General features: G+C 34.9%; 64 protein-coding genes (2 of these 64 running past the window's edge). 10 read left to right on the top strand and 54 right to left on the bottom strand.

The window, feature by feature from the left end:
* The 14 genes from TX86_RS03455 to TX86_RS03390 all read right to left on the bottom strand — a co-directional run.
* A protein-coding gene (locus tag TX86_RS03455) for an ATP-binding protein (protein ID WP_042346288.1) crosses the window boundary here: on the bottom strand, positions 1-484 show its 5' end (the start). The gene continues 1,322 nt to the left of window position 1, outside the view; only the first 484 of its 1,806 coding nucleotides appear in the window; its start codon is at positions 482-484; its stop codon lies off the left edge, out of view.
* Complete coding sequence (locus TX86_RS03450; protein ID WP_042346286.1) at positions 484-1,200, bottom strand: response regulator transcription factor; 717 nt, start codon at positions 1,198-1,200, stop codon at positions 484-486. Before TX86_RS03450 ends, TX86_RS03455 begins: the two co-directional genes overlap by 1 nt.
* Before the next feature lie 355 nt (positions 1,201-1,555).
* On the bottom strand, positions 1,556-2,734 hold the full coding sequence (gene ccsB, locus TX86_RS03445; protein WP_042346282.1) for a c-type cytochrome biogenesis protein CcsB: 1,179 nt from the start codon (positions 2,732-2,734) through the stop codon (positions 1,556-1,558).
* A gap of 13 nt (positions 2,735-2,747) precedes the next feature.
* Positions 2,748-4,376, bottom strand: coding sequence for a cytochrome c biogenesis protein ResB (gene resB / locus TX86_RS03440; protein ID WP_042346280.1), 1,629 nt, complete (start codon positions 4,374-4,376; stop codon positions 2,748-2,750).
* 20 nt (positions 4,377-4,396) lie between these two features.
* Positions 4,397-4,927, bottom strand: a complete 531-nt coding sequence (resA, locus tag TX86_RS03435; RefSeq protein WP_042346277.1) for a thiol-disulfide oxidoreductase ResA — start codon at positions 4,925-4,927, stop codon at positions 4,397-4,399.
* 87 nt (positions 4,928-5,014) lie between these two features.
* On the bottom strand, positions 5,015-5,749 hold the full coding sequence (gene rluB, locus TX86_RS03430; RefSeq protein WP_042346274.1) for a 23S rRNA pseudouridine(2605) synthase RluB: 735 nt from the start codon (positions 5,747-5,749) through the stop codon (positions 5,015-5,017).
* A gap of 282 nt (positions 5,750-6,031) precedes the next feature.
* Positions 6,032-6,565 carry a spore maturation protein gene (locus TX86_RS03425; protein ID WP_042346272.1) on the bottom strand — a complete coding sequence of 178 codons (534 nt, stop codon included), beginning with the start codon at positions 6,563-6,565 and terminating at the stop codon, positions 6,032-6,034.
* Between the two features lie 2 nt (positions 6,566-6,567).
* Positions 6,568-7,161 carry a nucleoside recognition domain-containing protein gene (locus TX86_RS03420; protein WP_042346270.1) on the bottom strand — a complete coding sequence of 198 codons (594 nt, stop codon included), beginning with the start codon at positions 7,159-7,161 and terminating at the stop codon, positions 6,568-6,570.
* Entirely contained in the window at positions 7,154-8,320 is a 1,167-nt protein-coding gene (locus TX86_RS03415; RefSeq protein ID WP_052343523.1) for a D-alanyl-D-alanine carboxypeptidase family protein, read from the bottom strand. The genes TX86_RS03420 and TX86_RS03415 overlap by 8 nt, the downstream gene beginning before the upstream one ends.
* A 159-nt stretch (positions 8,321-8,479) precedes the next feature.
* Complete coding sequence (locus TX86_RS03410) at positions 8,480-9,355, bottom strand: superoxide dismutase (protein WP_042346267.1); 876 nt, start codon at positions 9,353-9,355, stop codon at positions 8,480-8,482.
* 135 nt (positions 9,356-9,490) lie between these two features.
* Complete coding sequence (locus TX86_RS03405; RefSeq protein ID WP_042346264.1) at positions 9,491-9,979, bottom strand: YpuI family protein; 489 nt, start codon at positions 9,977-9,979, stop codon at positions 9,491-9,493.
* Between the two features lie 42 nt (positions 9,980-10,021).
* Entirely contained in the window at positions 10,022-10,408 is a 387-nt protein-coding gene (locus TX86_RS03400) for a hypothetical protein (RefSeq protein ID WP_154663040.1), read from the bottom strand.
* A 179-nt stretch (positions 10,409-10,587) separates the two neighbouring features.
* Complete coding sequence (gene scpB / locus TX86_RS03395) at positions 10,588-11,157, bottom strand: SMC-Scp complex subunit ScpB (protein WP_042350129.1); 570 nt, start codon at positions 11,155-11,157, stop codon at positions 10,588-10,590.
* The gene (locus tag TX86_RS03390) at positions 11,150-11,908 is read right to left on the bottom strand and encodes a segregation/condensation protein A (protein ID WP_042346257.1); all 759 of its coding nucleotides are present in this window, start codon (positions 11,906-11,908) and stop codon (positions 11,150-11,152) included. The genes scpB and TX86_RS03390 overlap by 8 nt, the downstream gene beginning before the upstream one ends.
* A gap of 186 nt (positions 11,909-12,094) precedes the next feature.
* Between TX86_RS03390 and TX86_RS26060 the strand changes: the two genes are divergently transcribed.
* Positions 12,095-12,193, top strand: coding sequence for a YjcZ family sporulation protein (locus tag TX86_RS26060; RefSeq protein WP_081707547.1), 99 nt, complete (start codon positions 12,095-12,097; stop codon positions 12,191-12,193).
* A gap of 119 nt (positions 12,194-12,312) precedes the next feature.
* Positions 12,313-12,843, top strand: a complete 531-nt coding sequence (locus tag TX86_RS03385) for a DUF309 domain-containing protein (protein WP_052343522.1) — start codon at positions 12,313-12,315, stop codon at positions 12,841-12,843.
* Between the two features lie 68 nt (positions 12,844-12,911).
* Here the strand turns inward: TX86_RS03385 and TX86_RS03380 are convergent, their stop codons facing one another.
* Complete coding sequence (locus tag TX86_RS03380; protein WP_042346254.1) at positions 12,912-13,265, bottom strand: GNAT family N-acetyltransferase; 354 nt, start codon at positions 13,263-13,265, stop codon at positions 12,912-12,914.
* A 596-nt stretch (positions 13,266-13,861) separates the two neighbouring features.
* Between TX86_RS03380 and TX86_RS03375 the strand changes: the two genes are divergently transcribed.
* Complete coding sequence (locus TX86_RS03375; RefSeq protein ID WP_042346251.1) at positions 13,862-14,737, top strand: DUF1002 domain-containing protein; 876 nt, start codon at positions 13,862-13,864, stop codon at positions 14,735-14,737.
* Between the two features lie 191 nt (positions 14,738-14,928).
* Here the strand turns inward: TX86_RS03375 and lysA are convergent, their stop codons facing one another.
* The 20 genes from lysA to spoIIM form a co-directional block, all read right to left on the bottom strand.
* The gene (lysA, locus tag TX86_RS03370; protein ID WP_042346248.1) at positions 14,929-16,248 is read right to left on the bottom strand and encodes a diaminopimelate decarboxylase; all 1,320 of its coding nucleotides are present in this window, start codon (positions 16,246-16,248) and stop codon (positions 14,929-14,931) included.
* A 162-nt stretch (positions 16,249-16,410) separates the two neighbouring features.
* Positions 16,411-17,889 (bottom strand): spore germination protein, encoded by a 1,479-nt coding sequence (locus TX86_RS03365; protein ID WP_042346246.1) that lies wholly within the window; start codon positions 17,887-17,889, stop codon positions 16,411-16,413.
* The gene (gene spoVAEA / locus TX86_RS03360) at positions 17,879-18,451 is read right to left on the bottom strand and encodes a stage V sporulation protein SpoVABEA (protein ID WP_042346243.1); all 573 of its coding nucleotides are present in this window, start codon (positions 18,449-18,451) and stop codon (positions 17,879-17,881) included. Before spoVAEA ends, TX86_RS03365 begins: the two co-directional genes overlap by 11 nt.
* Before the next feature lie 20 nt (positions 18,452-18,471).
* A complete protein-coding gene (locus TX86_RS03355) occupies positions 18,472-18,894 on the bottom strand; it encodes a stage V sporulation protein AB (protein WP_042346241.1) in 423 nt (140 codons plus the stop codon).
* Positions 18,875-19,504, bottom strand: a complete 630-nt coding sequence (locus tag TX86_RS03350; protein ID WP_042346238.1) for a stage V sporulation protein AA — start codon at positions 19,502-19,504, stop codon at positions 18,875-18,877. Before TX86_RS03350 ends, TX86_RS03355 begins: the two co-directional genes overlap by 20 nt.
* Before the next feature lie 142 nt (positions 19,505-19,646).
* Positions 19,647-20,975 (bottom strand): DUF4179 domain-containing protein, encoded by a 1,329-nt coding sequence (locus TX86_RS03345; protein ID WP_042346235.1) that lies wholly within the window; start codon positions 20,973-20,975, stop codon positions 19,647-19,649.
* Positions 20,968-21,546 carry a sigma-70 family RNA polymerase sigma factor gene (locus TX86_RS03340; protein WP_336469844.1) on the bottom strand — a complete coding sequence of 193 codons (579 nt, stop codon included), beginning with the start codon at positions 21,544-21,546 and terminating at the stop codon, positions 20,968-20,970. Before TX86_RS03340 ends, TX86_RS03345 begins: the two co-directional genes overlap by 8 nt.
* 117 nt (positions 21,547-21,663) lie before the next feature.
* On the bottom strand, positions 21,664-24,411 hold the full coding sequence (locus TX86_RS03335) for a GTP-binding protein (protein WP_042346233.1): 2,748 nt from the start codon (positions 24,409-24,411) through the stop codon (positions 21,664-21,666).
* 457 nt (positions 24,412-24,868) lie between these two features.
* On the bottom strand, positions 24,869-26,161 hold the full coding sequence (locus tag TX86_RS03330) for an NCS2 family permease (RefSeq protein WP_042346231.1): 1,293 nt from the start codon (positions 26,159-26,161) through the stop codon (positions 24,869-24,871).
* 164 nt (positions 26,162-26,325) lie between these two features.
* Positions 26,326-27,084: an RNA polymerase sporulation sigma factor SigF gene (sigF, locus tag TX86_RS03325; RefSeq protein WP_042346229.1), complete on the bottom strand. Its 759-nt coding sequence runs from the start codon at positions 27,082-27,084 to the stop codon at positions 26,326-26,328.
* Positions 27,085-27,097: 13 nt separating this feature from the next.
* Positions 27,098-27,538, bottom strand: coding sequence for an anti-sigma F factor (gene spoIIAB, locus TX86_RS03320; protein ID WP_042346227.1), 441 nt, complete (start codon positions 27,536-27,538; stop codon positions 27,098-27,100).
* Complete coding sequence (gene spoIIAA / locus TX86_RS03315; RefSeq protein WP_042350125.1) at positions 27,539-27,889, bottom strand: anti-sigma F factor antagonist; 351 nt, start codon at positions 27,887-27,889, stop codon at positions 27,539-27,541.
* Between the two features lie 114 nt (positions 27,890-28,003).
* On the bottom strand, positions 28,004-29,167 hold the full coding sequence (locus tag TX86_RS03310) for a D-alanyl-D-alanine carboxypeptidase family protein (protein WP_042350124.1): 1,164 nt from the start codon (positions 29,165-29,167) through the stop codon (positions 28,004-28,006).
* 128 nt (positions 29,168-29,295) lie between these two features.
* Entirely contained in the window at positions 29,296-30,600 is a 1,305-nt protein-coding gene (locus tag TX86_RS03305) for a pyrimidine-nucleoside phosphorylase (protein WP_042346225.1), read from the bottom strand.
* Between the two features lie 24 nt (positions 30,601-30,624).
* Complete coding sequence (locus TX86_RS03300) at positions 30,625-31,437, bottom strand: purine-nucleoside phosphorylase (protein WP_042346222.1); 813 nt, start codon at positions 31,435-31,437, stop codon at positions 30,625-30,627.
* A 15-nt stretch (positions 31,438-31,452) separates the two neighbouring features.
* Complete coding sequence (deoB, locus tag TX86_RS03295; protein ID WP_042346221.1) at positions 31,453-32,640, bottom strand: phosphopentomutase; 1,188 nt, start codon at positions 32,638-32,640, stop codon at positions 31,453-31,455.
* Between the two features lie 240 nt (positions 32,641-32,880).
* The gene (gene xerD / locus TX86_RS03290; RefSeq protein WP_042346220.1) at positions 32,881-33,774 is read right to left on the bottom strand and encodes a site-specific tyrosine recombinase XerD; all 894 of its coding nucleotides are present in this window, start codon (positions 33,772-33,774) and stop codon (positions 32,881-32,883) included.
* A 5-nt stretch (positions 33,775-33,779) separates the two neighbouring features.
* Positions 33,780-34,007 carry a YqzK family protein gene (locus TX86_RS03285; RefSeq protein ID WP_042346218.1) on the bottom strand — a complete coding sequence of 76 codons (228 nt, stop codon included), beginning with the start codon at positions 34,005-34,007 and terminating at the stop codon, positions 33,780-33,782.
* A 178-nt stretch (positions 34,008-34,185) separates the two neighbouring features.
* Positions 34,186-34,641: a ferric iron uptake transcriptional regulator gene (gene fur / locus TX86_RS03280; RefSeq protein WP_042346217.1), complete on the bottom strand. Its 456-nt coding sequence runs from the start codon at positions 34,639-34,641 to the stop codon at positions 34,186-34,188.
* 111 nt (positions 34,642-34,752) lie between these two features.
* A complete protein-coding gene (spoIIM, locus tag TX86_RS03275; protein ID WP_042346215.1) occupies positions 34,753-35,397 on the bottom strand; it encodes a stage II sporulation protein M in 645 nt (214 codons plus the stop codon).
* A 400-nt stretch (positions 35,398-35,797) separates the two neighbouring features.
* On the opposite strand from spoIIM, the gene TX86_RS03270 reads away from it, so the two are divergent.
* Both TX86_RS03270 and TX86_RS03265 read left to right on the top strand, forming a co-directional pair.
* Entirely contained in the window at positions 35,798-36,136 is a 339-nt protein-coding gene (locus TX86_RS03270) for a DUF485 domain-containing protein (RefSeq protein ID WP_042346214.1), read from the top strand.
* Positions 36,137-36,139: 3 nt separating this feature from the next.
* On the top strand, positions 36,140-37,687 hold the full coding sequence (locus TX86_RS03265) for a solute symporter family protein (RefSeq protein WP_042346212.1): 1,548 nt from the start codon (positions 36,140-36,142) through the stop codon (positions 37,685-37,687).
* Between the two features lie 54 nt (positions 37,688-37,741).
* On the opposite strand, the gene TX86_RS03260 is transcribed toward TX86_RS03265, so the two are convergent.
* A complete protein-coding gene (locus TX86_RS03260) occupies positions 37,742-38,284 on the bottom strand; it encodes an NUDIX domain-containing protein (protein ID WP_042346211.1) in 543 nt (180 codons plus the stop codon).
* Positions 38,285-38,360: 76 nt separating this feature from the next.
* Between TX86_RS03260 and mciZ the strand changes: the two genes are divergently transcribed.
* Both mciZ and TX86_RS03250 read left to right on the top strand, forming a co-directional pair.
* Positions 38,361-38,507 (top strand): Z-ring formation inhibitor MciZ, encoded by a 147-nt coding sequence (gene mciZ / locus TX86_RS03255; RefSeq protein WP_042346210.1) that lies wholly within the window; start codon positions 38,361-38,363, stop codon positions 38,505-38,507.
* Between the two features lie 72 nt (positions 38,508-38,579).
* Positions 38,580-39,500 (top strand): aldo/keto reductase, encoded by a 921-nt coding sequence (locus TX86_RS03250; RefSeq protein ID WP_042346209.1) that lies wholly within the window; start codon positions 38,580-38,582, stop codon positions 39,498-39,500.
* A 222-nt stretch (positions 39,501-39,722) separates the two neighbouring features.
* On the opposite strand, the gene TX86_RS03245 is transcribed toward TX86_RS03250, so the two are convergent.
* A complete protein-coding gene (locus TX86_RS03245; RefSeq protein WP_042346208.1) occupies positions 39,723-39,971 on the bottom strand; it encodes a YqkE family protein in 249 nt (82 codons plus the stop codon).
* 119 nt (positions 39,972-40,090) lie between these two features.
* Here TX86_RS03245 and TX86_RS03240 point away from each other — a divergent pair, with 119 nt between their 5' ends.
* Complete coding sequence (locus tag TX86_RS03240; protein ID WP_042346207.1) at positions 40,091-40,996, top strand: alpha/beta hydrolase; 906 nt, start codon at positions 40,091-40,093, stop codon at positions 40,994-40,996.
* A 68-nt stretch (positions 40,997-41,064) separates the two neighbouring features.
* A complete protein-coding gene (locus TX86_RS03235; protein ID WP_042346206.1) occupies positions 41,065-41,277 on the top strand; it encodes a CDGSH iron-sulfur domain-containing protein in 213 nt (70 codons plus the stop codon).
* A gap of 106 nt (positions 41,278-41,383) precedes the next feature.
* On the opposite strand, the gene TX86_RS03230 is transcribed toward TX86_RS03235, so the two are convergent.
* The 3 genes from TX86_RS03230 to TX86_RS03220 all read right to left on the bottom strand — a co-directional run bounded on the left by TX86_RS03230 (position 41,384) and on the right by TX86_RS03220 (position 44,862).
* Entirely contained in the window at positions 41,384-42,595 is a 1,212-nt protein-coding gene (locus TX86_RS03230; RefSeq protein ID WP_081707546.1) for a GNAT family N-acetyltransferase, read from the bottom strand.
* 186 nt (positions 42,596-42,781) lie between these two features.
* Positions 42,782-43,369 (bottom strand): TetR/AcrR family transcriptional regulator, encoded by a 588-nt coding sequence (locus tag TX86_RS03225; protein ID WP_042346204.1) that lies wholly within the window; start codon positions 43,367-43,369, stop codon positions 42,782-42,784.
* 284 nt (positions 43,370-43,653) lie between these two features.
* Entirely contained in the window at positions 43,654-44,862 is a 1,209-nt protein-coding gene (locus TX86_RS03220; RefSeq protein ID WP_042346201.1) for an MFS transporter, read from the bottom strand.
* 251 nt (positions 44,863-45,113) lie between these two features.
* On the opposite strand from TX86_RS03220, the gene TX86_RS03215 reads away from it, so the two are divergent.
* Positions 45,114-46,595 carry an aldehyde dehydrogenase family protein gene (locus tag TX86_RS03215; RefSeq protein ID WP_042346199.1) on the top strand — a complete coding sequence of 494 codons (1,482 nt, stop codon included), beginning with the start codon at positions 45,114-45,116 and terminating at the stop codon, positions 46,593-46,595.
* Between the two features lie 230 nt (positions 46,596-46,825).
* Here TX86_RS03215 and TX86_RS03210 read toward each other — a convergent pair whose 3' ends face one another.
* From TX86_RS03210 to TX86_RS03150, 14 genes are all read right to left on the bottom strand, one after another.
* Positions 46,826-47,683, bottom strand: coding sequence for an aldose epimerase family protein (locus TX86_RS03210; protein ID WP_042346197.1), 858 nt, complete (start codon positions 47,681-47,683; stop codon positions 46,826-46,828).
* A 128-nt stretch (positions 47,684-47,811) separates the two neighbouring features.
* Positions 47,812-48,534 (bottom strand): sirohydrochlorin chelatase, encoded by a 723-nt coding sequence (locus TX86_RS03205; protein ID WP_042346195.1) that lies wholly within the window; start codon positions 48,532-48,534, stop codon positions 47,812-47,814.
* Between the two features lies 1 nt (position 48,535).
* Positions 48,536-49,309, bottom strand: coding sequence for a uroporphyrinogen-III C-methyltransferase (gene cobA, locus TX86_RS03200; RefSeq protein ID WP_042346193.1), 774 nt, complete (start codon positions 49,307-49,309; stop codon positions 48,536-48,538).
* Positions 49,310-49,329: 20 nt separating this feature from the next.
* Complete coding sequence (locus TX86_RS03195; protein WP_042346191.1) at positions 49,330-49,563, bottom strand: DUF3906 family protein; 234 nt, start codon at positions 49,561-49,563, stop codon at positions 49,330-49,332.
* Positions 49,564-49,576: 13 nt separating this feature from the next.
* The gene (locus TX86_RS03190) at positions 49,577-51,205 is read right to left on the bottom strand and encodes a nitrite/sulfite reductase (protein ID WP_042346188.1); all 1,629 of its coding nucleotides are present in this window, start codon (positions 51,203-51,205) and stop codon (positions 49,577-49,579) included.
* Positions 51,206-51,224: 19 nt separating this feature from the next.
* Positions 51,225-51,818, bottom strand: coding sequence for an adenylyl-sulfate kinase (cysC, locus tag TX86_RS03185; RefSeq protein ID WP_042346186.1), 594 nt, complete (start codon positions 51,816-51,818; stop codon positions 51,225-51,227).
* 11 nt (positions 51,819-51,829) lie between these two features.
* Entirely contained in the window at positions 51,830-52,975 is a 1,146-nt protein-coding gene (gene sat / locus TX86_RS03180; protein WP_042346185.1) for a sulfate adenylyltransferase, read from the bottom strand.
* A 1-nt stretch (position 52,976) separates the two neighbouring features.
* A complete protein-coding gene (locus TX86_RS03175) occupies positions 52,977-53,714 on the bottom strand; it encodes a phosphoadenylyl-sulfate reductase (RefSeq protein ID WP_042350121.1) in 738 nt (245 codons plus the stop codon).
* 99 nt (positions 53,715-53,813) lie between these two features.
* On the bottom strand, positions 53,814-53,951 hold the full coding sequence (locus TX86_RS26055; protein ID WP_439096838.1) for a YezD family protein: 138 nt from the start codon (positions 53,949-53,951) through the stop codon (positions 53,814-53,816).
* Positions 53,952-54,330: 379 nt separating this feature from the next.
* The gene (locus TX86_RS03170; RefSeq protein ID WP_042346183.1) at positions 54,331-54,777 is read right to left on the bottom strand and encodes a threonine/serine exporter family protein; all 447 of its coding nucleotides are present in this window, start codon (positions 54,775-54,777) and stop codon (positions 54,331-54,333) included.
* 13 nt (positions 54,778-54,790) lie between these two features.
* Complete coding sequence (locus tag TX86_RS03165) at positions 54,791-55,546, bottom strand: threonine/serine exporter family protein (protein WP_042346181.1); 756 nt, start codon at positions 55,544-55,546, stop codon at positions 54,791-54,793.
* Between the two features lie 123 nt (positions 55,547-55,669).
* The gene (locus TX86_RS03160) at positions 55,670-56,965 is read right to left on the bottom strand and encodes a DUF4179 domain-containing protein (protein WP_042346179.1); all 1,296 of its coding nucleotides are present in this window, start codon (positions 56,963-56,965) and stop codon (positions 55,670-55,672) included.
* Entirely contained in the window at positions 56,937-57,479 is a 543-nt protein-coding gene (locus TX86_RS03155; protein ID WP_042346177.1) for a sigma-70 family RNA polymerase sigma factor, read from the bottom strand. Before TX86_RS03155 ends, TX86_RS03160 begins: the two co-directional genes overlap by 29 nt.
* 120 nt (positions 57,480-57,599) lie before the next feature.
* Positions 57,600-57,671: the 3' end of a hypothetical protein gene (locus tag TX86_RS03150; RefSeq protein WP_042346176.1), read on the bottom strand. Its footprint extends 429 nt past the window's final position; 72 of the gene's 501 nt are visible here — the last part of the coding sequence; its start codon lies off the right edge, out of view; the stop codon is at positions 57,600-57,602.

The raw sequence follows: 57,671 nt of genomic DNA, 5'->3' as shown, positions 1-57,671 counted from the left end.
TTTGAAAAACAAAAACTACACCATTTTTCTTATTATCTTCCTTTAATGGTACACCTACTATTATTCCTGGCGTTTCATTCTCTCCATTCGGAGATTGTTTCAGTACAAGTTCTTTCGTTACTTTCTTTCCATTAAAAAACACACTAGAAAGATCTTTATCTTTTTTTATCGTTTCTAATGAAAGTTCCGGTAATGAATAAGTAGCATCTGTTGTATACACTTTATTATCTTCTTGCACAATCATGATTGTCTTAGATTGACCTAAAAGTTGGGATGATATTTCTAAGGTATAGTCTGGATCTTCATGATCCTCGAGAATTTGTACAATCCGATTAGCAGTAGTAAGTAATTCATTCTCTACTTGATGTACATTAAAATTCTCGAAAAACTCAAGAAGGAGCACCGTCAAAATCAGCAACACAAAACATACTAAAAGTAAGATAGTAAGCCATAGCTTACCAACGACGCTCCTTAGAAATATCATTATTCGTTCACAACCTCGAATTTATATCCTACACCCCAAACGGTGACAATCATCTTAGCCGCTTCCTCAGAAACTCGGTTAAGTTTTTCTCTTAAACGCTTAACGTGAGTATCTACTGTACGAAGATCTCCGAAAAACTCATAATGCCATACTTCTTTTAATAGTTGCTCGCGATCAAATACTTTATCCGGAGCTTTAGCTAGGAAATATAAAAGCTCATATTCTTTTGGTGTAAGCGAAACTTCTTTTCCATCAGCCATAACTCTATGTGCATCGTTATCAATTGTTAAATGAGGTAATACGATCACATCTTTAGTAGTTGTATCTGTTTGGATATAGCTCGTTTTCGAAGAACGTCTTAGTAGAGCCTTAACTCGTAATACAACTTCTCTTGGACTAAATGGCTTAACGATGTAATCATCCGTACCTACTTCAAATCCTTGAACACGATTAATTTCTTCCCCTTTTGCTGTTAACATTATAACAGGAGTTGATTTCTTCTCTCTCAACTCTCGACATACTTCAATTCCATCTTTACCTGGCATCATGATATCTAAAAGAATTAAGTCATAATCGGTTGCATTCGCTTTCAATAAAGCTTCGTTTCCATCTTCAGCTTCTTCGATTACATAATCCTCTCTTTCAAGATACATTTTCAATAAGCGACGAATTCTTTCTTCATCATCGACCACTAGTATTTTGACACTATTATCCATCATACTTCCTCCCCTTTTGCATACAGCACAAAATGATGATTATATGTTCAATCATTTTTATTAACAAAAAGTAGACTGTTTTTTTACATCTAAATGTTTGTAACTCTTTCATTATATATAAAAAGCTGCAAAAGCGAAATAACCTTTGTACATTTCTCAATGTTTAAAGCACGAAAACGGTAATAAATTATCCAAAACAGGAGTTATTCTTTAAAAACCCTCTACAATTTACTCTGTTTTCCCTAACCTTACATTCAAAAACCCTCACCTCAACATGGGTGAAGGCTTGAACAAATATTCTACTTATATCTATATTCTAAACGAAATACGACTCATTTTCAAAACTAGTTCATTCTTATGCATAAGAATGAAGTCCAGCAATAACTAAATTTACAAATATTGCATTAAACATAATAATACCAAATCCGATTACAGCGAGCCAAGCTGATTTCTCACCATGCCATCCTTTGGATAATCGTAAATGTAGAAAAGCAGCGTAAAATAACCATGTGATTAATGCCCAAACTTCTTTAGGGTCCCATCCCCAGAATCTCGTCCACGCAATTTGTGCCCAAATCATTGCAAATATTAATGCACCTAACGTAAATACCGGAAAGCCGATGAGAACAGAACGATAACCAACTTCATCTAATAAATCTTTCCCTACTTTTCTAGTAAGAGGCTGCAATGCATGACTAATACGTTTTCGTAATATTAAGCGTAATAAACCGTATAAAACAACTCCAACTAAAAGTGCCCAAACGACAGAATTAGTTTTATTCGCATTAATAAATCCCGGTGCTTCAACGAAAGGTTTCATCACATCTTTTGTTTTACTAACCCCTTCATTTGGTCCAATTAACGGTGGCAATTCATATACTGTTTCTGATTTGATTTCGTTTTTATCGACCCAATCAAATTTCGCTTCATAACCTTGTGCAGCGAAGATCGACGAAGCAAGGATATAACCTAAAGTAAGAACTAGAAAAAACACAACTGTTTCTAACCAAAATGTTTTCTTGCTACTTTTCGATTGATCTACAACTTTAATTAAATAAATTAAGCCTGCTGCAAAGCTAATGGCAAGGATAGCTTGTCCAGCTGCAGCTGTTGTGACATGAATATGTAGCCAATTACTTTGAAGTGATGGAACAAGTGGTGTAATCTCTCTAGGAAACATAGCTGCATAAGCAATAAGAAGTGTTGCAATTGGCAAAGTAAATACACCTAAAACATTTACTCGGTAAATGAAGAAAATAATAATAAATGCACCAACAAGCATCATACCGAAGAATGTTATAAATTCAAATAGATTACTAACTGGAGCGTGTCCAGAAGCTATCCATCTTGTAATAAAATATCCTAACTGTGCTAGAAAACCAACGATTGTAATAGTAATTCCTATTAAAGACGTTTTACGCAACTTTGGCGTTGCATCTTGATTTTTCCCCTTAATAGCGCCGCCAAAGAATAAAGTTGCTACTAAGTATAGAATAAATGCTAGAAACAGCAAATTACCGCTAAGTTCAACCATTTCTTATTTCCCCCTATTGAGCTGATTCCTTCTTTTCGACTTGATCTTCCGGTTCATTTAACCCTAAACCTTCAATCGTTTTCTTAATTTCTCTCTTTAAACCATGCCAGTTTTTGTTTGTATGAGCAGCTAGGATAATGGTATTGCCTTTTTTCTGTATCCAAATTCGACGATGATTCCAATAAGCTCCTTGGATTACCCCTATCATAAAAATGAATCCACCTAGTCCGAGTATTGGTAATGTCAAATCTTTTCTAACAGTTAATCCTGCTACATTTTTTGTTTCAATACCTGCAAACGCCATCTTATATGTATTATTCTCTGAAGCTTCAATCGTTTTCTTAATGGCTACAAAGCTTATTTCCCCATCAGGCTTATCAGGTGTAATCATTCTAAATACAAAGGCAGGATTATTAGGAATCCTTGTTTTTGTAATAGGCTCCCCTTCGTCATTCAATTCCCAATCAGGTAAATAGCTAACTACTTCCACTTTGTTTCCATTTCCCAAGTCAAATGTTTTCTCTGGATTATGTAAATCTAACGTAACCATTCCTAATTTATTTCCAGAACTTTTCTCTGTCAGATAAAATGACATTTTATTAAGTTCATCTAACTTATAAGTGACTTGATAAAGTGCGAAAGTTCTGAATTTTAAAGGCTCATTTACTTTTATAATTTGTTCTTTTTCTTGTTTAAGCTTTGGTTTTTCACCAGGGAGAGGTTCTCCATCGGCTTTATACAATACTGCATCAGTTTGAAAGTTTTTTGCTACCATGCCGTTCTTTTCAATAGCCGTAGTAAATACTTCAGATTCTTTTTCCTTATCATAAACTTCCATTGTGAACTTCTTGTTCTCTAAATAATATTCTCCCTTTGTACCTGGTATCGCCTCAGTCTCACCTTCACGGACCCAAAGAACCTTATCGTAATACATACCCGGTACTAATCTCATCATTCCACTAATTAGAACAATAATTAAACCAATATGATTGATGTATGGACCCCAGCGTGAAAATCGACCTTTTTCAGCGAGAATTTTCCCATCTACTTCTCTCACTTTAAACTTGCTATCCTGTAATCTTTTCTTTATTGTTGCAATATCTACATCATGGTCTTCCAATTGTGTGACACCATACACTCGTTGTCTTCTTAAAAAATCCTCATGACGATCGACTCTCTGTGTTTTTAAAGCTCGATATAAAGGTACAACTCTGTCTAGACTACAGATTACTAAAGAAATTCCAAGAGATGCGACTAAAATGATATACCACCATGAGCTATATAATTGATTGAATCCAAGGTCATAATAGAGTTTCCCTAACTTTCCATATTCCTCTCGATAATATTGCTCTGGAGGAAGTGTTTGAGGTATGTATGCCTGTTGCGGAAAGATAGTACCTAGAGAAGAGGCAAGTAAAGTAATGATAATCAGCCAAACTCCTACTTTTACTGAAGAGAAAAAATTCCAAATTTTATCGACAATTGTTTTCTTATACGTTTGCGAGCGCCTAGCTGTACCCTCATAACGCATATCAACAAGCTTATTATCCTCCCCATCTTCAGCAAGCATTCTCCCACAAGATTCACAAAGAATTGTTCCATGCGGATTAACATGTCCACATTCACATTTCACATCTTTCATGATTAAAAACTCCCCAATGTTTATGGTTTAATTCTTTCCATTTGTTGTCGAACGAGTTCTTCCGTCATTCCCGCTTCAATAATATCGATAATCTTTCCATTTTTATCGATAAGAAATGTAACTGGAAGATTAAAAACACCATATGCATCATTTACTCGCCCATCACGATCTAATGGCACTGGAAAAGAGAGTCCTAGTTTTTTCACAAAACTAGATACCGCTACTTCTGATTCTTCAATATTTACCGCTAAAACTTGTACCCCTTTGTCTTTATATTGTTGATATTGATTGTCCATATAAGGCATCTCTTCTTTACAAGGAGGACACCAAGTACCCCAAAAATTCAAAAACACACCTTGTCCTTTATAATCAGAAAGTTGATGTTTCTTTCCCTCTAAGTCTGTTAATACAAAATCTGGGGCTTCTTGTCCTTTGGCAACTACCTTATTATCTTCCTTCGTAAAGTTCGCATAAAGTGTATAAAGAATAGCGATTCCCAATAATCCAAGCACTACCGATCTCATGATGAGACGACGCTTCTTGTTCCCCATTGTTATCCCCCTATATGTTCTTTACGACAGTATAGCATTTACTAATACCGCTATATTGTTTAGAAAAATGAATGTTGTATGAAAATTTTACTTTTTCTTACGAATACTGGTAGCTAATACTCTCAATTGTTTTACTTCATGAGGCGTTAATTCTCGAGCATCTCCCGTATTCAATCCACGCAATGTTAAAAATCCATATTGCTCTCGTTTTAACTTCATAACTGGATGTCCAATTGCCTCAAACATTCTACGTACTTGTCTGTTTCTTCCTTCATGTATACCAATTTGAATAATGGCTGTATTTTTCTTTTTATCTGCAGACAGGAACTTTACGTTTGCTGGAGCTGTCATTCCATCTTCAAGCTTCACACCATATTGAAGCTTCTTCAATTGCTCACGTGACGGAATTCCTTTTACTTTAGCAACATAAATTTTTTCTACTTCATTTTTTGGATGCATTAATGCGTTAGCAAAATCCCCATCATTAGTCAGCAATAATAATCCTGATGTATCATAGTCAAGTCGACCAATCGGATAAATTCTTTCTGGAATCATTGGAAAGAAATCTGTAACAACTTTACGATTTTTATCATCTTGAACTGCTGAAATAACGCCACGAGGCTTATTTAACATAAAATAAACAGGAGCCTCACTCGTTAATGGCACACCATTTACTTCAACTTTATCATTTGGTCCTACTTTCGTACCTAGTGTTCGTACAACCTCCCCATTCACTGTTACCCTACCATCTAAAATTAACTCTTCCGCCTTCCTTCTAGAAGCCACGCCAGAGTGTGCAATTACTTTTTGTAATCTTTCCATTATTTATCACCTCTTACATATTGTCTCTTGTTTAATAACCTAAACAAGCAATATATAATTATGGCATATTTCATACAAAAAGCAAAAGCAAACTTCATTGCATAAAAGAAAACATACTATTCAAACACATTCCTAACTTTATACTATTATTCTTAATTTTTCCTTAAATTAAATATTCTAACAAATAAACCAGGTTTGATACAACATACAATAAAGAGGGAATAAAGCGTAAAAGGGCTGTCCGAGAATTGATTTTCAATCAATTCTCGGACAGCCCTTACCTCAATAACCAAAGATATATACAACCACAAAAACTGCAGCAATTAAACCAACTAAGTCTGCTAATAACCCTACTTTTAATGCATCTCCCATTTTTTTAATCCCTACCGCTCCAAAATAGACAGTAAGTACATAAAAAGTAGTATCCGTACTTCCTTGAATGACAGATGCTAATCTTCCAATAAAGGAATCTGCTCCATGTGTCGCCATTAAATCACTCGTCATACCTAATGCTGCATTTCCTGAAATAGGACGTATTAATGCTAATGGAACGATTTCTGATGGAACACCTATAAAAGAAAACAGCGGTTTAATTAAAGAAACAAAAGCATCCATCGCTCCCGAAGCTCGAAATACAGCAATTGCTACCAGCATACCTATTAAATACGGAATAATGGAAAAAGAAATCGTAATACCTTCTTTACCACCCTCTACAAAACTTTCATATGTGTGTACTTTTTTAATCGTTCCATATATAAGAATACCACCTATTAATATAGGTAAAATCCATACTGAAATATTTGTAATCCATTGCAAATCTACCCTCTCCCACTGCGCTTACGTCTCTCATAAAAGAATCGGTCAATTAATACTCCACCAATCATTGAAATAATAGTCGCTAAAATCGTAGGTAATATAATATCTGTGGGATTGACCGAGCCATGAGTCATTCGTATTGCGATAACTGTAGTCGGTATAAGCGTTATACATGATGTATTTATTGCTAAAAAAGTAATCATCGACCGACTAGCTTCATTTTTCCCTTTATTCAATTCCTTTAATTGCTCCATTGCTTTTATTCCAAGTGGAGTTGCGGCATTACCTAACCCAAATGTATTCGCCATCATATTAGATAAGATATAGCCCATCGCAGGATGATCAGGAGGAACTTCCGGAAATAGTTTACGAACAATAGGTCTAAATAGTTTAGAAAGCTTTACTAATAGACCTGAATCCTCCGCAATTTTCATTAATCCCAACCAAAAAACAAGTACACTCATCAACCCAAAACAAATGGTCACAGCATCTGTAGCTGCTTTAAATAGCGCTTTATTCACTTCATCAACTGTTCCATTAATGGCCGCAAAAACAAAACCAACAATCATCATTCCTACCCAAATATAATTAACCATGTTCTTTCAAGCCCAATATCATTAGAAATGTGTTCGTCCAACTTTCGAGAAAACTCGTCCGTTTAGTTTTAACATCGAGTCCATAATGAATATTACGTGTACCTATTACATCATCGCCAAGCATTATATACGCCTTTCCCACAGTAGTAGGAACGTTTTCTTTTCTTGACCAATCGTCCTTCGGTTTAATGAGTTTGATTTCTATATGTAGTTGGTCTTTTTCCTCATTAGTCAATGGATATTGAAACGGCTCTAAAATCACTACTTTATTTTTATAGAAGGAGTTTTTTATTTTTTTAACCTTTCCAGCTTTCATAATTTCTGTCAAATCATAATCTTTAAAGCCATAATCAAAAAGCGACATATGGTCATTCCAATCATCACCAGCATTTAATGTAACCGCTATAAGAGAAAGATCATCTTTTGTAGCTGTTGATACTAGCGTACGTCTAGCCAACTTCGTAAATCCTGTTTTTCCTCCAGTTGAATATTCATAAAGCTTTAACATTTTATTTTTGTTATTCCAAGAATAATCCCACGCTTCGTTTGGATTCGATGCTTTATGATTTTTTGTACCTGCTATTTCCGCGTAAGTTGCATTATTCATTGCATATCGAGTTAATAAAGCCATGTCATAAGCAGTTGAATAATGATTAGGTGTGTTATCTAGCCCATGTGGATTAGTGAATGACGTATTTGTCATTCCAATTTCTTGTGCTTTCTGGTTCATTAACAGCACGAATCCTTCTAAGCTACCTCCAACATGTTCGGCAATAGCTACAGCGGCATCGTTTCCCGAGCGAAGCATTAAGCCATACACTAAATCTTTTAACTTCATTTTCTGTCCTTGTTTTAAATATAACGATGATCCTTCCGTTCCAAATGCCCGTCCACTAACGGTAACCATCTCATTTAACTTACCCGACTCAACCGCAAGAATAGCTGTCATGATTTTCGTTATACTGGCGATTCTCTTTTTTTCATGGGCATTTTTCTCAAACAGAACTCTCCCGCTTTCTTGTTCCATTAACACAGCGCTTTCCGCACTAACAGTCATACTATTTTCTGTACTATCCATTTTTGCACTAGAACTATGAGGAATAAATATAGAAAAAAGTAAAAAAAACAATATCATGATAGCTATTTTTTTCACACGCATGGAATCCTACATCCTTTACCTGTTTTGTACAAGTGTATGCAAAAGGACAAGTGTTATGACAAAAAGAAAAAGAGAGCAAAAAGTGATTTCGATTCACTTTTTTACTCTCTTCTTTACTTTCATCAATATATATTTCATATTTCTATATAAAGCCTCCTGTTAATAAGGCTTCCACTGTAACTTTTGAGCTTTTTGAAATCGTTCTTCGACAGCCGGCCAATTAACAATATTCCACCAATTATCAACGTATTCTCCGCGATTATTTTTATATTGTAAATAATACGCATGTTCCCACACGTCCAACACAAGAAGTGGTATGGTATCCCATTGTGTTAATAATTGATGACGTTCACTTTGCAAAATCTCAAGTCGTCTTGAGCGTGGAGACCACACAAGGATTGCCCACCCCACTCCTTCCACCTGCTTCGCTGCTTCTGAAAATTGTTTTTTAAATGCATCATAGCTTCCAAAATCTTTCCTAATTTGCTGAAGCAATGCTCCTTTTGGCTCGCCTCCACCTTTCGGACTCATAACATCCCAAAAAATCGTATGTAAATAATGTCCTGAACCATGAAAAGCAGCTTCTCTCTCCCAATGCTTCAATAAGGCGAAATCATTTGTTTCACGCGCCTTTTTCATCATATTTTCCGCTTTATTCAGCCCATCCACATACGCTTGATGATGTTTATCATGATGTAACTTCATAATTTCAGTAGAAATATAAGGCTCTAAAGCATCATAATTATAAGGCAGTGGTGGTAATTTATGCTGACCTATCGGGACATGTAATTGGCGGTATTCTTCATCGTCTACGGCATATTCAGTTAAGAGAATATTCGTGTCATTCACATATGATTGTAGTGTAATAATTTCACTTTCCGTTATTTCTCCTTCTTCTATCGAAGAAATATACGTTTCAATTCCTCCAATGTTCTGCGTTAATTCCTCAGCTTCAATATTTCTGTTCAATGTAAAATTCTTCACTTCTATAAGCCAACTCTTCACTTGTTCAATATACGCCTTAAAATCATTCATGACATCTACCTCCCACTTAACTTTTATGTTTTAAAAGCTTATATCATGAGTCATTTATTTAAATCAGAGGGGTTTTTGAAAACAAAAAAAACGAAAAAATTGAACACCCTTCAATCTCTTCGTTTTTTTATAAAATTATTTAGATTGGAGCATCTTTGTGCGGTAATCTGTTTCGTAATACTCTAAGTCTTCTCGTATGCTTTGGAAGTCACTTTCCAACTTCTTAATTAAATTCGAAAAAGATTCTGGTACTTCATAATGAAATTTGATGGAGTTTCTACCGGTATATGCGGATCGGCTATCTTCATACCAAGCGTCATTTTTTGGAGAAAAGAATTCTTCTATACATTGATGATAAATTTTATATAATGTTTTTTCGGCTGCTCCTTTATGAAACACTTCGTTTTTCAAAACGATTTTACAGGCTTCGTAGCCTTCATCACAAAAAACTTCTAATCTTCTTACATTTGATAATAAACTTTTATAGTATGATTCATTTCCAATTTTTTCATGTTGAAGGTCATTATAATTATTTTCATTCAGATAGTCGCCTAATAATGTCACTGTATCACCTAAGAAATTCTTCGCTTCTTCCAGTTGTGTCATTAAAATACTATTCCCCAAATCAAACATCCTCCTAATTTTTAAAGAAACCTTGAAGATTCTTCAAACTGTATACGTTTGCTGTTCCTCTAACCCTTGAAAAATAGATTTAACTTGATCCACATCAATATTTTCGAAAATTTCAGAAAAAACCTTTTGTGAACTAATATATACTCTTTTACGATCTTTGTATGTCGTATCTTGTAATAAACAAATTAAAGCTGCAACATCTTTAATGTATACTTCCCGCTCTCCAACCTTACAAATAGGATTTAGTCCCTCTTGTTCTGCTAATAGCTCTTCAAAATATTTCACATATAAAACATGAAGTGTTTTTTCTCTGCCATCCTCAATATAAGTAACCAGAGAGCTATTAAAGTTATCTTGTGGAGAAGTTGGTTTTTCTTTTACTAATTCGTAACCTATACATTCTTTAATGATCAACATCATCCCTCCAAAAAAATGAAGTTATTCAGCAACTTTATGGCACTATCATGATGTTTCTAATCTTAAATATGTAAAAAGAACGAATATTGATAAGTGGAAAAACATCCCACATATACTTCCTCTTATAGTAACACAATTTAGAAAGTACTAACATATCAATTATTCGTTCTTCATAAGTAAAATTAATTAGGTAAACCGAAGAATAAATCCGCTTCACCTTGTTCTAATGCATCTTCATTTGGTTCCTCTAGAGGTGGCAATTCTTCAATCGTTTTTAAACCGAAGCAATCTAAAAATTCTTTTGTAGTTCCATAAAGCCTTGCCCTACCAGTTCCCTCTGCTCTTCCAACTTCCTTTATAAGCGCTTTAGCCATTAGAGTCTGCAAGGCACGATCCGTTTTCACTCCACGAATGTCCTCAATTTCTGTCCTTGTAATAGGCTGTTTATAAGCAATAATTGCTAATGTTTCTAAGGATGCTTGCGACAAGCCTCCATTACCAGGTGATTCAACAAGCCTTTTCAAGTAAATAGAATGCTCTTTCTTTGTTACAAGTTGAAAAACTCCACCAACTTCTATAATAGTAAGTCCACGATCAGCATTTGAATATTGTTCTTTTAAATTTTCAAGTATATTTGTTGCTTCAAGTTCTGTCGTTTCTATGACATTAGTAATTTGTTGTATTGAAATTCCCTCGTCTCCAGCTGCAAACAATAAAGCCTCTAGAATTCCTTGCGTTTGATTTTTACTCACCAACGATGACACCTTCCTTGTTTGCAATGAATAACTCCGCAAAATTATTTTCTTGTTCAGCGTATATTTCATTTCGCTTAAGTAATTCCAGTATGGCTAAAAAAGTAATAACTATATGTCCACGATCATGGTATGGGAATAGTGACCCAAAACTTACTCGTCCTGTTCTTGAACCTATTTCCTTCATTACTTCGCTCATACGTTTCTCTATTGAAATTTCTTGCTTCGTTACTTTTGTGTGTAACGGTTTTTGAAGTTTTTTACGTCTCAATAATTTATGATAAGCACCAAGCATATCGTACAATGAAATATTTAATTCGATGTGTTGCATACCTACATCCTTCATTAAATATGTTAAATCAGCTGGTGGCTTCGAAAACATCAAGCTACGTTCTTGTTCTAAATTTTTAAGTTCTTCCGCTACTTGTTTATACTTTTTATATTCTAATAGTTTTTCAACAAGCTCATCACGCGGATCTTCTTCATATGCAAATTCCTCGTCATCTACTAAATCATCTTCATACTTAGGTAGAAGCATTTTACTTTTAATCGCTAATAATGTAGCGGCCATTACTAAATACTCACTAGCTACATCTAATTCTAATTCTTTCATAGTATGAATATATAAGAGATATTGCTCCGTAATTTCTGCAACTGGGATATCATAAATATCAATTTCTAATGTATGAATTAAATGTAGAAGTAAATCAAGAGGACCTTCAAATGCATCTATTTTCACGTTATAAATCATTTAATAACCACCGTCAACTTTAAATACAATAATATTATTAGTATAGATGATAAATGCACATTATCCAAGTAGGGAACGAATGGGGAAGAAACGTAATATTTAGTAATTATTAGGCGTAAGCCCATACATCTCTGTAAATAGTGTCATATGCTGAGATTGAAGTTAACCTTTTAAGGAGGGATTTATATGGGAGATAGTTGTTGCGGAGGCGTTGGTATTAGTGGTTTCGCTTTAATTGTTACATTGTTTATCTTATTAGTTATTGTTGGTGCAGCTTGGTGCTAACAGTCTTGTACCCGGCAATCTAATGACCGGGTTTTTTTACATAGATTAAAATGTAAACTTTATCATTCGCTACACAATATTAATTTTGCTAAAATCTTTTATAAGAGAGAGGTGATACTATGATTTATCCTGAAGCATACATAAATTACCTTGTCCATTATCACGGAAGTCGAGACTACTTCGAGTGCCATGAAATATTAGAAGACTATTGGAAAGAAGTTGATCCAGGCAATAAAAATTCACATTGGGTTGGTTTTATATTAATTGCAGTCTCCGCATATCATCATCGTAGAAATAATTTTATCGGAGCAGAAAAAACATTAGTAAAAGCCATTAATATTATGAAAAACACGCCCGAAAATGTTCTTTCAACATTAGGAATCAATGTTCATGCTTTCTTTATTATGTTAGACGATAATCTTGAAAAAATCAGATGCCAACAATCATATCTTCCTTCAAATTTACCAATCATCCACGATGACTTATTGGCTCTTTGTCAAAAAGTATGTAAGCAAGGCGGATATATCTGGTGTCAACTGAATTTTAAAGCAAGCGATTACCTCATTAATCGCCACAAATTAAGAGACAGAAGTGAAATCATAAAAGAGAGAGTGCATCAAAAGCTATTAAGACAACAAAAAAACAGCTAACTTTCAATATACTAGCCAATCATGATTGGCTAGTATATTGAGTATTGCTGCTGGCTATTTTTATAATCTTAAACTTCAGTACCGCACTTTCCAACGTAGGAAGCCGTCACATCATTTGCTTTAAATTCCTTATTACAGTATATTTCTTTCATTTGCTGAAGCATTTTTCTTCCTATACCTTGATTGCGAAAGGAAGGATTTACTGTTAAATGTTGTATGAGCACAGTTTCTTCAGATTCGATGACAACCCCTATTAAACCAATCATGTCATCTTCTTCTTTCCATAAATATAATTGCCAATTCTCTAGCGTTTCGTACTGTTTAATAGTAGCTTGAAGCTTCTTGATATCTTTTTCATCAGGCATAAAAGATAAAAGACCCATTGCGATTTTCTCTAAAATCTTCTTATAACGTATTAACATAGTATTTACCTCTTTATTAATCAAGAACGTTTTTTGACTACCGAGATTCTACTTTTCTTATGTAATTCTCTATTATTTTACAAAATAAATAGACTTCTATCAACATCATACGACAGTAAATCTATTACAAAAAAATAGTTTCACAGTAGTTTTTTATTAATTATTTCCAGTGCTTTCGTTGTTTGTATCCGCCTTTAAGCGATAAATCGCCAATAAACAAAACCCCATCCCAATGCTAAAATGATTAGCATTATTAATAAAATAATATTGCTTTTCCTCAAAATATCCATCCCTTTCAAAAATACACTTTTCCCACTATAGAGGGGCATGAAAATTCTTCTTCTCTAGCAAAGTTTCACATAATCACAATTATCATATCAAACTTTTTTATTTTTTTGCGAAAAATTAGAACTATGAAAAAGTATAATAAGGTTTAGATAATAATACAACTCAAGTCATATTGATTTATTGTATTTATTTCATTATGCTTGTGTAGTGCTTGTGTAAAATGGGTAAAAGTACTAAACTTAAAAGTCGATAAAAATGAATCTTTTCTTGATTCTTGATCGTCTATATGTATTAAGGGAGGTTTCACAATGAAACGAATAAGTAAGAAAATCATACTAGCTGTTATGATGAGCTGTATGCTAATGTTACCAATACAAGCTTTTGCTGATGCTCAAGTTGGAGATTCAATCGTCACATTAGGAAAGAATCTAACAGTAGCTCAAAAAGAGCAATTATTAAAAGAAATGAATGTTCCTGAAGGCACAAATGTAATTGAAGTAACGAATGAAGAAGAACATCAGTATTTAGGTCAATATGTTTCTAAGGCTCTAATAGGAACGAGAGCTCTTTCTTCTTCAAAAATTACAATCGGTAAAAAAGGATCAGGGATTATCGTAAAATCGCATAATATTGACTGGGTAAGTGATGAAATGTTCATCAACGCTTTAGCAACAGCTGGCGTTAAAGATGCGGAAGTTTATGTTACAGCTCCTATGGCAGTATCAGGAACAGCAGCACTTACTGGTGTTATAAAAGCTTATGAAATAACTGCAGATAAAAAAATACCCGAAGAAGTTAAACAAGCAGCAAACGAAGAAATGGTAACAACCGCTAAGCTAGGAGATCAAATTGGTACAGATGAAGCATCTGCATTAATGACGCAAATTAAAGATGAGATTTCAAAAAATCCGCCACAAAACACAGAAGATGTTCAATCGATTGTAGATCAAGCTTCTAAAGATTTAAATATTGAATTAACTGAAGCACAAAAACAAAGCTTAACTAACCTATTTGATAAATTAAAAGATTTAAATATTAATTGGAATGCAGTTGGAGATCAATTAACTAATGCAAAAGATAAATTAACGGAATTCCTAAGCTCTGAAGAAGGTCAAGGCTTCTTAGATAAAGTAAAAGAATTCTTTGTAGGTATTATTGATTGGTTTAAATCACTATTTCAATAATCACTAAAAAAGAGCTATGTGGCAGAAATAAGACGAGCTGTTTAAGAACCCGCACTTGGTTTTCAAAACAGGTTGGCTTATTTCCGAACATAGCAGGTGTAAGTTTAGACATTACACAAAATTTTTATACATTCTTATCATTACAAAAAAACATCACCTTAAGGATGTGTCCTTAAGGTGATGTTTTTTCTTTATTTTATCGCTGTTTCTCCTAAAGGTAAATCTAGCTTAATTAAATCTTGTAACGTCTCACGTTTAATAACTAAATAATCTTTTCCATTCTCTACGAAAACAACTGCTGGTCTTGGAATACGGTTATAATTATTTGCCATTGCGTATCCGTATGCGCCTGTACAGAAAACTGCTAAAATATCATTAGCATTAGCTCTAGGAAGCGGTAAATCCCAAATTAACATATCTCCGCTCTCACAGCATTTCCCTGCAATTGAAACCGTTTCTTCTACTTCATCATTCATACGATTAGCAAGCACTGCATCATATTTAGCACTGTATAACGCTGGACGAATATTATCACTCATTCCACCATCTATCGCTAAATACTTTCGCACATCTGGAATTTCTTTATAATTTCCTGTACGATATAAAGTTGTACCTGCATCTCCAACTAATGAGCGACCTGGCTCAATCCAAATTTCAGGAACAATTAACCCTAATGTATTCGCTTGTTTCTGTACTTCTTTCACGATTTCTTCAACATATTGAGCTGGCGGTAGAGGATGATCTTCTTCCGTATAGCGAATACCGAACCCACCACCAAGATTTAGAACTTTTGCTTCAAATTGATATTCATCGTACCATTCTTTTAACTTTTGCATTAATTTGTCAGCCGCTAATAAGAAACCGGCTGTTTCAAAAATTTGTGAACCGATATGACAATGTAAACCTAATAATTCAATGCTATCACTATTCATAGCGAATAACATCGCTTTCTCAGCTTGACCATTTTGTAAGTGAAATCCAAATTTTGAATCTTCTTGGCCCGTTACAATATAATCATGTGTATGAGCTTCCACCCCAGGTGTTACGCGCAGTAGTACAGGGATTTTTTTATTTCTTTTCTGACATAATTCTTCAAGCTTAAATAGTTCACAATCATTATCAACAACAATACAACCAATGTTTTCATCAATTGCCATAATAAGCTCTTCTTCACTTTTATTATTACCGTGAAAATGAATTTTCTCTTTTGGAAAACCTGCTGCTAAAGCTGTATATAATTCGCCAGCAGATACAACATCCAACGATAATCCTTCTTCTTCCGCTAATTGAATCATCGCAATTGATGAGAATGCTTTACTTGCATATGCTACTTGTGCAGAAACACCTAATTTTTCAAATGTTTCTTTAAATCCTCTAGCTCTTTCTCTAATAAGTGCTGTGTCGTAAACATAAAGAGGTGTACCATATTTCTCTACAAGCTCAACCGTGTCTTTTCCTCCAATTTCCAGATGACCTTCATTATTTACTTTGCTAGTACCATAAAAGTACATTGCCCTCATCCCTTCTCATCAAAACTCTGATTCTAGATTTACCATATATTCTTCAATAATTATAAAATAGACAGCAACTATTTAATTACTGTCTACTTACGTACATAATATAGAATAAAATTAAATTAACATAATAATCTTGCAACTTCAAGGGCTTAGTAATTAATTTTCTGGCTGTTTGAAACGATTTCGAGGATGTACTATACTTGGTCGGACTTTTGAACCTGGCACTGATCTACGAATTAGAATTTGACTAAATGCCATCGGGTTAAAAGGAATAAACGGCCATAAATAAGGCGTTCTAATTGACTTAATATGTGCTAAATATAATATATAAATTGTGACTCCGATGACAAATCCAGGAACTTTAAATATAGCGACACATAGAATCAAAAATATGCGTGCCAATTTATTTGCAACACTTAACTCTAAGCTTGGTGTAGCAAAAGTACCTAACGTAGCTACTGCTACATACAAAATAACTTCAGCGACAAACATACCTACATCTACGGCTATTTGTCCCATAAGAATAGCTGCCACCAAGCTCATTGCGGTTGCTAATGGTGTTGGTGTATGAATCGCCGCTAACCTTAATAGCTCTACTCCTATATCCGCTATAAATATTTGAATCAACACAGGTATATTCGTATCTTCATTGGGCCCAACAAACGCTAGTCTTTCCGGAAGCAAGGAAGGCTCTTGCACAAACAGATACCATAACGGTAATAAAAATAATGAAGCAAAAATTCCTATGAATCGAATCCATCGGACAAAAGTACCTACCGTTGGTGATTGCCTATATTCCTCGGCATGCTGTACATGAAGAAAGTATGTAGTCGGTGTAATTATGACGCTCGGTGATGTATCAACATAAATTAATACATGACCTTCTAATAAATGAGTAGCACCAACATCCGCTCTTTCTGTATATCTTACTAATGGATATGGATTATAGCCTTGCCTTACCATAAATTCTTCCACTGTTTTATCTGCCATCGTTAATCCATCGATTTTTATATCTTGGATTTTTTTTCGCACTGTTTCTACTAAATCAGGATTTGCAACATCTTTTATGTAACCAATTACTACATCCGTCTTTGAACGCTCCCCTACCTTCATAATTTCAAAGCGTAATCGCTCATCATGAATACGTCTACGTGTTAGCGCTGTATTAATGATAATATTCTCTACGAATCCGTCACGCGAACCTCTGACAACCTTTTCTGTATCAGGTTCTGAAGGTTGACGGCCTGGATAACTTCGAACGTCAACAACGAGACCATACTCCTCACCTTCAATAAGAAATACAATTAACCCTGTTAAGACTTGATCAACTAACTCATCTAATGTATGGATATTTGCCACAGATTGATGAACTAAACGATTTTTTATTATATCAAAGATATGTCTATTCAATCGTTCATTATCATTTAATTCTACTAATTCCTCTAATAATTGAATAATAAATGCAGTATCACACAAACCATTTACATAATACAGATTTACTTCTTTCTTTAAGATTGTAAACTTCCGAATTCCTAAATCAAAACTTTGGCCAAGACCCACTTTATCTTCCATAAATTTTTCAGTATCGGTTAATCTTTTAGAAATTGGCTTTTTCTCTTCGCTTTTAGTTGTCATAATATCCACTCCTTTCTAATATTAATTGCACCGCAAGCTTAGTAATTGGTGCACCTTTACTGTAATGATCCTTCATTGCCATTTTCCCAACATCTCCAATACCTACAACCAGGGGTACATCAAGCGAATCAATACTGTACACTGTATCTCCTGTAATTCGTCCCACATCCATTTCACGAAGCCCAAATTTATCTACACCAAACTCCGTTAATTCACCAAATCGATCAATACAAACATCGACTTTTGTCCATTCTCTTTGCCTCGTCTTTGATGCCACTGCAATAATACCTAATACTTCTATATCACGATGCTTACATATGTATCTCATCGCTTTTTCGCCTATACCTTCACCAACATAACCACTATCATCAACCATCACTAAGACAGGGTCATGTGGAGCTTTTTTAATTAACTGAACTATTTTCGAACCACTCAGCACCGTTGGATTTCCATGTGACAAAGAAATACATCTTCCTCCAATTTCCTTCGCAACCAATTCAACAGTTCGCTTTGCATATTCATCGCCATCCGTTATTAATATGACTTTACGCTTTTCGCTCATGAATGGTTATCCTTTCTTTACTATAGATCAATGAAATATATCCATTGGAATAACGAACCACATATTTTTCCAAATACCATCGCCATTAATAAATAAACAATTTTCTCATGAAAACCAATGCGCTTGGCTAAAATAGGTAAAACATTTATCACTTCCGTTAATGCAGCAGCAAGCATACCATTAAATATTCCACTTAACGCCCCCACTATACTCATAAAAAATACAGGTATATGAAGCGTAACAGGATTTAGACTTATCCAGCCTCCCACAACCACTCCTGCAATAACACTCACTTCATAGTAATGAATTTTTGATTGTGTTTTCGTTAATTGAGTAATTCTCGGAATAACACCTAAAACCGTCAAAAAAGCTACAAAACCAGCTCCTACTGCAAATCCACTAGCAAGACCAACAAAAATAACACTAATGATTAGAATGATCATTAAGATGTGTCGTACTTTCCTTGTTTTCCTTTATCATGACGTAGCGATCTAAATCTTGTTGATAGTTAAACATTTCAACTTCTAGCGGACTTGGCTCTTCATTAAATCTTTTCTTAAAGAAATGATTAAAGAACAACACCATCCCAACCCCTAAACCAATACTATAAGGAATTTGCAATATGAGCGGCTTCGCTTCATGCTTTCCAGTCATTAATGCATAAAGCTTCTGATGAACAATCGGCATGCTCACATCTTCATGAAAATTCATAATCGTGAGCGCTGCACCTACAAACAGTAAGAGCCAAACAAAAACAAACAGGCCTGAATCCAATTTTCTCGTCTTCTGTTTAACTTCAATAATGGTTTGATTCGGTCCTACAGCTTGTATTTCCACCTGGCCATACACTTCAAGAACTTTCTCTAACACTTGTATAAAATCAATAATAATGATATTGCGATCTGACTTCTTTATTTCATAAATTTGAAGATTACGGATATGCTCTGTAATCTCTTGTGGACCAATCAGTTTCGCAATATCTCTCACATATATGTGACTTCTCCCTGCTACTAATACACGGTTTCGCATTCTTACATACACTAACTCATCCATATACTCACCTGACTTCATCATGCTTATAGTGCTAGTATGGATTGAAGAGGAAAAACAATACAAAAAAACCTTCAACTCCAAAAATTACTAAATAAAAAAACGATGCTGATTTACTCATCAAACATCGTTTTTTCTATTTCTCTTATGGAAGTGTTACAGTAAATGGATCATACATAATCGGTTTAGAATATTTATATGTTGCAATAAATAACTCTTCATTACCTTTAATTTGAAATACTTCTTTATATTGATTACCCTTGACTCTCTGGACACCTTTTGAGCTTTCTAATTGTTTTCCATCTTTATTCTCAATCCAAATACCGTTATGAGTTAATGTATCATCAAATTGAAAATCACTATTCACTGAAAAATATACACTTAGATTTTCTTTATTCTTCTCAAGCTTCGTCACGCTTATTGCGCCTATTTCTCCCTGTTCTATAGTAAATGGAATTGTTTGATTTACAATCGGCATTACAATCTTTGGAAGTTCCACTCCATTATTCGAAGGAATAGTGTAAGGAATAATCGTTACCTTTTTTGTATATTTCGGTAAAGGTTCAAATGAATGTTTATCTATAATACGTTCTTTACCATCTATAGGCTCGTCACCCATCCCTACACCACCTAAACTCTTAATCAGCTCTCCTCTATCATTTAGAAGTTGATAATAAATATAAAAATCCATATGCTTATTTAAAAACGCTGAATCCTGTAGCCTTTCAAATGTTAACTCCGTACCTCCTAGCCCATACGAAAGCGACTGTAACGTCACCTCCGCACCTGCAATTTGATGCGCTTTCCTATCCTTTGGCTTCACAAGCGCTAAGTCATCAGACTGCTTTATTGAAAAAGAAAAATCCCATCCATCCGTTTGCTCTGTATACTTACTAAAAATTAGTTTCAAATTTAATGCTTCAGGGAATTTCTCCATAACCGGTTTAACCTCAATTAATCCGATATATTGATTTGGATTAACGTAGTAGCCTCGTTCAGATTGACTAAATCTTAAATCTCCCATTTCCTTTCCATTAATCATTAAGTCAAATTTAAAATTTTCAGATGGCAGGATAGATTTCCTTGTATAGCCAATTACTAAACGAGTTCCATCATAATACGCATCATGCACTGTAAAAGTTGTGCCATGTTTTTTAACCGTTTTGTCTATCTTCATAGCCATATCATGTTCTGCTATCATTTTTAGCCCTTTATCATCAGCATTAAAATAATGTCCAATTAATGGAATATGTGATACTACCTTTGCCATCGTTGGCGATACATAAGCGGAGCCAATAGCTAAACTACAAGCTACCAAAGCAGCACCTAAACCTCTTTTCAAATAATTTTTTTTCTGTTTTATTTGCTTGCTATCATTTTTCATAATCGTATCAGCAATAATTTGATCGAGCTTTTCAATGGGTACATACATTTGATCAATTTCTTTTTTAAATTGCGTGAACTCTTTATTCATTGATACAGCCCTCCTCGATTTTCATTCGCAATAACTGAAGTCCTCGATGGATATTTGTCTTTACTGTTCCTTCAGGGCATTCAACGATTTCAGCAATTTGTTTAATTGAATAATCTTTATAATAACGGAGTATTAGAACCGTCTTATATTTAACATCCAACTCTTCTATTGCTTTAATCAAGTCACTATTCTCTTCGGGCATATTGTATTGTAGATTTTGATCTTCTATAATCACACTGTCTAATGGAATTACTCGCTTTTGCTTTTTCAAAAAATCATAAGCTGTATTTATGAGAATTCTCGTAATCCATGTCGAAAAGTACCGGTCTTCTTTCAAATTCTTTAGAGAAATATAAGCTTTATATAATGTTTCTTGAAAAATCTCTAGAGCATCTTCTTCATTTTTTACATACAGACGAGCTATTTTATACAAGCGTACCTTTTCTTCATCTATCAATTGTTGAAAAGCTTGATTGTGTCCTTTTTTCGCTCGATGAACTAGTTTGAGTTTATTCAGTATGTCCTCCCCCTCTCTATCTATTAGAGAATGAACTCCTATAAAACGTTTCAATATTTTTAAAATTTAACATAAAAAACTATTCTAGTATTCCGTTAGCATTTCTAAAAAAACAAAAAAACGTATCTCAAGACTACATTAATAGCCTCAAGATACGTTTTTAGATCATTCTTATAAATTAACTACTGGACGATCTATTCCCACATTCGTCATCCACTCATATTGACAAAGTCTAATTTTAAATAAAGTCATGGCATCATCGAAAATCTCAGGATTTTCTTTCATAACGCGTAATGCCTCTTCTTTTAGTTCTATATCTGCATGTGATTCTTTAACTGCTTGTTCTAATTCATCGAATGGCTGATTAAAGAATAATTCTAAATCACGTTCAATTGCTTTTTCAAAAATATCGAACTGAAGAATAAACTTCGAAACTACAGCTGTTGTTGTTTCAGCATAATCTTCATTTTCGACAAATTTCTTATATTGATTATAAAGCATCGATTTATTTTGAGTAAGAGCTCCAAATAATTTACCAGCACTTTTCAATAGAAATTGAGATGGTGTATGTCGAAGTAAAATATTCTCTTGTTCAATTACTACGTTACTTGTCATACGACGAATATCACGTTGCCAGTCATCTAAAATCTTAGAATCTCCTAGAAGGACAATTCTTACATCACCATATATATCATTATAAGACTGTGACATTTCATCTAAATAGTTCTTACTTTCTAGTAATTCTTCCGTTGATAAATGAATCCATTCATGTAAAGAATCTACCATTTCAGGCATTAACAAATTCTCTACATAGTCTTGAATACGATTATTCATTTCTTCATTTAACTCTAAATGAATTTTACGGAAATCACTTTCCTCACTCAATAGCTCTGCACATTCTTGGAGAATTTCAGGAATGCGTTTCTCCATATTTTCTTTTACATCGTCTTTAATATTACTATACGCGCGACGAATATTGGCAGTCTTATCTTTTTTATACTCTTCCAATTCATTAATGGAATCATTCAATCTCGTTACCATTTCTTCATTCCATTGAATTGCATCCGTATATGATTTTTCTTTTTCAATTCGCTTATTATACAACAGAGAGATTGTGCGACGAATCACTTGCAATAATTGATTTGTACGCTTTTTCTCTTGATTAGATTCATTTTTAAAGCTTAAGAATAATTCTAGAATCGCTTCTTCCTGTCCAGGAATTTCATATTTAGAAGAAAATGCAATTACATTTGCAGTCGGTTCATACTTAACAATTCGATCATAAGCATCCTCAACTGTTTTCTTCGCTTCCTGCTTATTGTAAATAGTATCTAATTTCGTTACCACGAAAGTTACTGGTAAATGAGGTGCTTGTTCCTTCATACGTAACAATAAATCACGTTCTTGCTCAGTGAAAGGATCGTCCGCATCTAAAACAAAGAGTAACTGATCAGCAAGTGGCAACATTTCCATTACCTGTCCATCATCTCTTCTACCTCTAAATCCTGGCGTATCTATTAAAGTAATTTGATAGTCCTCTAATATCGCTGACGGAAGAGCGTAATCAAAAATAATATCTGAATTTACATCATTATCACTGTTAATTACTTCACTAACTTCTAGTTCAGAATGAATATCTATACTAGAAACCATCGTTACATGTGACTCATTCGCATTCTTTATTCTCATAGCATTCTTAGTTGGCTTATCAGATAAAGAATGTCCTAAAATAGCGTTAATAAAAGCTGTTTTACCTGTACCATTAACCCCAACTACGACTACATTTTGTTTCTGCAAATCTAAAATTTCTTGGACAAACCATCGCATTTTTGTGCCGATATCCATTTTGTGCTCACTTGTCCATTGCTTAATTGAATCAAACAATTGCAAGGAGTCTGCCAACAAGTTCTTCTGATCTGTACAACGCCAGATTTTATTTTCCACCGAACGAACTGTCTCTTCTTTAATAACACCTGGATAAAAATCATTCCATGCAATTAATGCAGAATAAGCAGCTAGAGCTTGTGCTGGCTGAACAATATTCGTCCAGTTAACTAGCAAGCTAGGCATCAGACTTGTAATAGTTGGCAATTTGTAGTGTCCATCTACCATACGTACAAATGCTTCTTGAAATAATCTTGAAATAATATGCCAAGAGCTAGATTCCTGCACATCTATTTTCTTTAATAAACCATTAACCATATTCATCCAAGACAAGAAGTCCTGATCCTGTTCATAGTTCTTCCATAAAGAAGCTACGATTTTTTCAAAACGGATACCATCATTTTTGTAAATAACTTCAAGTACATTTGTGAAATAATTCGGTTCAATTACTTGTGTATGACCATTATCAATATATTCTTTCAAAATATCAAACCAATACTCTAATTCAGTTCGGATTGATTCATTAACAGCCAACTCAACAGCATTGGCCCAATCATTACTCTGTTCAAAGAAAACACGAGCAATTTCAGTAATTGTTTGATAATCAGGATTGATTTCAACAGCTTGTTTAATGGATGCTACCGCTAAATCTTGCTTACCTTGAGCAATATATACTTCAAATAGTTTAAGCGCTATTTCTGTTTGCAACACTAAACTATCTGTTTGAATGGATTTGTAAAAATCGATTGACGTCGGTAACAATCCTAATTCGAAATAGGCATCACCAACATTTTTCTTTGCCCACGGTTCCAATTCATTTGATATATTCTCCCATTTAAAAATCGCAGCTTCATAATCTTGAAATCCGAAATATACTTCACCTTGTGCGAAACGGATATGAGATAAATCAGCTAACTCCTTTTTATTTTCTGCAACAAACATTTCTCCAAGTGCTTCGACTGGATTAGATTGCTTATATTCAGCTAGCAATTGTTCATTATATGACTTTTCACTTAAGCGTTTTTCTATTGTCATGTTAATCACCTCAATATACTTTTGTAAGGTTTTTCACTTATACAAATCTCCCTGTATGCATACTTCGATGAAAATTCTGTTCATATCAAAGGATTTTATGTAATTCACTTTATAGCTTCTATACCCTATCTAAGTATTCTAACAAACTTTCTATTACATTTCGTTTCATTTTGCTTTCAATTGAGAAACATTCTAGTCATAAATGTAATAAGAATGTATTTTATTTCCATTCAAAAAATATTAATTTAAAATAGAATAAATAGACTCTTCATCATTAGGCTAACATACTCCCCCAAAAAAGCTATAGTAAATATAATTTATTAAGAAGAAAAATAATTATAAACAGAAAACTATCACAGGTCCTTTTGGATTTAGAATTTAGTTCTTGTTTTACTCCCAATCAAAAAAGCTATTCCGACACTTTAGTTCGGAACAGCTTCAATTTAGCAAATCATAATTAATGCGAAGGGAAGAAAATCATTTGAACTAAGAAAATCACACCAAAAATGTAAATAATTGGATGTACTTTCTTGCCATTACCGCTTACAAGCTTTAATAATGGGTACGTAATAAAACCAAACGCAATCCCTGTAGAAATACTTGATGTTAAAGGCATTGATAAAATAATCACAAATGCTGGGAACGCATCATCAAATGAAGGCCAATTAATCTTTGATAAACCTTCCATCATGAAACAACCAACGATAATTAAAATCGGTGCTGTGATGGCAGGTAATGATGAGATTGCCGAAACAACAGGCGAGAAGAACATTGTAATCAAGAAGAGACCTGCTACAATTACTGCCGTTAAACCTGTACGACCTCCCGCTGCAACCCCTGTACTTGATTCAACATAAGCTGTTGATGGGCTTGTACCAAATGCAGCACCAACTGTCGTTGCAATTGAATCTCCTAAGAAAGCTTTCTTCGCTCTTGGGAATTTCCCATCCTTTAATAATCCAGCTTGCTCAGAAACAGCTAACATCGTTCCAGTTGTATCAAAGATTGTTACTAATAAGAAAGAAAAGATTACTGCATATAGACCATTTGAAAATACACCAGCTAAATCTAAATCAAAAAATACGGGTGCCGGTGGTAAAGAAGTAAATCCATCGAACTTCAGCATGCCGCAGAAATAACCGATGATAGCTGTAATTAACATTCCAAAGAATAATGCACCTTGTACTCGTCTTACCATTAATACTAAGGTGATTGCTAATCCAACAATTGATAATACTGTAACAGGCGCTGTTAAGTCACCTAGTGCAACATATGTTGATTCATTTGCCACGATAATGCCAGATTGTTTAAAGCCAAGAAAAGCAATAAATAATCCAATACCAGAAGTGATTCCGTATTTAATAGTTGGTGGAATTGCTTCGATAATCATTTGACGTAAGTTACTAACACTTAGAAGAATAAATAACACACCTGCACAGAAAACTGCGCCTAATACTGTTTGATATGTCAATCCTTGAGTTGCTACGATACCTGCAAAATAAGCATTTAATCCCATCCCTGGTGCTACTGCGATTGGATATTTAGCAAACAAGCCCATAATCAATGTACCTGTCACAGCGGCAATGATTGTTGCCATAAATACTTGATCAAACGGAACACCAGCACCTGAAAGGATAGCTGGGTTAACAAATACTATATAGACCATCGTTAAGAAAGTCGTAACACCAGCAAGTACCTCTGTTTTTACCGTTGATCCATGCTGTTTAATTCCAAAATAGTTGTTTAACAATGTATAAAACCTCCGATGTAATAATGCATACGTGCAACGTCTAAAAAATACGAACATTTAACACGAACCTTTAATATATTATTCGTTTTACAACCAAATTTCAAGAGGAAATCTAAAGTTTTTATTACCAATACATTCTAATTACAAAAAAACACCCGTATGAATTAATCATTCATACGGATTTTGATTTGTTGCAGTATTTTCTTTTCTAATCGAGAGACTTGCACTTGAGAGATGCCAAGTCGTTCCGCAACTTCTGATTGTGTTTGATCCTTAAAATATCGCAAATACACAATGAGTCTTTCACGATCTTCTAGTTCATCAATCGCATCTTTTAAAGCGATTTTATCAAACCACTTCGACTCGCTATTATCAGAAATTTGGTCTAAAAGCGTAATAGGATCACCATCATTTTCATAAACTGTTTCATGAATAGAAGCTGGCTGCTTACTAGCCTCTTGTGCAAATACTACTTCTTCTGGTGTAATTTCAAGATACTCAGCAATTTCATTTACCGTTGGAACTCGTCCATATACTTTTGATAACTCTTCTTTTGCACGACGAATTTTATTGCCTTGTTCTTTAATGGAACGGCTCACCTTCACCGTACCATCGTCTCGCAAGAAACGTTGTATCTCACCAATAATCATCGGTACTGCATACGTGGAAAATCTCACATCAAAAGATAAATCGAATTTATCCACTGACTTCAGCAATCCTATACATCCAATTTGAAACAAATCATCTGGTTCATATCCTCGATTTAAAAACCGTTGTACTACCGACCATACTAGGCGCAAATTGCCTTTTACAATTGTTTCTCTTGCATCTTGATCTCCATCTTGGCTGCGTCGTATCAAAGCTTTCACTTCAGCATCTTTTAAATGCACACTATTCTTGTTATTCTTGACCTCCACATCCATACGCATGTCTCCCTTAATTGCACAGTGCTTTGCTATTAGCTACATGTTTTTTCAAACGAATAATCGTACCTTCACCTTTATGAGATACTATACTTAGCTCATCCATAAAGTTTTCCATAATTGTAAAGCCCATACCCGAACGTTCTAGCTCAGGTTTCGTTGTAAACAATGGCTGTTTAGCCTCTTCAATATCCTCGATACCTACACCTTCATCTTTAATAACCAAATCTACAACAAAATCTTCAATACTTGCTTCAATCGTTACAATTCCATTTGCATCATTTTCATAGCCATGAATAATCGCATTAGTAACCGCTTCTGAAACAACTGTTTTGATCTCTGTAAGCTCATCCATCGTTGGATCAAGTTGCGCTACGAACGCAGCAACAGTGACCCTCGCAAATGACTCATTTTGACTTTGTGCAGAAAATTGTAATAGCATTGAATTTCTCATTCAAGCAACCCCCAGTCTTTGTAAAGCATTGTTTTCTGATGCTTCTTGTTGAATTATTTTAAACAATCCAGACATTTCAAACAAGCGCTTTACTGCTGGCGAAATTGCACATACAACCATCTCACCATTTTGTTGTTTAATTTGCTTATATCGACCTAGTATCACACCTAGACCTGAACTATCCATAAATGACAGCTTCTCTAAATTTAAGAGAATATGCTTAATTTGATGCTTCTCAATAGCGATTATTGCTCTTTCTTTTAATTCTTCTGCAGTATGATGATCCAACTCACCACTCAGTCTTATACAAAGTACGTCTCCCTTTGTTTCCATGTTTATCGATAGACTCAACATGTACAGCTCCCTTCTGAAATTCTGTATGAAGTCAATTCTAGAAGTACAGGAAGGAATCCTTCAACGTGACAAAACTAGTGGTTATTCGTATATTTGTCTCAAATTTCGAGATTAGCTTCCACCATGAGTGAATAAGCCCATTGATTTTTTAAACAATTGCCACCAATTTGCTTTCTCAACCGTTTCTTTTGCAACAATAGGAGAAGTTACTATGGTTTTACCATTCTTCGTAATTTTTAACGTTCCGATTTTGTCACCCTTTTTCACTGGAGCAGCAATTTTCTTCTCAGATGTCACTTTTACATCATAGTTTTTTGTATTTTCACCCTTCTTTGTTAACAATGAAATTGGTTCACTAGTAACAGCAGAAACAGTTTTCTTCGTTCCCTTACTAACCATTACTTGCTTTAATTCCACATTCTTCTTGTAAACTGGATGAGTTGTATATTGACTAAATGCATAATCTAGCATTTTTGTCACTTGAGCATTACGCGCTTTCGGATTTTCTGCACCAAAGACAACTGCAATAACCCTCATATTTCCTTTCTTTGCAGTCGCCGTTAAGCAATACTTTGCCTCGTTCGTAAAGCCTGTCTTTAATCCATCTACACCCGGATAAAACTTCACTAATCGGTTTGTATTTACTAACCAAAATTTCTTATCTGTATTTTCTCGTAAATATGCTTCATATGTGCCTGTATATTTCGTAATCGCACTATATTTCAATAGTTCTTTTCCCATTATCGCCATATCATGCGCTGTACTATAATGATTTTCTGCAGGTAAGCCAGTAGCGTTTTGGAATAAAGTATCCTTTAATCCAAGTGCTTTTGCTTTTGCATTCATCATTTTTACAAAGCCCTCTTCTGATCCAGCAATTCTCTCAGCCATTGCAACAGAAGCATCATTTCCTGAACCAATAGCAATTCCTTGGAGCATTTGGTTTGTCGTCATCTCTTCGCCAGGCTCTAAAAAGATTTGCGATCCTCCCATTGATGCTGCATATTCACTTGTTCTAATTTTTTCATTCATGGAAAGCTCACCTTTATCAATGGCTTCCATGATGAGTAACATCGTCATCACCTTCGTCATACTAGCTGGTGATAATCGTTTATTTTCATTTTTGGCATATAATATTGCCCCTGTATCTCTTTCAATTAATATGGCAGACTTTGCTTCATTAGCTAACTCGACATTTTTCTCCGCTGCAAATGTTGGCATAGCAAAAGCACCTAATACCATTGTGATGATCGAAATGATTAATAGTTGTTTCATCTTCAAGCCAAACCCTCCAATCTTTATATTCCACATTTTTTCCAAAGTTTATTGTTTTATGCAAAAAATACCAACAATATAAAAAAAAATAACCCAATAGATTTCTCTATCGGGTTATTTCTCCTATGTTACTTTGTTATGTGGGTATGAATAAGTGGAGGTGCTTCTACTTTATTTGAACCAACAATAATACTGTTATATAGAAGCTCTTTAACATTATCTACATTTTCAGTGTTACTATGAATCGTTAACAGTGACTCACCTTTTTTCACTGCATCACCAATCTTCTTCTGAAGAACAATCCCAACCGCTAAATCAATAACAGATTCTTTCGTTGCTCTTCCAGCACCAAGCATCATTGCTGCCGTACCAATTTCATCAGCAATCATTTCTTGTACATAACCATCTTCTTTAGCCGGTAACTCAATCATGTAACTTGCAGTAGGTAGATGTGATGGATGATCAACTACTGATGCATCTCCACCTTGTGATGCTAAAAATGTTTTAAATGCTTCTAAAGCTTTGCCATTAGCAATTACTTCTTCTAGCTTCTCTCTTGCTTCTTCTAATGAAGATGCTTTCTTCGCTAAATAGACCATGAAACTACCAAGCGTTAAACAAAGCTCTGTTAAATCTTCTGGTCCATTTCCATTTAATGTATCAATAGCTTCTTTCACTTCAAGAGCATTTCCGATGGCGAAGCCAAGTGGTTGACTCATGTCTGAAATAACTGCCATTGTATTACGGCCAACATTATTCCCGATATTCACCATCGCTTGTGCTAATTCCTCAGCATCTTTTGCTGTTTTCATAAATGCGCCTGCTCCTGTTTTCACATCAAGAACAATTGCATCCGCACCTGCAGCAATTTTTTTACTCATGATTGAGCTTGCAATCAATGGAATACTATTCACTGTTGCGGTTACATCACGTAATGCATACATCTTCTTATCAGCAGGAGTTAAATTACCTGTCTGACCGATTACAGCAATTTTATTTTTGTTCACTAATTCCATGAACTTTTCTTTTGTTATTTCAACAGTAAAACCTTTAACAGCTTCTAGTTTATCAATAGTACCCCCAGTATGTCCTAATCCTCTACCTGACATTTTAGCTACTGGTACATCAAGCGCTGCTACAAGCGGTCCCAATACTAGTGTAGTTGTATCACCAACGCCACCTGTACTATGCTTATCAACTTTAATGCCTTCAATTCCGTGAAGGTCAATGGTTTCACCTGAATTCACCATCGCCATTGTTAACTCAGCGCGTTCCTTTTCTGTCATACCATTGAAAAAAGTAGCCATTAGAAAAGCACTCATTTGATAATCAGGAATGCTTCCATTTGTAAAATTATCAATAATAAATTTGATTTCTTCCGTTGTCAATTCGTGGTTGTCTCTTTTTTTCTCGATTAAATCTACCATTCGCATTGATTAAACACCACCAGATTTATTTTACATATTTTTTACTATTTCTTTTACCAAACGAAGGAACTCATTCTTAACTTTTTCTGTAGTTTCAATAACTTCTTCATGATTTAAAGGTTGATCAAGAATTCCAGCAGCCATATTGGTGATGCAAGAAATACCTAATATACGCATAGCGCTATGGTTCGCAACGATTACTTCTGGAACTGTAGACATTCCTACTGCATCGCCACCTAATGTACGTACCATTCTCACCTCAGCAGGTGTTTCATAAGTTGGACCTGTTAAGCCGAAATAAATTCCTTCTTTTAGACCGATATTCAATTCATTTGCCACATTTTTCGCTAAAGCTTGGAACTCTTTATCGTAAGCAGTAGACATATCAGGGAAACGAGGACCAAAACGCTCATCATTTTTACCGATTAGAGGGCTTGTTCCTGTGAAATTAATATGGTCTGTAATTAACATTAAATCACCTGGTGTAAAGTCTGTATTTACGCCACCAGCAGCATTTGTCACAATGATTTTCTCCACGCCTAATACTTTCATGACACGAACTGGAAACGTTACTTTTTCCATTGAATAACCTTCATAGAAATGAAAACGACCTTGCATTGCTACGACTGTTTTTCCAGCTAATTGTCCAATAACAAGCTGTCCAGCATGACCTTCTACAGTTGAAACAGGGAAGTTTGGAATTTCGTTATATGGAATAGCAACCGCATTTTCAATTTCGTCTGCTAATACACCAAGTCCAGAACCTAGTATTAATCCTATTTCTGGTGTTACTTTTGCTTTTTCTTTAATATATTCTGCTGATTTTTTTGCTAATTCATACATCTGTAGTTCTCTCCCTTATTTCAACTTACTTAAGAAGCTTTCCCCATGCTGTGGCATTGTTACTTGGAAATTATCAGCAATTGTTGCTCCAATATCCGCAAATGTTTTACTAATTGGAAGCTCTTTTGCTTCTTTTAACTTTTTGCTATATACAAGTAACGGTACATATTCACGAGTATGGTCAGTACCATGGTGAACAGGGTCATTTCCGTGATCAGCTGTAATCATTAATAAATCATCTTCTTTTAATTCAGCCAATACTTCAGTAAGTCTTACATCAAATTCTTCTAAAGCTTTTCCATAACCAATTGGATCTCTTCTATGCCCAAATAAAGCGTCAAAATCGACAAGGTTTAAGAAGCTTAAGCCTGTGAAATCTGTGTGGATTGTTTCCATAAGCTTATCCATGCCATCCATATTAGACACTGTACGAAGAGATTTCGTTACACCTTCTCCATCATAAATGTCAGAGATTTTACCGATTGCTAGTACATCGTAGCCTCCGTCTTTTAACTCATTCATTACTGTTCTTTCATATGGCTTAAGGGCATAATCATGACGATTTGCTGTTCTTGTAAAGTTACCTGGCTCTCCTAAGAATGGACGAGCAATGACTCTACCTAGCATATATTCTTCACGTAATGTCATTTCACGCGCAATTTTACAAATGTTATATAACTCTTCAAGTGGAACAACTTCTTCATGAGCTGCAATTTGAATAACAGAATCCGCAGATGTATATACAATTAATGCTCCTGTTTTCATATGTTCTTCGCCAAGCTCATCTAGAATTCCTGTACCGCTAGCTGGTTTATTACCAATAACTTTTCGACCTGTTTTTTCTTCTAATTCTTGAATTAAAGCATCAGGAAAACCATCTGGGAACACACGAAACGGTGTTTCAATATTCAACCCCATAATTTCCCAATGACCTGTCATTGTATCTTTTCCATTTGAAGACTCTTGTAGTTTTGTGTAATAGGCTAATGGTTTCTCTGCCTTTTCAATACCAGGAATCTCTTCAATATTACTTAGTCCTAACTTACCGATATTCGGCATGTTTAAACCATTCATTTTCTCAGCTATATGTAGAAAAGTATGAGCACCCTCATCGCCAAAATCTTTAGCATCTGGAGCTTCTCCAATACCTACTGAATCCATAACAATTAAAAATACACGCTTAAATGCTTTTTCATTCGTCATTCTAAATCCTCCTAAATCTAATTCATCCATTCATGACATATCGTTCACTCTTTTAGACGACTGTTTCTTAACTAAGACACTTACATATCCTGCACATTCTTAAATATATTACCCATTAAACTAAGAATTACTCATAATATGAGTTGTCACACCCTATTATAGTCAGATGTCAGACATCTACACAATAAAAAAATGCATCTTTTATAATTAAAGAAATGCATTTTATAATCTAGATAACTATTAAGCTCGTGGATGAAATTTTGAATAAACATCTTTCAACCTTGTATTCGAAATATGAGTATAAATTTGCGTTGTTGAAATATCAGCATGTCCTAACATTTCTTGAACAGAACGTAAATCAGCACCATTCATTACTAAATGAGTTGCGAATGAATGCCTTAACGTATGAGGAGTTAATTCCTTTTGAATATTCGCCTCTTCTGCCAACTTTTTTAATATTTTCCAAAACCCTTGTCTTGATAATCTGTTTCCATGATGATTTAAAAACAAAGCATCATTTTTATTCTTTTTGCTAACAAGTTTTGGTCTGCCATTTGTTAAATAAATATCAATTGCCTTTAAAGCCGTTTTACCAATTGGAATAATACGTTCTTTATTTCCTTTACCAACACATCTTACGAATCCCATTGAACTATGCACATCTGTAATTTCAAGACTAATCAGTTCGCTGACACGCATTCCAGTTGCATACATAAGCTCTAACATCGCTTGATCACGTAAGCCAAAAGCATCCGTACCCTTTGGCGAATCCATAAACGCTCCTACTTCCTCCATAGTCAATACCTTTGGTAATGTTCTCTCTGGTTGTGGTGTATCAATATGTACGGTAGGGTCTTGATCCGTTTGCTTGTCTCTCAATAAAAACTGATGGAAAGAACGAATGGAAGCAATATGACGAGCTATTGTTTTAGAAGATTTCCCTTGCTCTTTAAGATGCGCAAGAAAACCTATGATATTTACTCTTCTAACATCATTCCAATCGCTCATTTGTTCAACAGTCTTCACATATTTCATATAGGATTTTAAATCCCTTTCATACGATACAAGCGTATTCTTGGCTAGTCCTTTTTCTACTGTTAAAAAATGAATAAAATCACGTAATCCATCTTCCATAATTATTACTCTCCGTTCAAATAAAAAAGCTTTAATCGATCGAACCATGTACTATCAGACTGCTCCTGATTGCTTGATACTTTCACCGAAGTTCCATTCGGTTCATCGTAGCGATTATAATTCTCATATTCCTGATTAATCCACATCATCCCGATATAAAATAGAATGGTGAATCCAACAAATAATATAAACACTTTTAACGTGTGAAATATTTGATTGAAAAGTGACTTCATTTCCTTCTCCTCCGATACAACATATCTATTCTCAATGTATGCCAATCGGAGTTAAATCTATACATACTTCAATCTAATTTTTAAAACTTTCTACCAATTCATTTTATAACAAAAAAAGATGCTATAAAACAAGGCAATCTTTTTTTATTACCACTTTGTTTAATGAGCATCTTTATATTCATTTTGATTTTTCTTCTTTAGATTGACAACGATAACAAATGCCATGGAAAGTTAATCGATGATCTTTAATTTTAAAATTCCATCGTTTTTCAACAACAGCTTCAACATCATCTAGTAAATCTTCCTGTATTTCATCAACTGCACCACATTCCATACATACAAGGTGATGATGAAAATGGGCTGCACCTTCTTGACGTAAATCATAGCGAGAAACGCCGTCACCAAAGTTTATTTTATCTACTATTTTTAATTCAGTTAATAATTCAAGCGTTCTATATACTGTCGCCAATCCAATCTCAGGCGATTTTTCTTTTACAAGGAGATAAACATCTTCTGCACTTAAATGATCTTCTTCATGTTCTAGTAAAACACGAACTGTCGCTTCTCTTTGGGGAGTTAACTTGTAACTTGATGAGTGCAACTGCTTTTTAATTCTTTCAATTCTTTCTTCCATCTCTTCTCCTCCCTGCCACTATCATATTTCATTATATCAAAACAGAGAAAAGTGTCAAAATAGAATTATTACTTTTTAGAAGAAAAAATGATTATTAATAAATAAATATTATTATTTAATAATACCTACCATTTGTTTCATAAAGGTCGGAGAAAAATATGATTCCATAGCTCCAGCCGCTGCAATAAAGATAAAGCATACTAGCAAGGCTCCAATATAACGAAATAAGATAGGCTTTAAAGGTTGACGAACTTCCTTAAAAAACACTCTCCGAATAATATTCATACTTAGTGATAATGATAGTGTTGTAATAAAAATAGTTATAGGCACTAGAATAATATTTTGTGGTAAAACAGAGACAATTGCAATTCGAAAGCCTCCCCATCCCATAGCATTAACTAAAAAACCAACCGTAAAGCCTATTACCGTTCCCTTTAAAAACAATAAAATTAATATGAGTGGCAATCCTATAATCGAAATACCTAAAATCCATATAAGACCAATGTATTTTATATTATGCATAATGCTGCTCATAAACATTTGATAGGATGTTGTTATTTGTCCATCTGCAACTTGTCCAAAAAACTTGGATAAGTAATACAATAAATCTTCCTTTTGTGTGAAGCTTAAACTATTTACAATGATAGCCCCACTAATTACTCCCATCAGAAATAATACGATAATAAACATATATAACGAGGAATACTCACGTACATGATTTTGTGCACCATATTGAAAGATTGATCTCTTCTTCATCTTCTTTCCCCCTACAGTTGATTACTAGATTTTATGAATGAAATCTAGTAATATGACAGCTTTTCTTCTTTCAACAATATGTTTAATTTCTATGATTATTTCTTCTTACCACTACCGTACAAAACAAAAAATATTATATTAAAATCACTTTACACGTTTTCACTACCATAATGATGTAATTACTTTTTTACCAAAAAATAGCTTTTTTTCACTTTACATATTTTAGCCCTATAGTATAATAAACATTGACTCATTTTTCTGAATATTCAGTTTGATAAGACTGATATTCTGCTACTTCAAATGAGATTCATTAAGAGGGGGTGTTATTTACAAGAAGTAACTTTGTTTTCACCCAACAATAAAAGCGCTTTCATTTATTCAAGAGAGAGGGGAATTGCATATGGAAATTCGCAAATCGCAATCTGCTAAGGTTGTAAAAACGACACCTGAAGAATATACAGCCATTGTTCAATCTGCTAACTTTCAAAAATTACTCCATGAAAAGAAAAAATTCATAATACCTTTCACAGTTTTCTTCTTTTGTTTTTACTTTGCTTTACCAATACTTACATCCTACTCTACAATCTTAAACAAACCTTTCGCTGGAAGCATTACATGGGCTTGGATTTTTGCCTTCGCTCAATTCATTATGACATGGGCTTTCTGCATGATTTACTACAAAAAAGCAACTAAATTCGATGAAATCTCAGAGCAAATTCTGCAAGAGAAAGGAAGGTAATTTATGAATGTAGCTGCATTTACTATGTTCCTAGTAATCGTTGCTGGAACTCTCGTTATCACATATTTTGCATCGAAAAAAACAAACAACGCTAGTGATTTCTACACAGCTGGTGGAGGACTTACTGGCTGGCAAAATGGTCTTGCAATCGCTGGTGACTACATGTCTGCCGCTTCCTTCTTAGGTATCGCTGGTACAATTGCACTTGCAGGATTCGATGGATTCTTCTATAGTATCGGATTTCTTGTAGCTTACCTTGTTGTTCTATATATTGTAGCTGAACCATTAAGAAATTTAGGAAAATTTACATTTGCAGATATGATTGCTGTTCGATTTAATGCAAAGAAAATTAGAGGCTTTGCCGCTTTTAATACGATTACCATTTCTACATTCTACATGATTGCTCAACTTGTTGGAGCTGGTGGACTTATAAAATTATTACTAGGTCTAAATTATACGACTTCCGTTTTAATCGTTGGTGTATTAATGACTGTATACGTAATCTTTGGTGGTATGACTGCAACAAGCTGGGTACAAATTGTTAAAGCTGTCCTACTTATGATTGGTACATTCATTATTTCTGTTATTGTTTTTGCTAAGTTCAATTACAGTATTTCTGATATGTTTAATGCAATGAAAACAGCTACACCATTAAAAGGAGCTTACTTAGATCCAGGTGTCAAATATAAAGTTGGACTTGATACCCTATCTATGACACTTGGATTAGTTCTAGGAACTGCTGGTCTTCCTCATATTCTTGTACGTTTCTTTACAGTTAAGGATGCGAAGACGGCTCGTAGTTCTGTAGTTTATGCTACTTGGATTATCGGTATTTTCTATGTAATGACTATTTTCTTAGGATTTGGCGCTGCTGCATTCGTAGGTAATGCAGGCATTCTTGCTGCTGATCCAGCTGGTAACATGGCTGCACCATTGCTTGCAAAAGCTCTTGGTGGCAATATGCTATTTGCATTCGTTTCTGCAGTTGCATTCGCCACAATCCTTGCCGTTGTAGCAGGTCTTGTATTAACTGCTGCTGCAGCCTTCTCACACGATTTCTATAATGAAATTTTAAGAGGAGGAAAAGCAACGGAGAAAGAACAAGTCAGAATGGCCCGTTACGCATCAATCGGAGTTTCTGTACTTTCTATTATTCTTGCACTAGGTGCTCAAAGCTTGAACGTTGCGTTCTTAGTATCACTTGCCTTCGCTGTTGCAGCAAGTGCGAATCTCCCTGTTATTATTTACACCATTTATTGGAAACGCTTTAATACAAATGGAGCAATTTGGGCGATGGTCGTTGGTCTAGTAACCGCGCTTGTTCTTGTAATAATTGGTCCTAACGTATGGAATCCAATAGAAGGTAAAGCAATGTTCGTTGGAACTCCTATTTACCCATACTCAACGCCAGGTATCGTTTCCATTCCATTAGGTTTCATTGCTGGTATTATCGGTACACTTGTTTCTAAGAAACAAGGTGTTGAAGATGGCCAAGTTGGGTATGATGAAATCTTAGTTAAATCAAACACTGGTATGGATACAATTCGTTAATTTTAATTCAAAATTCACTTAAAAACTCCTCTCAAATTCTTGAGAGGAGTTTTTTTACGACTGTAATAATTGTAAATATTGAACGGCATATACCGTTTTTGCATCATAAATTTTCTGTTCTTTTATGTATTTTTTCGCTTCTTCTAAAGATAACTCTAGAACTTCTACAAACTCATCTTCATCACATGATGCTGCGTTTTCTTTCTTCTTTAAACCTTTCGCCATAAATACATGGACCAATTCATCCGCAAATCCAGGTGATGTATAAAATGAAATAATATGATCCATTGTTTCACTTACATATCCAGTTTCTTCTTCTAATTCTCTTGTTGCTGTAACAATTGGCTCCTCGCCTAGTTCTAATTTACCAGCTGGAATTTCAACGATAGAGCGTTCCAATGCTTTGCGATATTGTTCTACCATAACAATTTTATTATCTTCTGTAATAGCTATAATCGCTACTGCTCCTGGATGCTTAATTAGTTCTCTTTTCCCTTTCTCTCCATTTGGTAGTTCCACATCATCTACCTGTAAAGATATGATACGACCTTGATAAATAGATTCACTTGCTAATGTTTTCTCTTCAAACTTTTTCATTATTAATTTCCTCCAGTTCTATTTTCCATCCCCCACCTCATATATTACAACATCTAATGAAAACGGGGGTTGTCTAATGCATGTTCACGTTGAAGAAAACAAAGTTTTGTTAGTCGGTAAAGCATGGGAAATTAGAGAAAAATTGAAAGAATATAGCCGAATCTATAACTCTGTTCAACAATGGATTGATGCACAATCTACCTTTACTACGAGCAACAAATAACATTAGAACTGATTTTCTTCTATGTATCCTATACAATAGTAGTAGTTTAACTACATTTGGTGGTGATTATTAATGAAGAAAAGAAAACTTGGCAATTCAAACCTACTAGTTTCTGAAATAGGACTTGGTTGTATGTCACTAGGTACAGATTCAAAAAAAGCAGAACACATCATTCATACTGCTCTTGATCAAGGAATTAATTATTTTGACACGGCCGACCTTTATGATTTTGGTATCAATGAAGCAATCGTTGGTAAAACATTAAAGTCTGTTCGAGATAACATTATTCTTGCTACAAAAGTGGGGAATAAGTGGAATGAGGATAAAACAGGATGGACTTGGGATGCTTCCAAAACGTATATAAAAGAAGCCGTGAAAGCTAGTCTAAAGCGACTTCAAACAGATTATATTGACTTGTATCAATTACATGGAGGTACGATGGAAGATAATCATGAAGAAGTTATTCAGGCCTTTCATGAACTGACCCAAGAAGGATTAATCCGCTATTATGGTATATCTTCGATTCGACCAAATGTGATGAAGTCTTTCGCTTCTCACTCCGACCTTGTATCTGTCATGATGCAATATAGCATACTAGATCGTCGACCTGAAGAATGGATGTCAATGCTTGCTGAGAATAACATAAGTATTATTGCTCGAGGTCCAATCGCGAAAGGCTTACTATCCAATAAAATGTTAGAAAAAGTCACAGCTTCTATTAAAGAAAATGGTTATTTACAATATAGTTATAATGACTTAAGTGAAGTTCTAGGTCGCTTACATGAGACATTTGCTTCTAGAAACTTACTAGAAGTAGCTTTACAATATATCCTCTCTCAGCCTACTGTTGGCGCTATCATTCCTGGTGCTAGTTGCCCAGAACAAGTGGTTGCAAATGTAAAAGCTGTGCAAGCGCATCCATTAAGTCATGAAGAATTACAATTCATCCGCTCTTTAACAATAGAAGGTAAATACACTCAACATCGTGAATAATAATAGGAAAAACCGGCACCGATCTTTTTTGATTGATGTTTATACACCTTGTTCTACTCTAAAATCAAAAAAGAGCTATGCGGCAGAAATAAGACGAGCTGTTCTTGAAAACCCTCTTTTGGTTTTCAAAACAGATTGGCTTATTTCCGAGCATAGCAGGTGTAAGGTTGAACAAAAAGAGGAGTCTTGAATCAAAAAGTTCATAGACTCCTCTTTCTTAACTTATTTAAAATTACGCCAGTCCTTCTTATCTTCTTGTAAAAGCTCTGCGAATGACTTATTTTTTTCTGCTCTTCGTCTTTCTTCAATTCTTTTCTTCTCTGCTGCTTCTTTTTCTTGCTGTTCTATTTCTACAAGCTCTCTTTGTTTATTCTTCAATTGTGTAAAAACATCATTAGATATCATAGAAGAAAGCGTTACTTTTTCTTCTTTTTGCTGAGTTGATTGTTTATGTTGCTTTTTCTTTTTCATTCGTATTCCTCCCTGCTTCATTACATTATAACATGGTCTTTCTGATAAAATAATGCGCATATATTCTTTAGTAGGCTATAATACTCTATACATACCTTACAAAATGGAGGTTTTCACAGATGAAAAGAAAAGGGATATTTGCCTTGGGTGCTATTTTGACTTCACTTATAGGAATCGGTGTCTATTTCACTAATATCTTGATGTTCATGAAGAAAAAAGATGCTTCATTTATTAAAGAGCGGGAAATAAAAGCGAAAAGATGGGTTGTAGAAGATTTTGATGCGTTACCTAAAAAACAGGTAAGCGTTGCTTCTCCCTTTGGCTATAATCTTGATTGTTTATTTATCCATCCTTATCCATCAAAGAAATGGATGATTTTTTGTCATGGTATAACAGAAAATAAATATAATTCAATTAAATATATGAATGTCTTTTTAGAGCGAGGTTATAATGCTGTTATTTACGATCACCGTCGACATGGAGAATCTGGTGGTAAGACGAGTAGCTACGGTTATTATGAAAAATGGGATTTGGAAGTTGTAGTTAAGGAATTAAAAAGTCGTTTTGGTAAAGACATTATTTTAGGCATACACGGTGAATCGATGGGAGCTGTTACTACTCTTCTGTATGGTGGTTCTATTCGAGATGATGCTGATTTTTATATCGCTGACTGTCCTTTCACTACATTACAAGACCAATTACACCATCGACTCAAAGTTGAAACGCCTCTTCCAAGCTGGCTTGTACTACCAATTGGAAATGCTTTTTTGAAATTACGTGACGGATACCGTTTTCAAGATGTATCACCACTAGAAGCAGTTAAAAATATTACTAAGCCTGTTTTATTTATACATAGTGAACTTGATGATTATATTCCTGCTTCCATGACAAAACAACTGTATGAAGCTAAGAAAGGTCCTAAACAATTATTCATTGCTGCAAACGGTTTTCATGCTCAATCCTTAAACGAAAATAAACAGCAATACGAGAAAGCTGTTGATCGTTTTTTACAAACTTACTCATAATTATTCATTGAATTTTTAGTTTATTTAACTTACGATGATTATGTGTATACTGAAAGGAGACTACATATATGTCAAAAGTTCAAATTAAAGTAAATGATAATGGATCACTACGTGTTACTGGAGATTTCGAAGTAATAGACGTAGAAGGTAATGTTTTTCCAACTAAAGAAGCTGTTTCACTATGCCGATGCGGTCTTTCTTCCAAAAAACCTTTTTGCGATGGCTCGCATAAAGGCAATTTTCAATCGGTAGATCGTGCTCTACCAGCTAGCGACGAATAAGAAAAATATTGCAAAATAAATGCTGTATTAAGTAAGAGTTTTACTTTCTTATTTGTAAAAAAGGTCTACACGTCAACTGAAACCGTGTAGACCTTCTTTTATTAACTTAGAAATAATCAAAAAAGCATGGTGCCGCGTCAGGGATTAGTGATTCAAGCGCAACTACCATTGAATCATCACCAGTGATTCTATTAACACTTTGTAAAAATTTCGGTCTTTTATAGCTCAAAAGCATAGTAGTTAACGTTTGGATTGAAAGAGTAATACCTTCTGTTTCACTCTTCATTTCTTCATAAGCTATGTCAACATTACCTTCAGCATCCCACTTAATCGTAAACTTTCCAGTATTCCATTCTAATAATGGATCTTCAACGTTTAATATTAGGGTATAATTTTCAATATGTTTAAAAGGGTATTTTTCTAAGAAGCCTTTAATATCTACAATTCTTCCCATATAGTATGGAATAATCGTTTGCTTAATTTCACAGTCTTCAAGTAAGAATGCCACTGGCTCATGTACACATGTTTTTCCTTTCACATAATAAACCATTGATAAATGGGCGCTAATAAATTGCCATATCCCTCGACGGGCTTCTTCATTTAAATAAATCATTTCTTCAATGTAAAACTTTTCATCTAACACACGATAGAATAAGTATCCTTCTGGAACATCTTCATCTGTATAGTAAACGGCTAGCTGTAAATCAACTGACTCTTCTCTAAACCATTCATCCCAAGCCATTTGATTACGAATCATTGCTCCGTTTGTTTTCTTAGCAAATTGATCATATACAGATTTCACATCTTCCTCTTCCAATTCAACTCTTCGCATTCGACCAGTTACATCATTATACTTTGGCAACTGAGTATCTTTAATCTCATATTCAATACGATCTGAAATCATTTCCCAGCCTTTTTTTCGATAATAAGGGATAGAATAAGGGTATAAGTACGTAATATATTGCCCTGCATCCCTCATATTTTTCAAGCTTTCTTTCATTAGTGAATGCATAAGTCCATATCCAGCAAATTCAGGATACGTTCCAATTCCTGTAACCCCACCCATATCATAAATAACACCATGAATATTTACTTGGAAAGGCAATGTAACAATCTGTGATATTAATTTATCATTTTCAAACCATCCTAATGCTGTCCCCGGCTTTAATTGATGGCTTTTCTCTTTTCTCATTTGACCTTCATCATCAATCATATCTTTCGAAACTTGAAATACGTATTTCATTAAATCTGAAAATTGGTCTAGCTCTTCTTCTTTGATTGTTCGCATCATTAATTGTTCTTGATGCTTCGTATTCATTGGTATTTCCTCCTAATTGTTTACCACTTTACTAATTGTTATATATGTTTTTCTTTTTATATTTCACGTATGAGTTCGAAAAATATGACCTCTTTTCTTCATGTCTGCTTCATCGCATTAAAGATTGTATAAATTGCCTTTACAAATAAGCCATTGATAATTAAAGATTTTCTTTTGTTAATAATATTAACAATCAATACCTAAAGCATTATAAATGAAAATTGCCAATTCTTGTTTTTGCTCTTCCAATGACTCGCTGTGGTCACGGGCCAAATAATAACGTTCAGCAGCATCTTCAATAACACCTGTCAGCATTTTAACTGTTCTCTTTAATTGTAGATTTTGCCTTACTTCATTATTAGTCTTTGCTATTTGTAATTTCTCTTCAAACCATTGATAGTATGGAGCATAAATCTCATCCCAACGCTCAAAGGAGTATTCGAATGCTAAGCCTGCATAACATAGTGTAATGACTCTTTGATTTTGCTTTGTTAATTCGAAATGCTCTCGAATCATAATTTCAATTACTTCTTTAATGGTTGCGTTTTGCTCTTCCACTTTTTCCTGAATTCGTTGCAATGTCTTCTCTAGAAGTTCTTCCGCTATTGCTGGAATCAATGCACTTTTCGAAGAAAAATATAAATAAAATGTTCCTTGAGCTACTCCACTTGCTTTAACAATATCTGATATAGAGGTTTTTTCAATTCCCTTTTCAGATATGATTTCAATAGCCGCAGATAGAATGCGATGATATTTCTCTGCTTTTTTAGACATTCTTATACAACCCTCCTAAAAACAAAAAATGAATGACCATCATTCATTTTTATGTTATCAGACGTTTTTTGGTCCGTCAATTTATTAAACTTTGTACTTAATTTCCTACATTTCCCCTAATACTCACATATTTCTTCATTCATACTAACGCTATCCACTACCTTTCGTAAAACAGTGCTGTTGAAACAATCACATTATTTCCATGGAAATACAGTAACCAATCACCTGATAAACTACCGAAAAATAAAAAAGCATAGCGAATTTTCGCCATGCTCTTCTTCCTATTATGATGATAGTCTCTGTTCAGAGACTCTATTCTTATTGCGCAACTGTCCTTGCTTTGGTTTTATTAATACTAATACAAAGACCATTAATACAAAGAAACTTGAAATTTGGAAAAGCGTAGCGATTTCCAAAAATGATGCAAGCAGACCAAATACAAGACCGCTTAATCCAATACCAAGATCAATACTGGAAAAACTCATTCCATTTGCAATACCACGGCGTCGTGGTGGTGTGATGAAAAGCGCCCATGACTGTAAAGTTGGCAAAATCGAACCGTAGCCCATACCAAATAATGCGCCAGCGATAGCAATGTGAATGCTATTATGTGAAAGAGACAGCATCCATAGTCCTGCAACAGTAAGCAGTGAACATACTAGAACAATACCACGCGGTCCTTTTGTATCGAATAGCTTTCCTGTAATTGGACGAGCAACAGTGGCAAATATAGCATTTACTAAATAGAAAATAAAAATATTCTCAATGCCTCGTTCATTGCCGAAAATAACGATAAATGACACGATGGATCCATAACCAAAAGCTACTAGAAATGTTAAAAATGCTGGGAAAAGACAAGATTTCTCGATTAAAGAAGCACTATACGAAAACTTTAATTCTTCCTTTTTTACATTAGCAACAGACACAGGCATTTGATATCGAACAATTCCTAGCAATATAACTGCAATAAACCCTAGAAAACCTGATACATAAATCAAGATGTCAAACGATGCTTTTTCGAATAACACAAGACCTAAGCTTGGCGCAATGATCATTCCAAGCGTAATCGATAATCCATAATAACCTGTTCCTTCACCAATTCGAGATGTTGGGATTAAATCTACCGAGGCTGTTCCATTTGCAGTAGTTGACCACCCCCAAGCAACTCCGTGTACAAGACGAAATGCTAGCAAAACAAAAATAATATTCGTTAAAGGATATAAAAATGTCATAAACAACAGACCTAAAGCTCCTATTAAAACAAGCATTTTTCGCGCTTTATACTCTAACATGAAGCCAATGAAAGGACGAATTACAATTGCTCCTACTGAAAAAAGAGCGGTCATTAAACCAATCTCAAAACCGCTTGCACCAATTGACTTTATATAAGGAGGCAATGTTGGAATCAACATTTGGAAACTCATAAAAGTAAATAAGTTCCCTAATATAAGTAATACATACGATTTTGTCCAAAGTCTTTCCTTTTGTATCAAAATAACATCTCCTAATCTATCAAAGCAAAAATAGTAAGTATACCTATTATTTCGTATCACTAAATACTATCACACTAGCATGATAAATGGAATGTATCCAAAGTTAAAACTCTGTCGAAATAACACGATGGAAAACCCTTGAAAGAACCCTTCAGATAATCTAGTATTTTACACAGAGTAGTGTAATCGCTTGCATATATTTCGACATCCTAGAATCATTACCTATTTAAAATGATGTGGGAGGTACAAGTATGACACAGGCAATACTAGAAGTGCGTCAAGAATTACAAGAGTTTCTAAAAGGTCCAAAAAAATTATATATTAATGGAAATTTTGTAGAAAGTGTCTCACAAAAAACATTTACAACACCAAATCCAGCGACCGGGGAAGTATTAGCTGAAGTATACGAAGCAGATGCAGCAGATATCGATGTTGCAGTAAAAGCTGCAAGAGCCGCCTTTGATCAAGGAAAATGGTCTAAAATGAGTGCTGCTGAAAGAAGCCGCTTAATGTATAAGTTAGCTGATTTAATGGAAGCAAACAAAGAAAACCTAGCTCAACTTGAAACACTAGACAATGGGAAGCCAATTCGTGAAACAACTTATGCAGATGTTCCACTTGCAATTGAACATCTTAGATATTATGCTGGTTGGTCTACGAAAATCGTAGGTCAAACAATTCCTGTTAGCGGTCCATACTTCAACTATACAAGACATGAAGCTGTTGGAGTAGTTGCTCAAATCATTCCTTGGAACTTCCCACTTCTTATGGCAATGTGGAAGCTTGGAGCGGCACTTGCAACTGGTTGTACAATTGTACTGAAGCCAGCAGAACAAACTCCTTTAACAGCTCTATATTTAGCTGAACTAATTGAAGAAGCCGGCTTCCCACCTGGTGTAATTAACATTGTCCCAGGATTTGGTGCAACTGCTGGTCAAGCACTTGTTGATCACCCACAAATAGACAAAATCGCTTTCACGGGTTCAACAAGAGTCGGTAAATCCATTATGGAATCCGCTGCAAAATCATTAAAACGTGTAACTCTTGAACTCGGTGGGAAATCTCCGAATATTATATTAGAAGATGCGAATCTAGCAAATGCCATTCCTGGTGCGTTAAATGGTGTTATGTTTAACCAAGGCCAAGTATGTTGTGCAGGATCACGCGTGTTTATCCAGAAAAAATTATATGATAATGTTGTTGCTGATATGGTTTCACATGCGAAGAGTATCAAACAAGGTGCAGGATTAGATCCTTCTACACAAATCGGTCCTCTAGTATCTAGCCTTCAACAAAATCGTGTTATGGGTTATATAGAAAAAGGTATTGAAGAAGGTGCAGAACTACTAGTCGGTGGTGCTAAACCTACAGAAAACGGTTATTTTGTCTCGCCTACTATTTTTAGTGCGGTAAAAGACGAAATGACTATCGCACAAGAAGAAATCTTTGGTCCAGTTATCTCAGCGATGCCATTCAATGATTTAGATGAAATCATTGATCGTGCCAATGCTACGCCGTACGGTTTAGCAGCTGGATTATGGACAGAAAATATTAAGAATGCACATTATGTAGCAAGTAAACTTCGTGCTGGAACAGTATGGGTAAACTGTTACAATGCCTTTGATGCTGCTTCTCCTTTCGGTGGTTACAAACAGTCTGGAATCGGAAGAGAAATGGGTTCATACGCTTTAAACAACTACACTGAAGTGAAGAGTGTTTGGGTGAAAATGTAATAAGAAAAGCGCAAGCGTCCGTTTAGCGACGCATAGATTGGAGCACTTCGACTGAGATAAAGAAAACACGAAGAGGCGGTAGCTGATTCGATGTTGACTTATCGTAGGGAGATGGACGAAATCTACTAGTTGCTGGGCGCTGGAGCTAGACACAGCACAACTTTTATCACTTCCATAACTTTCAAAGAAAGACCTCAGATTATAATATAATCTGAGGTCTTTCTTTTACTTTATTTCTTAATGAAAAAAGCACATTCGGCTTGCAATTGTTGTCCTGCTGCTAATTGAATAACACCTTTATTATTTGTGAATGTTCCTGGACCAGCCATCCAAGGCTCTAAACAAACATATTCTGACGCACGCTCTGACCATACTAAACCATATGAGAAATGCTCGCTATAACTCAAGCAAATTGTATGGTTTTTAAATGTAATGCTAGACGTTGGCTTAGACAATTCTAAAAATATTTTTGTATCAGCAATTTCTAGCTCATTAATAGGTTGCTTTCTTTCCTTTACTTTCCCATCTTCAGCATCTAAATAATGAGTAGAAGGAATATCATATGTAGCACTATAGTGATCACCTAAGAAATATGGATGGAAACCAGCATAAAAAGGCATAGTTCGATTAGACAGGTTTTCATATGTTTGATAAAGAGATAACTTGCCATCTTTCAATTCATATGTAAATAATAAGCGGAAAGAGAATGGATATAACTCTCTCGTTTCCTCATCATCTTCTAAGCGAAGCGTAACTTTAATTGACTCCTCTGTCGATTCTGTAGATTCAACTGCCCACACTTTATTACGTGCAAAGCCGTGTTGTTTTAAAGAGTATGTTTTACCATCTAATATGTATTCATTATTAGGAAGTGGACCACAAGTAGGGAAAAGAATTGGATTACCACCACGGATGTTTTTCGTAGCATCACTGAAAGTATCTTCTTGTAAATAAAAAACCTCTTCTCCTTCTAAAGTCAGTTGAATTAAAATACCGCCTCTTTCTGGACAAAGAATCGCTTTTGAATTCGTTTTTGCTTCAGTCATTACTAAACAATCAAATCCTAAATACTGTTGTTGTTCAATCATGTTGTTTTATTCCTCCTATAGGGATTTTCATACATTTGTTATTATACATTAAACAAAATGCATTCACTCATAAATATTATGAAATAAACCGTGACTCTAAAAGAATCACGGTTTATTTACACAACCTATTAAACTGCTTCTTTCACACGATCGAATAAAGCTAATTTCATATTTGGATGGGTAGATAAAGGTGCTGTAATAATTACTTGCTTATTTTGTATATTAAGGCTATGAACTGTTTGATCAATCTTTTCAGTTAATACTCCCGAAAAGATTAAATATGGAACAACGATAATGGTTGAATAGCCAGCATGTAACGCATCGTTTAAACTATCAACAAAAGATGGTTTACAACCTGTTAAATAAGAAATAGATAGAGAATGATAAACTCGTCTTACAGGCGCAATGATTTCTTCTAATTGCCTTTGCACCTCTAACATCCGACTCCCTCTTCCTACTATTATAATGTGCGCTTCATTTAGATTTACATTCGTTCCATTCACTTGATCTAGGACCAGCTGAGACATTTTATTTGTAACTCCAATCGGATTACCGTAGGAAAGCTTGATAGAAGGATACTGTGATTGCAATCGAACTAATTCCTGTGGTATATCGTACATAACATGCCCAGCTGCTAATAAGAGAAAAGGAACTACCGCAATCTTTGTTGCACCTTGCTTTATACAACTTTCAAAGCCATCTTCAATAGTGGGGGTAGCTAATTCAAGAAAGCCATACTCTACAATAGGAATCTGTGAAAATTCATTTTGACATTCCTTCATAAAAGCAATTGCTTCAGCGCATGAAACTTTACGTCTACTACCATGACAAATAAACAAAACCGCCTGCATCTTATAATGCCTCGCTTACAGGAACACTCTTTGCTCGTTCCTTCCACCAATTAAGAGTATGATGATACTTCACAACTTCACCAACGACAATCATACAAGGGTTCGTAACTTGTTCCTTCTTTGCCTTCTCTACGACATTTTCTAAAGTAGTAACAACTGTACGTTGTGAAGCTAAAGAAGCAGTTTCAATGAGCGCTACTGGTGTCTGCGTTGCCTTACCGAAAGTAATCAATTTGTCTCGTATATAAGCTAGATTAGCAACTCCCATATAAATAGCTAATGTATCTATACCCTTTGCTAAACTTTCCCATTTCAAATCATCTGCTTTACCATCTTGACGATGACCTGTCACAATAGCAAAGCTCGCACCACAATCACGATGTGTCACTGGAATACCAGCATAAGCTGGTGCAGCAATACCTGCTGTTATTCCAGGAACAATTTCAAATGGAATACCATGCTTCACAAGAACTTCTGCTTCTTCTCCTCCACGCCCGAAAACGAAAGGGTCTCCCCCTTTTAACCGAACAACAATCTTTCCTTTCTTTGCATAGTGTACAAGTGAATATGAAATGGTTTCTTGATGCATCGTATGATCACCGGGAAGCTTTCCACAATAAATCACATCAGCATTGCTTTTAACAAACTGTAATAATTCAGGATTCACCAGACGATCGTAAAGAATAACATCTGCTTGCTGTATACATTTCAAGCCCTTCACAGTAATTAAATCTACATCACCTGGACCCGCTCCCACCAAATAAACTTTACTCATCATCATTCCTCTTCTCATATCTATAGATTACTTACGCTCCGTGCACTTGGATCTTGTTCAAACAACACATAAGCGTTTCCTGTTCGTATTCGCTTCTTCTCATGTAAAATGATTTCGTCTGTTTCTGGCTCATACAAAAAATGCTTTTCAAGCTCAGTATCTACTAAACGAAAAGCTTGCTGATCATCAGCTGCAGCTACAACGACAGGAAATATACTATTACCAAGGTTCACTTCAAAACGATATAAATACATAGATAATTCTCCTTTAAGAAACTTGCTCACTTAAGCGAGCAATCGCTTCATCTAAACTTTGTTGAATGTGAGCAATTCCTACTCGAATAAAGAACTCTTGATAACTTTCACCTAAGAACTTGTGAGTCTTGAAATCATTCAGCAAGTATTCCAAAACAAGCTGTACCTGCTCTCCATGCACTTTTCCCTTTAATTTTTGATTAAAGGAACCTCCATTTTCTAAAGTACCTCCCACATACAGTTCAAACGCTTCAACTAGTGTCTTGTCTTTCGTCTTCATGAGTACACCTTGTAAACCAATATCCGCAATTTGACGCTGTCCGCAAGAGTTAGGGCATCCAACAATATGAATGCGAATCGGAACATCAAGCTCAATTTGTTCATCTAAATAGTGAGCTATTCTCGTCATGCGAGCTTTTGTTTCAACTAAGGCTAAATTGCAATATTCAATACCAGTACATGACACAGCGTGACCAATAAATGAATTCGGATTTGCTGTAATTCGTTCAAATATTGGCTCTTGTAATAAGCTTTGAGTTAACTCATTCGGAACATTAGCGATAATTAAGTTTTGTGAGTTACATGTACGAATTTCTCCGTTCCCGTACTTTCTCGCAATTCTAGCAAGCTCAAATACTTCATTACTATGCAAACGCCCAACAGGAACGTTAAAGCCAACGTAGCTTAAGCCCTCCTGTTTCTGAGGTTGAACACCATAGAAATAACCTGCATTCCATTTCGTTACCGCATCTTCCCCTTGCGTAAGTAGCGGTCCAGTATACTGCTCTAGCACTTCTTTAAACTTCTCAACACCCCAGTCAGCTACTAAAAACTTTAAACGTGAACGTACACGTTTCTCACGATAGCCATAATCTCTAAAAATTGTTGTAATAGCAACAGCTGTTGCCTTTACATCCTCTGGTTTAATAAATACATCTAGCGGTTGTGCAAGAAAAGGTCGGGCTGACAAACCACCTCCAACTTTTATATGAAACCCATTTATCCACTCACCTTCGATTTCTTTACGAGCCGGAGTAAATGATAAACAATTTATTTCTGCATTAGAGGCATTATGAATATTTGCAGAAATAGACATTTTATATTTTCTAGGTAAATTCGAAAAATCTTCATTACGTTGAAAAAACTCATAAACTTCCTTAACAATTTCACTTGTGTCAAATAATTCATTTGGATCTAACCCCGTAATAGGATTGCCGACAATAGTACGAGTAATATCCCCACATGCACCAGCGCTTGATAAGCCAACATTCTCTAATCGCTGTAAAATTTCCGGTACATTTTCAATCGTAAGCCAATGAAATTGTATTGCTTGACGCGTCGTAATATCCACCACATCACGCCCATAGTCTTTTCCTATCTCAGCTAATGCTTCAAATTGATCAGCGGTTAATATACCCGAAGGCACATTCACTCGCATCATGAAATACCCAGCTTCTTTTGGTCTTTGTAAATACAAACCAGCCCACTTAAAACTATCCCAATCTTCTTTCGGAATGGATTCAAAGCCATTTTGCGCATACTTTGGAATATCATCAAAGATACGCAGCCCATCCTTTAATAATTTCTTCTTCTCTGATGCATTTATATTGTCATTATCAGCCCATTTTTTCTCATAGCTCACAATGAAGACCTCCCTTTTATCAAATGAACTTTCTTGTTTTTAAATAAGCTATAATTGAATTTACCGACTCTCCAATTGATAGCTTCGCTGTATCAATAACTAATTCTGGATTGACAGGCTCTTCATAAGGTGAATCAATACCTGTAAACTGCTTTATTTCTCCATTTCGAGCTTTCTTATATAAACCCTTTGGATCTCTTTCTTCACAAGCATCCAATGGACATTTAATATAAACTTCAATAAATTCATCATTTTGTAAAATAGCACGTGCCTGGTTGCGATCCTCTTGAAAAGGTGAAATAAAAGCTGTTATTGCAATTGTTCCATTATCTATAAACAGCTTAGAAACCTCAGCAATTCTACGAATATTCTCTGTTCGATCTAACTCAGAAAATCCAAGATCACTATTTAATCCATGACGAATATTATCGCCATCAAGAACGTACACACTAATCTTTTCAGAGAATAATTGTGCTGCTAACTCATTAGCGATGGTCGATTTACCTGATCCTGAAAGACCCGTAAACCAAATGACAAAACTATGATGAGCATTTTGAATACGTCTTTGCTGAACATGTACTTCAGATGCATGCCATGTAATATTCTTTTCCACTATAACCACTCCTACGCGTTCACTTTTGTCTTTTGTAAACCCTCTATTAATACTTGAATAACTTCTTTTCTACTAAAAGTCGAAGGTGGAACTTCGCCTGCGCTTAACATTTCACGCACCTTTGTTCCCGATAAAATTACTCGATCATCAGCTGAATGAGGACAAGTTTTATCGGATGCCATTCCCTCACATGCCTGGCAATAAAAACTATGCTCAAAGAATAGCGGTATAATCCCGATATCTTCACGAGAAAAATTCAGGAAAATCTTTTGCGCATCATATGTCCCATAGTAATTTCCTACACCTGCATGATCGCGTCCTACAATAAAATGTGTGCACCCATAATTCTTTCTAACAATCGCATGAAAAATCGCTTCTCTAGGTCCTGCATACCGCATAGCAGCAGGAAAAACAGCTAATTGCACACGATTCTTCGGATAATATTTATCAAGTAACACTTCATAGCTTTCCATTCGAACATCAGCCGGAATATCATCACTCTTCGTTTCACCGACAAGTGGATTTAAAAACAAGCCATCTACTATTTCTAAAGCAGACTTCTGAATATATTCATGTGCTCGATGTACCGGATTCCTTGTTTGGAAACCAACTACTGTTTCCCAGCCTCGTTCGGCAAATATAGCTCTCGTTTCACTCGGTTCAAAATGATAACTAGCAAATGATTTCTCTGGCTTCTGAGTTAACGTAACCTCGCCACCAATATATACATTTGGTCTAGAGAAAAGAGTCTTAACCCCTGGATGTTCTAAATCCGTCGTTCCATACACTAATTGAGCTTCTAAAGCTTTATCAGCTGAGAAAATGTCCTGTACTTCAAGCACCCCGTAAGTATTACCTTCATAGGTAAGTCGAACTTTCTCTCCTACGGAAAGGCCCTCTGCAGCTTCTTCTGTAACAGGAAAAGTGATCGGCAAACTCCAAACAATGCCGCTTTGTAAACGACTATTTCGAATAACGCTCTCGTAATCCTCTTTCTTTAAAAAACCTGTTAAGGGACTGTACGCTCCAACAGCAATCAATTCTAAATCACTAAATGAAATTCGATCTAAAGGTAATTCCTTTTCAAGATTTTCTACTGATAATTGAGGATCATACTGATGAATCAATACTCCCCCATGTGGCAAAATTGTTGTCATGTTATGCTTCCTCCTTATTTTTTGGTGCTAAGTGTAAACCACATTCTAGTTTTCCTTGTCCTTGCCAACGACCATCTCGACTATTCGTCGTAACCGCTTTTGTACATGGTTCACAGCCGATACTTGGATAGTCAAAATCATGCAAAGAGTTATATGGTAAATCATGTTTTCTTACATGAGCCCAAATATCATCCCATGTCCAATGAATTAAAGGACAAATCTTGATGAGCTGAAATCTGTCATCTTTATTAACAAATTGAACATTTTGTCTAGTCGATGACTGCTCTCTCCTCAGTCCAGAAAGCCAAGCATCCACCTTCTGTAGCTCCTCTTCTAATGGCTTTACCTTGCGCATTTGACAGCAGTAATCAGGATTACTTTTCCATAACTCAGGTCCATGCTGAGCACTTTGTTCCTCTACCGTTAAACTTGGTAACTTCTTTTCAATCCGCAATAAAGGGTATCTTTCCTTTGTTTTTTCAATCGTTTCATACGTTTCCTTAAAATGAAGCCCTGTATCTAGAAATAATACTTTTGCATCTGGTTTTACTTGGCTTAAAAGATGTAGCAACACACTACCTTCAACACCAAAGCTACAGGCATAAAGTAACTGATCACCATACTGTGCATATGCCCATTCCAAAACTGCATGAGCTCCTTTTTCTTTGCTAGCTTCTGAGAATATCGGGATATTCTCTTCTTTAAAAGTTGAATAAAGCAAATTTTCCACATCCCACATCATATTTACCAACCCATTAAAATACGAAAAAGAGGCAGCCTTAACCGACACAAATCATGTGCCTGAATTAAAGCCGCCTCTAGTTGTCTAGTCAGCGAATTATTTCAGTCTTACTTTTTCATTTTTTTCTAATTGAATGACTTTACCGTCTTGAACGATTATTGTAATGGACCCAAACTTCATTGTTTTTAGCATATTATTGATTTGTAAAGCTAGAGATTGAAATTCACGATCTATTTCCACGAACAGAACCTCCTTAAAAAATCTTTTGGTAGGACAGAGACTATTATGGAAGTATTTGCTCTCTCATTCCTTCTACAACATACAAACCATATCATGCATTTGTTTTCATCATAAGGATATGAAGACTCCAATCAGCCTTTCCCTTCAATTTATTTTGGAAATACATTTATTGTATATTCTGTTTTTTCAAATAATATCACATATACCGCCAATGTCAACCCGAGTTTTTTACTAGGAATAGTATTTTTTATATTTAATCACCCTTAACCATTGATACAACAGCATTTTTATACTATTTACCTTTTTATTTTTTTCAAAAAACTAAAGAAAAACAAAAAAACCTACTTCTCTAGTAGGTTTTTCATTTTGATGTTTATACCATTTTTTTTCGATATTTTATACGCTTAATAATTTGATGAAGCACTTCCGAAAACACTAAGCCAATAGCAATGCTTCCAGAAATCAGAAATGCTTTTGCCGCTAAACTAATAGCAGTATTGTAATCATTTTCAACGAAATGTCGCATTGCATTGTAAGCCATTCCACCTGGTACTAATGGAATGATTCCACCGACCGTAAAAATAGTCATTGGTGTTTTATATATTTTAGCAAATAATTGACTAATAACTGCAATCAACGTCGAAGCCATCGCAGTTGCGGGGATAATATCCACCCCGTTTTGCGAAAGAATAAAATAACAAATCCAACCAGACATACCAACAAAGCCACACTTCAAAACTGTCTCACGCGGAACATTAAATATAATACCAAATCCAGCTGAACCGATGAAGCTTGTAACGAGTTGCGCTAAATATTCCATTGTCTACCCCACCTTATAGTAGCGTTAAAACAATTGCAATGCCGCCACCAATTGCAAAAGATGTTAAGAACGCGTCGGCTCCTTTTGAAATGCCTGATACTAAATGACCTGCCATTAAATCACGAACAGCATTTGTGATTAATAAACCAGGTACAAGAGGCATGACCGAACCAATAATAATTTTATCTAATTCCTGACCAAAACCAATGTGTACAAGAATATAGGAAACAATGCCGATAATAACTGAAGCTAGAAACTCTGAAACAAACTTTACAGATACAAGCCAGTTAAAAAAAAGAAAACCTAAGAAACCGAGACCACCAGCAATGACCGCCGGAATAAAATCTTTCCAACCGCCGAGAAACATAATCACGAAACAACCACTAGATATAGAAGCCGCTAAAAGCTGTGTTTTTATAGAAAACATTACTTTATTCGCTTCAATTTCTTGCAAAGCTTCATATGCTTCACTGACAGTTAATTTTCCTTCACTAATACTACGTGACACTTTATTTACATTCGTTATTTTTAATAAATCTGTTGTTCTATTAGAAACTCGAACAAGCTTTGTTTTCTCTTGCTCATCTGAATGAATAGAAAATATGATACCTGTTGGAATAACAAAACTGTCACACTTTGTCATTCCAAATGCATTGGCCATTCTTAACATTGTGTCTTCTACACGAAACGTTTCTGCTCCGTTCTCTAACAACATCTTCCCTGCTAGTAGACAAACTTCCATTACTTCTTTTTGCTTTTGATGTTCCATCGTATGTACCTCTTTCAGAAACGTATCCTAGTACCTCTAGTAGTTATACCTCACTTTCTATTGTATTCGCAACATCAAAAAAATAAACTGTAGAAAAATTCATCTACAGTTTACAAAGTTATGCTATTTAACTCGAACTTTTACATTTCCATTAATCCAAGCTGGGTAATACAGTACATCTATGGTTAGCGGATTGCTAAATGATTGATTTGCTTTCAGTACTACTCCAAAACTACGAGATTTATTATCGATGCTTGACATAGAACTTGATTCAACTTGTAGTTCTTTCCCATTAGCATCCTTAACAGTCCCAAACATTCCATGATGAAAATCTTTTTCTGCTTGAATACTAAAAGTCAATTCGTTCCCCATCACTTGCAAACTCTTTATAGATTGATCAGGTGCCTTTAAAATACTTTGTTTTTCCGTATCAATCACGATTTGTGTCTGATTTCGATTAAGAGCTTGTGCCTTATTCATAACCAAATATAGTTCTTTTGGTTCTTTAAAATAATTACTTTGCAAATAGTAATGACCTTCATCATTTTCCCACCCAGATCCTGTAACCCCATTTTGAATGCTACTCCACGTTTCTCCATTTTCATCAACCAAACGAAAATCACTCAATTCAAGTATTTTTTTCTCATTATTTGGGTCAAAAGCTAAATAAATATCCGTTCGAATTGGTTGAATTGATATACTTTTTACGATTACGTTTTGACCTGCAATTTGTACCGTTTTATTTACTTTAAACGTTTTCTTTTCAGCAACTGCTTTTTTCAATGAAAAAGAGAACGTAAATTGCTCTGAATAATCCTTCGATTCCAACGTCATTGCAACGGTAAAATCTTTCCTACTCATTGGATATTCAAAATATATTTCTGCTTTTTCATAGTTCCTTTCTCCTTGTTTAACATGCAACAGAGATGTACTACCCGATGAGTACGGACCGTACTTTTCGCTCAATTTAATATCTCTTAGAGAAATTTCTTCACGATCTTGGTCGGAAACAGCAGAATAAAAAATAACCAATCCGTTTTCATCCTTCATAACCGAATCAATAGTCAAAGCAATGCCTTTCTTCTTTTGGGTAATATCTATTTTCTCTAAATAGTCATTTTCTACAGCGGAGATAATGCCTTTATCATCATGAATACGATGGACGAAATTTTCCATGCCGGGAATTTTTGAAACATATGCTGCAAAAGTAGGCGAAGTAAATAACAGAGTAGTCAGCCCAAGCAATAATAGCGCAGCTGTCAGGCTACTAAAAAGCCACATTGAACGTTTCTTTCTCTTTTGCGTACGAGCTTTTACATAGCCGTTTTGAATGGCTTCATCTATTTTTATCGTCGGAATTGGAATTTGCTCGAAGGCTTCTCTCGCTTCATTAAGCTTTGTTTCTTCTCGCTCTGTCATTCTGGTCCCCCTCCTCTTCTTTTAAATGCTTTCGCAATGTTGTTAACGCACGATTTAACCATGTTTTAATCGTCCCTTCTGATCGGTTCATGGACACTGCAATATCTTTAATTTTCAAACCATGAAAATATTTCAATATAATTAATTCCTTAGCTCGTATATCTAGATGATTTAAAGCTTCTAAGACTTCTATATGTTCAGTGAACTGACTATAAAATGGAGTATCCTTCAAGAAATCATGTTGTACAAAGTTTTGTTGTTTTTTAAGCATATCATTGCAGTAATTAATCATAATGCGGATGAGCCATGTTTTTATAAACACAGGTTCACGCACTTTAGAAATATTAATATAAGCACGAAATGTAACTTCTTGAATTGCTTCTAAAGCCTCTTCTTCATTTCGTAAATATGCTAGAGCGGTTTTATATAAAGATAATTTATGAATATTTATCAGTTCTAAAAAAGCCGAGTCATCCCCTCTTATTGCCGCATGAACTATTTCTTGATCATCCAACCATATTCCCCTCCTATATCATTGATGCTATATATTAGACAGCACAAATGACAAAAAGTTTCAAAAAAATAAAAAAGGCGTAAATAAAATGATATAAAATCATTTTATTTACGCCAGCTCTTAAGCTTCCATATACAAAATCTCATAGGTTTGATCATGAACCGTAATCGTAAAACCAATATCAACATTTGA

The sequence above is a fragment of the Bacillus massiliigorillae genome (genome assembly GCF_000380245.2).
Classification (GTDB): domain Bacteria; phylum Bacillota; class Bacilli; order Bacillales; family DSM-1321; genus Bacillus_AD; species Bacillus_AD massiliigorillae.
The sequence above is the reverse complement of the archived record's forward strand: the minus strand, read 5'-3'. Positions and strand labels throughout refer to the sequence as shown.

Bases quoted from the DNA above. Each gene is read 5' to 3' on its own strand.
- TX86_RS03450 (WP_042346286.1), bottom strand. From the start codon at position 1,200: ATGGATAATAGTGTCAAAATACTAGTGGTCGATGATGAAGAAAGAATT.
- ccsB (WP_042346282.1), bottom strand. From the start codon at position 2,734: ATGGTTGAACTTAGCGGTAATTTGCTGTTTCTAGCATTTATTCTATAC.
- resB (WP_042346280.1), bottom strand. From the start codon at position 4,376: ATGAAAGATGTGAAATGTGAATGTGGACATGTTAATCCGCATGGAACA.
- resA (WP_042346277.1), bottom strand. From the start codon at position 4,927: ATGGGGAACAAGAAGCGTCGTCTCATCATGAGATCGGTAGTGCTTGGA.
- rluB (WP_042346274.1), bottom strand. From the start codon at position 5,749: ATGGAAAGATTACAAAAAGTAATTGCACACTCTGGCGTGGCTTCTAGA.
- TX86_RS03420 (WP_042346270.1), bottom strand. From the start codon at position 7,161: ATGGTTAATTATATTTGGGTAGGAATGATGATTGTTGGTTTTGTTTTT.
- TX86_RS03415 (WP_052343523.1), bottom strand. From the start codon at position 8,320: ATGCGTGTGAAAAAAATAGCTATCATGATATTGTTTTTTTTACTTTTT.
- TX86_RS03410 (WP_042346267.1), bottom strand. From the start codon at position 9,355: ATGAATGATTTTAAGGCGTATATTGAACAAGTGAAGAGTTGGCTTATA.
- TX86_RS03400 (WP_154663040.1), bottom strand. From the start codon at position 10,408: ATGATGTTGATCATTAAAGAATGTATAGGTTACGAATTAGTAAAAGAA.
- TX86_RS03390 (WP_042346257.1), bottom strand. From the start codon at position 11,908: ATGATTTATAACGTGAAAATAGATGCATTTGAAGGTCCTCTTGATTTA.
- TX86_RS26060 (WP_081707547.1), top strand. From the start codon at position 12,095: ATGGGAGATAGTTGTTGCGGAGGCGTTGGTATTAGTGGTTTCGCTTTA.
- TX86_RS03385 (WP_052343522.1), top strand. From the start codon at position 12,313: ATGATTTATCCTGAAGCATACATAAATTACCTTGTCCATTATCACGGA.
- TX86_RS03380 (WP_042346254.1), bottom strand. From the start codon at position 13,265: ATGTTAATACGTTATAAGAAGATTTTAGAGAAAATCGCAATGGGTCTT.
- TX86_RS03375 (WP_042346251.1), top strand. From the start codon at position 13,862: ATGAAACGAATAAGTAAGAAAATCATACTAGCTGTTATGATGAGCTGT.
- lysA (WP_042346248.1), bottom strand. From the start codon at position 16,248: ATGTACTTTTATGGTACTAGCAAAGTAAATAATGAAGGTCATCTGGAA.
- TX86_RS03365 (WP_042346246.1), bottom strand. From the start codon at position 17,889: ATGACAACTAAAAGCGAAGAGAAAAAGCCAATTTCTAAAAGATTAACC.
- spoVAEA (WP_042346243.1), bottom strand. From the start codon at position 18,451: ATGAGCGAAAAGCGTAAAGTCATATTAATAACGGATGGCGATGAATAT.
- TX86_RS03355 (WP_042346241.1), bottom strand. From the start codon at position 18,894: ATGATCATTCTAATCATTAGTGTTATTTTTGTTGGTCTTGCTAGTGGA.
- TX86_RS03350 (WP_042346238.1), bottom strand. From the start codon at position 19,504: ATGGATGAGTTAGTGTATGTAAGAATGCGAAACCGTGTATTAGTAGCA.
- TX86_RS03345 (WP_042346235.1), bottom strand. From the start codon at position 20,975: ATGAATAAAGAGTTCACGCAATTTAAAAAAGAAATTGATCAAATGTAT.
- TX86_RS03335 (WP_042346233.1), bottom strand. From the start codon at position 24,411: ATGACAATAGAAAAACGCTTAAGTGAAAAGTCATATAATGAACAATTG.
- sigF (WP_042346229.1), bottom strand. From the start codon at position 27,084: ATGGATGTGGAGGTCAAGAATAACAAGAATAGTGTGCATTTAAAAGAT.
- spoIIAB (WP_042346227.1), bottom strand. From the start codon at position 27,538: ATGAGAAATTCAATGCTATTACAATTTTCTGCACAAAGTCAAAATGAG.
- TX86_RS03310 (WP_042350124.1), bottom strand. From the start codon at position 29,167: ATGAAACAACTATTAATCATTTCGATCATCACAATGGTATTAGGTGCT.
- TX86_RS03305 (WP_042346225.1), bottom strand. From the start codon at position 30,600: ATGCGAATGGTAGATTTAATCGAGAAAAAAAGAGACAACCACGAATTG.
- TX86_RS03300 (WP_042346222.1), bottom strand. From the start codon at position 31,437: ATGTATGAATTAGCAAAAAAATCAGCAGAATATATTAAAGAAAAAGCA.
- deoB (WP_042346221.1), bottom strand. From the start codon at position 32,640: ATGACGAATGAAAAAGCATTTAAGCGTGTATTTTTAATTGTTATGGAT.
- xerD (WP_042346220.1), bottom strand. From the start codon at position 33,774: ATGGAAGATGGATTACGTGATTTTATTCATTTTTTAACAGTAGAAAAA.
- TX86_RS03285 (WP_042346218.1), bottom strand. From the start codon at position 34,007: ATGAAGTCACTTTTCAATCAAATATTTCACACGTTAAAAGTGTTTATA.
- fur (WP_042346217.1), bottom strand. From the start codon at position 34,641: ATGGAAGAAAGAATTGAAAGAATTAAAAAGCAGTTGCACTCATCAAGT.
- spoIIM (WP_042346215.1), bottom strand. From the start codon at position 35,397: ATGAAGAAGAGATCAATCTTTCAATATGGTGCACAAAATCATGTACGT.
- TX86_RS03270 (WP_042346214.1), top strand. From the start codon at position 35,798: ATGGAAATTCGCAAATCGCAATCTGCTAAGGTTGTAAAAACGACACCT.
- TX86_RS03265 (WP_042346212.1), top strand. From the start codon at position 36,140: ATGAATGTAGCTGCATTTACTATGTTCCTAGTAATCGTTGCTGGAACT.
- TX86_RS03260 (WP_042346211.1), bottom strand. From the start codon at position 38,284: ATGAAAAAGTTTGAAGAGAAAACATTAGCAAGTGAATCTATTTATCAA.
- mciZ (WP_042346210.1), top strand. From the start codon at position 38,361: ATGCATGTTCACGTTGAAGAAAACAAAGTTTTGTTAGTCGGTAAAGCA.
- TX86_RS03250 (WP_042346209.1), top strand. From the start codon at position 38,580: ATGAAGAAAAGAAAACTTGGCAATTCAAACCTACTAGTTTCTGAAATA.
- TX86_RS03245 (WP_042346208.1), bottom strand. From the start codon at position 39,971: ATGAAAAAGAAAAAGCAACATAAACAATCAACTCAGCAAAAAGAAGAA.
- TX86_RS03240 (WP_042346207.1), top strand. From the start codon at position 40,091: ATGAAAAGAAAAGGGATATTTGCCTTGGGTGCTATTTTGACTTCACTT.
- TX86_RS03235 (WP_042346206.1), top strand. From the start codon at position 41,065: ATGTCAAAAGTTCAAATTAAAGTAAATGATAATGGATCACTACGTGTT.
- TX86_RS03230 (WP_081707546.1), bottom strand. From the start codon at position 42,595: ATGAATACGAAGCATCAAGAACAATTAATGATGCGAACAATCAAAGAA.
- TX86_RS03225 (WP_042346204.1), bottom strand. From the start codon at position 43,369: ATGTCTAAAAAAGCAGAGAAATATCATCGCATTCTATCTGCGGCTATT.
- TX86_RS03215 (WP_042346199.1), top strand. From the start codon at position 45,114: ATGACACAGGCAATACTAGAAGTGCGTCAAGAATTACAAGAGTTTCTA.
- TX86_RS03210 (WP_042346197.1), bottom strand. From the start codon at position 47,683: ATGATTGAACAACAACAGTATTTAGGATTTGATTGTTTAGTAATGACT.
- TX86_RS03205 (WP_042346195.1), bottom strand. From the start codon at position 48,534: ATGCAGGCGGTTTTGTTTATTTGTCATGGTAGTAGACGTAAAGTTTCA.
- cobA (WP_042346193.1), bottom strand. From the start codon at position 49,309: ATGAGTAAAGTTTATTTGGTGGGAGCGGGTCCAGGTGATGTAGATTTA.
- TX86_RS03195 (WP_042346191.1), bottom strand. From the start codon at position 49,563: ATGTATTTATATCGTTTTGAAGTGAACCTTGGTAATAGTATATTTCCT.
- sat (WP_042346185.1), bottom strand. From the start codon at position 52,975: ATGACAACAATTTTGCCACATGGGGGAGTATTGATTCATCAGTATGAT.
- TX86_RS03175 (WP_042350121.1), bottom strand. From the start codon at position 53,714: ATGTGGGATGTGGAAAATTTGCTTTATTCAACTTTTAAAGAAGAGAAT.
- TX86_RS03170 (WP_042346183.1), bottom strand. From the start codon at position 54,777: ATGGAATATTTAGCGCAACTCGTTACAAGCTTCATCGGTTCAGCTGGA.
- TX86_RS03165 (WP_042346181.1), bottom strand. From the start codon at position 55,546: ATGGAACATCAAAAGCAAAAAGAAGTAATGGAAGTTTGTCTACTAGCA.
- TX86_RS03160 (WP_042346179.1), bottom strand. From the start codon at position 56,965: ATGACAGAGCGAGAAGAAACAAAGCTTAATGAAGCGAGAGAAGCCTTC.